54 protein-coding genes, 1 pseudogene and 1 riboswitch (1 of these 56 only partly in view) are annotated in these 54912 nt (G+C 72.0%); of the genes and pseudogenes, 32 read left to right on the top strand and 23 right to left on the bottom strand.

All coding sequences use genetic code 11. The annotated features are described in order from the left end of the window. Positions 1–50: 50 nt before the first annotated feature. Positions 51–1868, bottom strand: a complete 1818-nt coding sequence (locus ACFU95_RS08110) for a 3-hydroxyacyl-CoA dehydrogenase family protein (protein ID WP_383823437.1) — start codon at positions 1866–1868, stop codon at positions 51–53. Between the two features lie 385 nt (positions 1869–2253). Here ACFU95_RS08110 and ACFU95_RS08105 point away from each other — a divergent pair, with 385 nt between their 5' ends. Further along, positions 2254–2829, top strand: coding sequence for an adenylosuccinate lyase (locus ACFU95_RS08105; protein ID WP_383823434.1), 576 nt, complete (start codon positions 2254–2256; stop codon positions 2827–2829). A gap of 57 nt (positions 2830–2886) precedes the next feature. On the opposite strand, the gene ACFU95_RS08100 is transcribed toward ACFU95_RS08105, so the two are convergent. The 4 genes from ACFU95_RS08100 to ACFU95_RS08085 form a co-directional block, all read right to left on the bottom strand. Further along, positions 2887–3426, bottom strand: coding sequence for a GNAT family N-acetyltransferase (locus ACFU95_RS08100; protein WP_383823431.1), 540 nt, complete (start codon positions 3424–3426; stop codon positions 2887–2889). Positions 3427–3467: 41 nt separating this feature from the next. Then, entirely contained in the window at positions 3468–3866 is a 399-nt protein-coding gene (locus ACFU95_RS08095) for a RidA family protein (protein ID WP_383823429.1), read from the bottom strand. A 61-nt stretch (positions 3867–3927) separates the two neighbouring features. Continuing rightward, the gene (locus ACFU95_RS08090; RefSeq protein WP_383823426.1) at positions 3928–5508 is read right to left on the bottom strand and encodes an alpha/beta hydrolase; all 1581 of its coding nucleotides are present in this window, start codon (positions 5506–5508) and stop codon (positions 3928–3930) included. A 136-nt stretch (positions 5509–5644) separates the two neighbouring features. Beyond that, complete coding sequence (locus ACFU95_RS08085; RefSeq protein WP_383823423.1) at positions 5645–6694, bottom strand: Rv2578c family radical SAM protein; 1050 nt, start codon at positions 6692–6694, stop codon at positions 5645–5647. A 192-nt stretch (positions 6695–6886) separates the two neighbouring features. Here ACFU95_RS08085 and ACFU95_RS08080 point away from each other — a divergent pair, with 192 nt between their 5' ends. The 4 genes from ACFU95_RS08080 to ACFU95_RS08065 all read left to right on the top strand — a co-directional run bounded on the left by ACFU95_RS08080 (position 6887) and on the right by ACFU95_RS08065 (position 13423). After that, complete coding sequence (locus tag ACFU95_RS08080) at positions 6887–7330, top strand: SRPBCC family protein (RefSeq protein ID WP_383823421.1); 444 nt, start codon at positions 6887–6889, stop codon at positions 7328–7330. Positions 7331–7486: 156 nt separating this feature from the next. Continuing rightward, positions 7487–9877, top strand: coding sequence for an MFS transporter (locus tag ACFU95_RS08075; protein WP_383823418.1), 2391 nt, complete (start codon positions 7487–7489; stop codon positions 9875–9877). 186 nt (positions 9878–10063) lie between these two features. After that, complete coding sequence (locus tag ACFU95_RS08070) at positions 10064–12544, top strand: SpoIIE family protein phosphatase (RefSeq protein WP_383823416.1); 2481 nt, start codon at positions 10064–10066, stop codon at positions 12542–12544. A gap of 153 nt (positions 12545–12697) precedes the next feature. Beyond that, positions 12698–13423 carry a class I SAM-dependent methyltransferase gene (locus tag ACFU95_RS08065; RefSeq protein ID WP_383823413.1) on the top strand — a complete coding sequence of 242 codons (726 nt, stop codon included), beginning with the start codon at positions 12698–12700 and terminating at the stop codon, positions 13421–13423. Positions 13424–13492: 69 nt separating this feature from the next. Here ACFU95_RS08065 and ACFU95_RS08060 read toward each other — a convergent pair whose 3' ends face one another. The 4 genes from ACFU95_RS08060 to ACFU95_RS08045 all read right to left on the bottom strand — a co-directional run bounded on the left by ACFU95_RS08060 (position 13493) and on the right by ACFU95_RS08045 (position 18709). Next, positions 13493–16093: an immunoglobulin I-set domain protein gene (locus tag ACFU95_RS08060; protein WP_383823410.1), complete on the bottom strand. Its 2601-nt coding sequence runs from the start codon at positions 16091–16093 to the stop codon at positions 13493–13495. 93 nt (positions 16094–16186) lie between these two features. Continuing rightward, entirely contained in the window at positions 16187–16714 is a 528-nt protein-coding gene (locus tag ACFU95_RS08055) for a hypothetical protein (protein ID WP_383823407.1), read from the bottom strand. Between the two features lie 198 nt (positions 16715–16912). Further along, positions 16913–17893, bottom strand: coding sequence for a hypothetical protein (locus ACFU95_RS08050; RefSeq protein ID WP_383823404.1), 981 nt, complete (start codon positions 17891–17893; stop codon positions 16913–16915). A gap of 66 nt (positions 17894–17959) precedes the next feature. Continuing rightward, entirely contained in the window at positions 17960–18709 is a 750-nt protein-coding gene (locus tag ACFU95_RS08045; RefSeq protein WP_383823401.1) for a hypothetical protein, read from the bottom strand. Between the two features lie 142 nt (positions 18710–18851). On the opposite strand from ACFU95_RS08045, the gene ACFU95_RS08040 reads away from it, so the two are divergent. Further along, a complete protein-coding gene (locus ACFU95_RS08040) occupies positions 18852–19943 on the top strand; it encodes a hemin ABC transporter substrate-binding protein (RefSeq protein WP_383823398.1) in 1092 nt (363 codons plus the stop codon). A gap of 149 nt (positions 19944–20092) precedes the next feature. Next, positions 20093–21886, top strand: a complete 1794-nt coding sequence (locus tag ACFU95_RS08035) for an FAD-binding dehydrogenase (RefSeq protein WP_383823395.1) — start codon at positions 20093–20095, stop codon at positions 21884–21886. 31 nt (positions 21887–21917) lie between these two features. On the opposite strand, the gene ACFU95_RS08030 is transcribed toward ACFU95_RS08035, so the two are convergent. The 6 genes from ACFU95_RS08030 to ACFU95_RS08005 form a co-directional block, all read right to left on the bottom strand. Continuing rightward, on the bottom strand, positions 21918–22334 hold the full coding sequence (locus tag ACFU95_RS08030; RefSeq protein ID WP_383823392.1) for a universal stress protein: 417 nt from the start codon (positions 22332–22334) through the stop codon (positions 21918–21920). A 2-nt stretch (positions 22335–22336) separates the two neighbouring features. After that, positions 22337–23851, bottom strand: coding sequence for an APC family permease (locus ACFU95_RS08025; protein WP_383823389.1), 1515 nt, complete (start codon positions 23849–23851; stop codon positions 22337–22339). A gap of 110 nt (positions 23852–23961) precedes the next feature. Further along, positions 23962–24810 (bottom strand): ATP-binding cassette domain-containing protein, encoded by an 849-nt coding sequence (locus ACFU95_RS08020; protein WP_383823386.1) that lies wholly within the window; start codon positions 24808–24810, stop codon positions 23962–23964. Continuing rightward, positions 24807–25556: a cobalt ECF transporter T component CbiQ gene (cbiQ, locus tag ACFU95_RS08015; RefSeq protein WP_383823384.1), complete on the bottom strand. Its 750-nt coding sequence runs from the start codon at positions 25554–25556 to the stop codon at positions 24807–24809. The genes ACFU95_RS08020 and cbiQ overlap by 4 nt, the downstream gene beginning before the upstream one ends. Before the next feature lie 6 nt (positions 25557–25562). Further along, the gene (locus ACFU95_RS08010) at positions 25563–25937 is read right to left on the bottom strand and encodes an energy-coupling factor ABC transporter substrate-binding protein (RefSeq protein ID WP_383823380.1); all 375 of its coding nucleotides are present in this window, start codon (positions 25935–25937) and stop codon (positions 25563–25565) included. Next, complete coding sequence (locus ACFU95_RS08005; protein WP_383823377.1) at positions 25934–26647, bottom strand: energy-coupling factor ABC transporter permease; 714 nt, start codon at positions 26645–26647, stop codon at positions 25934–25936. Before ACFU95_RS08005 ends, ACFU95_RS08010 begins: the two co-directional genes overlap by 4 nt. A gap of 29 nt (positions 26648–26676) precedes the next feature. After that, a riboswitch (cobalamin riboswitch) is annotated at positions 26677–26865 on the bottom strand. A gap of 220 nt (positions 26866–27085) precedes the next feature. Here ACFU95_RS08005 and ACFU95_RS08000 point away from each other — a divergent pair. The 7 genes from ACFU95_RS08000 to ACFU95_RS07970 all read left to right on the top strand — a co-directional run bounded on the left by ACFU95_RS08000 (position 27086) and on the right by ACFU95_RS07970 (position 34975). Further along, positions 27086–27919, top strand: a complete 834-nt coding sequence (locus ACFU95_RS08000) for a M55 family metallopeptidase (protein ID WP_383823374.1) — start codon at positions 27086–27088, stop codon at positions 27917–27919. After that, positions 27912–29216, top strand: coding sequence for a M20/M25/M40 family metallo-hydrolase (locus tag ACFU95_RS07995; RefSeq protein WP_383823372.1), 1305 nt, complete (start codon positions 27912–27914; stop codon positions 29214–29216). Before ACFU95_RS08000 ends, ACFU95_RS07995 begins: the two co-directional genes overlap by 8 nt. 5 nt (positions 29217–29221) lie before the next feature. After that, positions 29222–31225: a prolyl oligopeptidase family serine peptidase gene (locus tag ACFU95_RS07990; protein WP_383823370.1), complete on the top strand. Its 2004-nt coding sequence runs from the start codon at positions 29222–29224 to the stop codon at positions 31223–31225. Next, the gene (locus ACFU95_RS07985; protein WP_383823367.1) at positions 31222–32157 is read left to right on the top strand and encodes an LD-carboxypeptidase; all 936 of its coding nucleotides are present in this window, start codon (positions 31222–31224) and stop codon (positions 32155–32157) included. Before ACFU95_RS07990 ends, ACFU95_RS07985 begins: the two co-directional genes overlap by 4 nt. Before the next feature lie 141 nt (positions 32158–32298). After that, positions 32299–34077 (top strand): CocE/NonD family hydrolase, encoded by a 1779-nt coding sequence (locus ACFU95_RS07980; RefSeq protein ID WP_383823364.1) that lies wholly within the window; start codon positions 32299–32301, stop codon positions 34075–34077. Positions 34078–34135: 58 nt separating this feature from the next. Then, positions 34136–34393 (top strand): DUF1049 domain-containing protein, encoded by a 258-nt coding sequence (locus ACFU95_RS07975; protein WP_383823361.1) that lies wholly within the window; start codon positions 34136–34138, stop codon positions 34391–34393. A 27-nt stretch (positions 34394–34420) separates the two neighbouring features. Further along, positions 34421–34975, top strand: a complete 555-nt coding sequence (locus tag ACFU95_RS07970; protein ID WP_383823359.1) for a GNAT family N-acetyltransferase — start codon at positions 34421–34423, stop codon at positions 34973–34975. Here the strand turns inward: ACFU95_RS07970 and ACFU95_RS07965 are convergent. Continuing rightward, positions 34947–35294: a DUF6204 family protein gene (locus ACFU95_RS07965; RefSeq protein ID WP_383823357.1), complete on the bottom strand. Its 348-nt coding sequence runs from the start codon at positions 35292–35294 to the stop codon at positions 34947–34949. The genes ACFU95_RS07970 and ACFU95_RS07965 overlap by 29 nt on opposite strands. A gap of 71 nt (positions 35295–35365) precedes the next feature. Between ACFU95_RS07965 and ACFU95_RS07960 the strand changes: the two are divergent. Continuing rightward, positions 35366–36324, top strand: a pseudogene (locus tag ACFU95_RS07960) (arginase family protein). On the opposite strand, the gene ACFU95_RS07955 reads toward ACFU95_RS07960, so the two are convergent. Further along, the gene (locus ACFU95_RS07955) at positions 36315–36662 is read right to left on the bottom strand and encodes a VOC family protein (RefSeq protein ID WP_383823354.1); all 348 of its coding nucleotides are present in this window, start codon (positions 36660–36662) and stop codon (positions 36315–36317) included. The pseudogene ACFU95_RS07960 and the gene ACFU95_RS07955 sit on opposite strands and share 10 nt — an antisense overlap. 141 nt (positions 36663–36803) lie before the next feature. On the opposite strand from ACFU95_RS07955, the gene ACFU95_RS07950 reads away from it, so the two are divergent. Continuing rightward, positions 36804–37322: a phage holin family protein gene (locus ACFU95_RS07950; protein WP_383823352.1), complete on the top strand. Its 519-nt coding sequence runs from the start codon at positions 36804–36806 to the stop codon at positions 37320–37322. Between the two features lie 80 nt (positions 37323–37402). Here ACFU95_RS07950 and ACFU95_RS07945 read toward each other — a convergent pair whose 3' ends face one another. Together ACFU95_RS07945 and ACFU95_RS07940 are read right to left on the bottom strand one after the other, a co-directional pair. Continuing rightward, positions 37403–38494 (bottom strand): enolase C-terminal domain-like protein, encoded by a 1092-nt coding sequence (locus ACFU95_RS07945; RefSeq protein ID WP_383823349.1) that lies wholly within the window; start codon positions 38492–38494, stop codon positions 37403–37405. A gap of 19 nt (positions 38495–38513) precedes the next feature. Further along, entirely contained in the window at positions 38514–39059 is a 546-nt protein-coding gene (locus ACFU95_RS07940) for an LLM class flavin-dependent oxidoreductase (RefSeq protein ID WP_383823348.1), read from the bottom strand. A gap of 209 nt (positions 39060–39268) precedes the next feature. Here ACFU95_RS07940 and ACFU95_RS07935 point away from each other — a divergent pair, with 209 nt between their 5' ends. From ACFU95_RS07935 to ACFU95_RS07875, 13 genes are read left to right on the top strand one after another with little or no spacing between them, the layout of a single operon-like run. Then, positions 39269–40879, top strand: coding sequence for an FAD-dependent oxidoreductase (locus ACFU95_RS07935; protein ID WP_383823345.1), 1611 nt, complete (start codon positions 39269–39271; stop codon positions 40877–40879). Then, positions 40866–42713: a transketolase gene (locus ACFU95_RS07930; RefSeq protein WP_383823342.1), complete on the top strand. Its 1848-nt coding sequence runs from the start codon at positions 40866–40868 to the stop codon at positions 42711–42713. The genes ACFU95_RS07935 and ACFU95_RS07930 overlap by 14 nt, the downstream gene beginning before the upstream one ends. Then, positions 42710–43642 (top strand): non-homologous end-joining DNA ligase, encoded by a 933-nt coding sequence (gene ligD / locus ACFU95_RS07925; protein ID WP_383823340.1) that lies wholly within the window; start codon positions 42710–42712, stop codon positions 43640–43642. The genes ACFU95_RS07930 and ligD overlap by 4 nt, the downstream gene beginning before the upstream one ends. A gap of 60 nt (positions 43643–43702) precedes the next feature. After that, positions 43703–44035 carry a gas vesicle protein gene (locus ACFU95_RS07920; protein WP_383823337.1) on the top strand — a complete coding sequence of 111 codons (333 nt, stop codon included), beginning with the start codon at positions 43703–43705 and terminating at the stop codon, positions 44033–44035. Positions 44036–44083: 48 nt separating this feature from the next. After that, a complete protein-coding gene (locus ACFU95_RS07915; RefSeq protein WP_383823335.1) occupies positions 44084–44509 on the top strand; it encodes a gas vesicle structural protein GvpA in 426 nt (141 codons plus the stop codon). Continuing rightward, complete coding sequence (locus tag ACFU95_RS07910; RefSeq protein WP_383823332.1) at positions 44506–45276, top strand: GvpL/GvpF family gas vesicle protein; 771 nt, start codon at positions 44506–44508, stop codon at positions 45274–45276. Before ACFU95_RS07915 ends, ACFU95_RS07910 begins: the two co-directional genes overlap by 4 nt. A 4-nt stretch (positions 45277–45280) precedes the next feature. Continuing rightward, entirely contained in the window at positions 45281–45526 is a 246-nt protein-coding gene (locus tag ACFU95_RS07905) for a gas vesicle protein GvpG (protein WP_383823330.1), read from the top strand. Positions 45527–45538: 12 nt separating this feature from the next. Beyond that, on the top strand, positions 45539–46162 hold the full coding sequence (locus tag ACFU95_RS07900) for a DNA primase (protein ID WP_383823327.1): 624 nt from the start codon (positions 45539–45541) through the stop codon (positions 46160–46162). Next, the gene (locus ACFU95_RS07895; RefSeq protein ID WP_383823324.1) at positions 46159–47310 is read left to right on the top strand and encodes an SRPBCC family protein; all 1152 of its coding nucleotides are present in this window, start codon (positions 46159–46161) and stop codon (positions 47308–47310) included. The genes ACFU95_RS07900 and ACFU95_RS07895 overlap by 4 nt, the downstream gene beginning before the upstream one ends. Continuing rightward, positions 47307–47633: a gas vesicle protein gene (locus tag ACFU95_RS07890; RefSeq protein WP_383823321.1), complete on the top strand. Its 327-nt coding sequence runs from the start codon at positions 47307–47309 to the stop codon at positions 47631–47633. The genes ACFU95_RS07895 and ACFU95_RS07890 overlap by 4 nt, the downstream gene beginning before the upstream one ends. Beyond that, positions 47630–48439, top strand: a complete 810-nt coding sequence (locus ACFU95_RS07885; RefSeq protein WP_383823319.1) for a GvpL/GvpF family gas vesicle protein — start codon at positions 47630–47632, stop codon at positions 48437–48439. The genes ACFU95_RS07890 and ACFU95_RS07885 overlap by 4 nt, the downstream gene beginning before the upstream one ends. Next, positions 48436–48624, top strand: coding sequence for a gas vesicle protein (locus ACFU95_RS07880; protein ID WP_383823316.1), 189 nt, complete (start codon positions 48436–48438; stop codon positions 48622–48624). Before ACFU95_RS07885 ends, ACFU95_RS07880 begins: the two co-directional genes overlap by 4 nt. After that, positions 48621–48905: a gas vesicle protein K gene (locus tag ACFU95_RS07875; RefSeq protein ID WP_383449305.1), complete on the top strand. Its 285-nt coding sequence runs from the start codon at positions 48621–48623 to the stop codon at positions 48903–48905. The genes ACFU95_RS07880 and ACFU95_RS07875 overlap by 4 nt, the downstream gene beginning before the upstream one ends. A 136-nt stretch (positions 48906–49041) precedes the next feature. Here the strand turns inward: ACFU95_RS07875 and ACFU95_RS07870 are convergent, their stop codons facing one another. From ACFU95_RS07870 to ACFU95_RS07860, 3 genes are all read right to left on the bottom strand, one after another. Further along, entirely contained in the window at positions 49042–49212 is a 171-nt protein-coding gene (locus ACFU95_RS07870; protein ID WP_383823314.1) for a hydrophobic protein, read from the bottom strand. Between the two features lie 44 nt (positions 49213–49256). After that, complete coding sequence (locus tag ACFU95_RS07865) at positions 49257–50078, bottom strand: methyltransferase domain-containing protein (RefSeq protein WP_383823311.1); 822 nt, start codon at positions 50076–50078, stop codon at positions 49257–49259. 137 nt (positions 50079–50215) lie between these two features. Continuing rightward, the gene (locus ACFU95_RS07860) at positions 50216–51709 is read right to left on the bottom strand and encodes a bifunctional phosphatase PAP2/diacylglycerol kinase family protein (RefSeq protein WP_383823308.1); all 1494 of its coding nucleotides are present in this window, start codon (positions 51707–51709) and stop codon (positions 50216–50218) included. A gap of 72 nt (positions 51710–51781) precedes the next feature. On the opposite strand from ACFU95_RS07860, the gene ACFU95_RS07855 reads away from it, so the two are divergent. From ACFU95_RS07855 to ACFU95_RS07845, 3 genes are all read left to right on the top strand, one after another. After that, positions 51782–52435: a histidine phosphatase family protein gene (locus ACFU95_RS07855; RefSeq protein ID WP_383823306.1), complete on the top strand. Its 654-nt coding sequence runs from the start codon at positions 51782–51784 to the stop codon at positions 52433–52435. An 88-nt stretch (positions 52436–52523) separates the two neighbouring features. Next, positions 52524–54143: an ABC-F family ATP-binding cassette domain-containing protein gene (locus tag ACFU95_RS07850; protein ID WP_383823303.1), complete on the top strand. Its 1620-nt coding sequence runs from the start codon at positions 52524–52526 to the stop codon at positions 54141–54143. Between the two features lie 259 nt (positions 54144–54402). Then, positions 54403–54630, top strand: a complete 228-nt coding sequence (locus ACFU95_RS07845; protein WP_383823301.1) for a DUF6158 family protein — start codon at positions 54403–54405, stop codon at positions 54628–54630. Positions 54631–54663: 33 nt separating this feature from the next. Here ACFU95_RS07845 and ACFU95_RS07840 read toward each other — a convergent pair whose 3' ends face one another. Next, positions 54664–54912: the end of a catalase-related domain-containing protein gene (locus ACFU95_RS07840; protein WP_383823299.1), read on the bottom strand. The gene runs 501 nt beyond the window's last position; the window shows 249 of its 750 coding nt (coding positions 502–750); the start codon falls outside the window, past its right edge; its stop codon occupies positions 54664–54666.

The following is a 54912-nucleotide window of genomic DNA, read 5'->3' as shown; positions in this document are numbered from 1 at the left end:
CCAGCAGCCCGCCCCACTCCTGACCTGCTCCGAACCAGTCCCCGGGCCGCTCAGCGCCGGGCATGTTCGCGGAAGCCACGGCCGGTCTTGCGGCCGAGGCAGCCCGCGGCCACCAGGTGCTCCAGGAGCGGCGCCGGAGCGAGACCCGGGTCGCGGAACTCGCGGTGCAGGACCTTCTCGATCGCCAGGGAGACGTCGAGTCCGACGACGTCCAGCAGCTCGAACGGGCCCATCGGGTAGCCGCCGCCCAGCTTCATCGCCGCGTCGATGTCGTCGAGCGTCGCGTAGTGCTCCTCCACCATCTTGATCGCGTTGTTCAGGTACGGGAACAGCAGCGCGTTCACGATGAAGCCGGCCCGGTCGCCGCAGTCCACGGCGTGCTTCCTGATCCGGCCGCAGACCTCGCGGATGGTGGAGTGGACGTCGTCGGCGGTGAGCACCGTGCGGACGACCTCGACCAGCTTCATCGCCGGTGCCGGGTTGAAGAAGTGCATGCCGATCACGTCCTGCGGACGCGAGGTGGCACGGGCGCAGGCGACGACGGGGAGCGACGAGGTCGTGGTGGCCAGCACCGCGCCCGGCTTGCAGACCTTGTCCAGCGTCGCGAACAACTGCTGCTTGATCTCCAGGTCCTCGGCGATGGCCTCCACGGCCAGATCGACGTCGGCGAACGCGTCGTACGAACCCGCCGCGGTGATCAGGTCCAGGGTCTGCGCGGCGGCCTCCGCGGTCATCCGACCCTTGTCGACAGAGCGCGAAAGCGACTTGCCGATACGGGCCTTCGCGGCCTGCGCCTTCTCCTCGCTGCGGGCGGCCAGCACGACCTCGTACCCGGCCTTGGCGAAGACCTCCGCGATCCCGGACGCCATGGTGCCGGAGCCCGCGACACCGACGGAGCGGACCGTCCGGCCGGGGGCCAGGGCGGCGCCGTCCAGCGGCGTCAGCGCGTCCCGCACGACGGTGGCGCTGCCCGGCGCCTCGTACGTGTAGAAGCCGCGGCCCGACTTACGGCCCGTCAGGCCCGCCTCGCCGAGCTGCTTGAGGATCGGCGCGGGGGCGTGCAGCCGGTCGCGGGACTCGGCGTACATGGCCTCCAGGACCCGGCGCGCGGTGTCGATGCCGATCAGGTCGAGCAGGGCCAGCGGCCCCATCGGCAGTCCGCAGCCCAGCCGCATCGCGGCGTCGATGTCCTCGCGGGAGGCGTACTTCGCCTCGTACATCGCGGCCGCCTGGTTGAGGTAGCCGAACAGCAGCCCGTCGGCGACGAACCCGGGCCGGTCACCGACCGCGACGGGCTCCTTGCCGAGGTCGAGGGCGAGGTTGGTGACCGCGGTGACGGCCGCCGGCGAGGTCAGCACGGAGGACACGACCTCGACCAGGCGCATCGCCGGCGCCGGGTTGAAGAAGTGCAGTCCGAGCACGCGCTCGGGGCGGGCCGAGTCGGCGGCCAGCCGCGTGACCGACAGGGCGTTGGTGCCGGTCGCCAGGATCGTCCCCGGGCGCACGATCCCGTCCAGCTCGCGGAAGATCTGCTGCTTGGTCTCGTACGACTCCGGCGCCACCTCGATGACCAGGTCCGCGTCGGCCGCGGCCCGCAGGTCGGTGAAGGTGCGGACGCGGGCGAGTGTCTCGGCGCGCTCCTCCTCGGTCAGCCGGCCGCGCTCCACGGCGCGGGCGGTCGAGGTCTCCAGCGCGGCGACGGCCTGGGCGGCCGCGGCCTCGCTGATGTCGATGCCGATGACCTCGCGACCGGCCTTGGCCAGGATCTCGGCGATGCCGGTGCCCATGGTGCCGAGGCCGACGACGGCAACGGTCCTGAGCGGGGACAGAGGGGTGTCGGACGAGGTGTCGGACAGGGGAGTGGCCATCGCGGGACTCCAGGAATGAGGGTGACGACTGGAAACGCGCCCGGGTGCGCCGAGGAGGCGCACCGGGTGCGGAAAGGAGTGAGTGCGGGTGTTGCCGGGCTACTGGCGCACACGCCCGGTGCCGTCGCCGAGCGCGTGCACACGCGCCGGGGAACGGCGGATTCGACCGGCCCTGTCCCGGAGCCGGGTCGTACTGAGGTACCTGAGGTACCTGAGGTACCGAACCGACCGGCACTCGCGGCGGCTGCGTCACCAGGCCGCCGCAAGTAGATCCGCGAGTGGGTGACTCGCTCGAATGAGCTTAACCGGTGGGTAACGAGCGCGCCAGACCTCGTCTTTGTGATGTAGGTCCCGTGGCGCGGGCCGCTTGCATACGCTCGCCTTCATGGACGAAGAGTTGCGATCACTCACGGAGCGCTTACGGCAGGAGTCCGGGGCGTCGGCCGCGTACGACCACCTCGTGGCGACCGGGGACCTCGACGGACTGGCCGACGTGCTCACCGCGCCCGGACAGCCGCTGTGGGCCAGGGAGCTGGCCGCGTTCCGGCTGGGCCTTGCCGGGGACCGGCGGGCCTTCGAGGCTCTCGTCCTGCTGCTCAACCACCGCGATCCGCAGCGCTGTGTCTCCGCCGCCCACGCCCTGGCCCGGCTCGGTGACCCGCGCACGGCCCGTGCGGCGGCCGCCCTCGCGACCAATGAACTCCGGGTCGCCTACGCCCTGCACCCGGTCCGGCTCCTGGTCGAGCTGCGCGCCCCCGAGGCCGTGCCCGCCCTGATCACCACCCTGGAGCGCCGTCTGCGCCCGCACGACCCGTACCGCCGCGTGGCCCTCGCCTGTGTGGAGGGCCTCGGCGACCTCGGGGACAAGCGGGCCAGACGTGTCCTGAACGAGGCACTGGCCCACCCGGCGCTGGCAGAGGCGGCGGTTCAGGCGCTGGCGCGGATCCCTCGGCAGCGGTGAGCGTTCCCACCGGCCGGCGGTGGCCGGTCGGGGCGAACCGCGCGGGGGAGGTCCCGGTCAGGCCGGTGCCTGCGCCCGCGCGTACCTCACCTCGGGCACCGCCACCCCGTCCACCTCGAAGGGCTCCTCGGCGCCGTCCGGGCGGAAGCCCGCCCGCTCGTAGAAGCGCCGGGCGCCGGCGTTGTCCTTGAGGACCCACAGGAGTACGCGGGTGTGTCCGGCGGCCGTGCAGCGGCGCAGCGACTCCTGGAGCAGGGCCTGCCCGATGCCGTCGCCGTAGCACCCGGAGTCCACGTAGATGGCGTACAACTCGGCGTCCTCGGTGCGTACATCACCGTCCCGGTACGGGCCGTGGCAGGCCCAGCCGACGACCTTGCCGTCCCGCTCCGCGACCAGGTTGAGCACGCTGCCGTCGGCCTGCGAGAGGTGGGCGCGGCGGCGCTCGGCGTCCCGCGCCACGTCCAGGGCGTCCAGATACGACTGCGGAACCAGGCCCTGGTAGGCGCTCTGCCAGCCGCCGACGCGGATCTCGGCGACGCGCTCGCAGTCGGACAGGGTCATGGGGCGGATCAGTGTCCGTATGCCGTCGTCGTTCATGACGGGCACCGTAGATGCCGCCCGTCGGCGTCCGCCCCCGATTAACCCGGCAGCACCGCGAACGCCTCGACCTCCATCAGGAACTCCGGGCGTACCAGCCCCGCGACCTGGACCGCCGACGCGGCCGGCAACCGCTCGTCGGGTATGTGCTCGGCGCGGGCCGCGCGCAGGGCGGGCATATGCGCCATGTCCGTGACGAAGTAGGTGAGCTTGATGACCTCGTCGAAGGTCGCTCCGGCCGCCGCGAGGCAGCGCCTCAGGTTCTCGAAGACCTGGCGGGCCTGGGCCGCCGGGTCGTCCTGGCCGACGAGCTCGCCCTCCTCGTCCAGGGCGAGCTGGCCGGAGACGGCGACGAAACGGCCGGTGCCGAGCACGACATGCGTGTACTGGGCGGCCGGGGCGACCCCGTCGGGGGCGGGAATCCTGGTCAGCTCACTCATGCGTCCATGGTGGACCATGGGTCTGACAACGCCCCCGACGGGCCGACGGGCCGTCAGGCGCTCAGTGGCGGAAGCCGATCAGCCTGTGCAGTTCGGCGCCGCGTGCCGCCGCCGACGTCGCCTTGGCGCTCAACGGCTTCGGGTCGGGCCGGGCCTCGCACACCGCGTCGACCGAGCCTTCGCCGCGCGGCACCGTGCCGTCGGTCAGATAGGCCGCGAGGTGCTTGTCCAGACAGGAGTTGCCGCCCAGCGTGATGCCGTGGTTGCCGCCGCCCCGCTCGACCACCAGGCTGGAGCGGGCCAGCTGACGGTGCACCGTGACGGCGCCCTGGTACGGGGTGGCCGCGTCGCCGGTCGACTGGAACAGCAGCACGGGCGCCACCTTGGCGTTGGTGACGCTCACGGAGGCGAGGGGCTTCTTCGGCCAGAACGCACACGGCGCGTTGTACCAGGCGTTGTTCCAGGTCATGAACGGCGCCTTCGCGTACACCTTCCAGTTGTCCGTCCGCCACCGCTGCCAGTCGCGTGACCAGGCGGCGTCGCGGCACTGGACGGAGGCGTAGATGCTGTAGCCGTTCTCGTCGGCCGCGTCCGCGGCGCCGACCTTCTCGTAGATCTCGGTCAACGGGTCGGCGTCCTTGTCGTTCACGTACGCCGCGAACGCCGCGGCGAGGTAGGGCCAGTAGCCGTTGAAGTAGCCGCCGGGGAGGAACGTGTCCTCCAGCTCGGAGGGGCCCACCTTCCCGCCGGCCGGCGCGTTGGCCAGGGCTGCCCGCATCGCGTACCACTTGGCCTCGACCTCCGAGGGATCGGTGCCCAGTCCGTACGTCCGGTTGTACTTGGCGACCCACGCCAGGAACGCGCGGTGGCGGTCGTTGAAGGCGATGTCCTGCGCGAGGTTGGCCTCGTACCAGACGCCGGTGGGGTCGACGACCGAGTCCAGGGCCGCGCGGCGTACCCGCTGCGGGAAGAGCTTGGCGTAGACCGCGCCGAGGTAGGTGCCGTACGAGTAGCCGAAGTAGCTGATCCAGCGGGCGCCGAGTGCGGCACGGATGCGGTCCATGTCGCGCACGGCGCTGATCGTGTTGAGGTGCGGCAGCACGTCCGCGTACTTCTTGCCGCAGGCCAGCGCGAAGGCCTTGGCGCGCCGGAGGTTGGCCTTCTCGATCCGTGGTGTGCGGGGCACGGAGTCCGGCCGCACCGCGGCGAAGTAGCCGGGCTTGCAGTTGACGGCCGGCTTGCTCGCGCCGACCCCGCGCGGGTCGAAGCCGATGACGTCGTACTGGGCCGCCACCGCCTTCGGCAGCGCGGAGGCGACGAATCCGGCGAGCGTGAGACCGCTGCCGCCGGGGCCGCCCGGGTTGACCAGCAGCGGGCCCTGGTACTTCTTCGCGGTGTGCGGGACGCGGGACAGCGCGAGGGTGATGTGCCGTCCGTGTGGATCGGCGTGGTCGAGCGGCACCTTCAGGGACGCGCACTGGAGCGTCGGGTACTTCGTGGTGCCGCACTTCTTCCAGGTGAGGGGTGCGGCCCGAGCGGTGTCCGCGGTGTGCGGGGCGCTCGCCCCGGCGGCGGGGACGGCCGTCACAGCCGTGGCCATGACGACGGCGGCACCGCACAGCACGGTTGCGCGTTTTCCCATGGGGTCCTCCCAGGACGGAGGGATGCGGACCGCGAGAGCCACGGTCCCGGCCGCATTCATCCCGGAACGGACGCCTGGAAGAACTGGTTGTGAGAAGACTTGACCCTATTGGGCCGAGAGATGCGCTCCAATGCCCTCAGAGCAGGGAGAGCTGGGTCGGTTCGGACCGCGTGTGTCCGGCGGGCTCCGGCGCCGGCTCGGGCTCGCGGATCCGCCGGGGCATGCCCGCGCGCGTGGGGCCGATGCCGTACTCCTGGGCCAGGTCGTGGACCTGACGGGTGATCCGGCGCTGGTACCACTTCGGCGCGTAGGCACCGTCCGCGTACAGCCGCTCGTAACGGCGCACCAGGTGCGGGTGCTCGCGGCCGAGCCAGGCCATGAACCACTCGCGCGCCCCGGGCCGCAGATGCAGCACCAGCGGCGTGACCGAGGTCGCCCCGGAGGCGGCGATGGCCCGCACGGTGGCCCGTAGCTGGGCCGGCTGGTCGCTCAGGAAGGGAATCACCGGCGCCATCAGCACCCCGCATCCGAGTCCGTGCTCGGTCAGGGTCCGTACGACGTCCAGGCGCCGCTCGGGGGCGGGCGTGCCCGGCTCCACGGTGCGCCACAGCTCGGGGTCGACGAAGCCGACCGAGACGCAGACGCCGACGTCGGTCACCTCGGCGGACTGCTTCAGCAGCTCCAGGTCGCGCAGGATCAGCGTGCCCTTCGTCAGGATCGAGTAGGGGTTGGCGTGGTCGCGCAGGGCGGCGAGGATGCCCGGCATCAGGCGGTAGCGGCCCTCCGCCCGCTGGTAGCAGTCGACGTTCGTGCCCATCGCTATGTGTTCGCCCTGCCAGCGACGTGCGGAGAGCTGGCGGCGCAGCAGCTCCGGCGCGTTCACCTTGACCACGATCTGGGAGTCGAAGCCGAGTCCCGTGTCCAGGTCCAGATAGCTGTGGGTCTTGCGGGCGAAGCAGTACACGCACGCGTGCGAGCAGCCACGGTAGGGGTTGACCGTCCACTCGAAGGGCATGCGCGAGGCGCCCGGCACCCGGTTGACGATCGAGCGGGCCCGGATCTCGTGGAAGGTGATCCCGGCGAACTCGGGAGTGTCGAAGGTACGGGTGACCACGGCGTCCGCGCCGAACAGCGCGGCGTCGGCCCGGCTGTGTCCGGACTCCAGGGTGAGGTTCTCCCAGCGCATGGTGCCTCCTCGGTAGCACTGCCCCCAGAATAGAACACATGTTCCCTTGATCGTGCGACCTGTCTCCCGGCTTCGTTTCCGATCACTGTGCGATCGCTTCGGTGGGCTGATCGGGACCCCGATTTGGGTGCTCCGGCGGCGGGGTGGTTGGCTTGCTCCAACCCCCGAGAAATCAGGTCCTGGAGGAAGTCAATGGCGCAGGTCGAGGCCACTACGGAGCGGGTCGTCGCGGCGGACGCGGAGAAGGTGTTCGACGCCCTCGCCGACTACAGCGGCACCCGGCAGAAGATCCTGCCCGAGCACTTCAGCGAGTACGAGGTGCGCGAGGGCGGCGACGGCGAGGGCACCCTCGTCCACTGGAAGCTCCAGGCCACCAGCAAGCGCGTCCGCGACTGCCTGCTGGAGGTCAGCGAGCCCACCGACGGCGAGCTCGTCGAGAAGGACCGCAACTCCTCCATGGTCACCACCTGGCGGGTCACCCCGGCCGGTGAGGGCAAGTCCCGGGTCGTCGTCACCACCACCTGGCAGGGCGCCGGCGGCATCGGCGGCTTCTTCGAGAAGACGTTCGCCCCCAAGGGTCTCGGCCGCATCTACGACGCGCTGCTCGCCCGGCTCGCCTCCGAGGTCGAGAAGTAAGTCCCCGGTGTCCGGGGGCCCTTGGTCTCCTCTGGCCTCCTCACCGGATCGAGTGGATCTCAGTCGTGTCCGGGACGGCGCCGTAACTCGCCGTGCTTGCTCGTAGTTGTCGCCTATTGCGGGAAATGTGAGCAGGTACGGCGAGGGGAGCGGTACGTGGGCGGCACGACTCTGGTGCAGGACGAAACCGTCACCGCACCTCCTGCACAGGCTCCGCCCCAGGAGGCCGAGCCCCGACTGAGCCCGCGCCGGGTGCGGTTGGTCTTCCTGGCGCTGATGCTCGCGCTGCTGCTGGCCGCGCTGGAGCAGATGATCGTCGCCACCGCGCTGCCGAAGATCGTCGGCGAGCTGCACGGCCTGGACAGGATGTCCTGGGCGATCACCGCCTACCTCCTCACCGCCACCGTCGGACTGCCGATCTACGGCAAGCTCGGCGATCTCCTCGGCCGCAAGGGCGTCTTCCAGTTCGCGATCGTCGTCTTCGTCGTCGGCTCCGCGCTCGCCGGGCGGGCCGAGACGATGGACCAGCTGATCGCCTACCGCGCGGTCCAGGGCGTCGGCGCGGGCGGGCTCATGATCGGCGTCCAGGCGATCATCGCGGACATCGTGCCGGCCCGGGAGCGCGGCCGCTTCATGGGCCTGATCGGCGCGGCTTTCGGGCTCGCCTCGGTCGCCGGGCCCCTGCTGGGCGGCTATTTCACGGACCACCTCTCCTGGCGGTGGTGCTTCTACATCAACGTCCCCTTCGGCCTCGTCACCCTGGCCGTCGTCGCCGTCGTACTGAAGCTGCCCAAGCCGAAGGCCAGGGCCCGGCTCGACGTCCTCGGCGCGCTGCTGCTCGCCGCCGCCTCCACCTGCCTGGTCCTGCTGACCAGTTGGGGCGGCACCGAGTACGCCTGGGACTCCCACGTCATCCTCGGCCTCGGCGCCGGTGCGGCCCTCGCCACCGTCCTCTTCCTCGTCGCCGAGCACTTCGCCGTCGAACCCCTCATCCCGCTGCGGCTGTTCAGGGACTCCGTCTTCAACATCACCGGACTCGTCGGCCTGGTGATCGGCGTCGCCCTGTTCGGCGCCGCCAGCTATCTGCCGACCTACCTCCAGATGGTCGACGGGGCCACGGCCACCGAGTCGGGCCTGCTGATGCTGCCGATGATGGGCGGCATCGTCGGCGCCTCCATCGTCTGCGGCCAACTCATCAGCCTCACCGGCCGCTACAAGATCTACACCGTGCTCGGCAGCGCTCTCTCGGCCCTCGGCATGTGGCTGCTGTCGCGGCTCGAAGCGGACACGTCCCGGCTGCACTACAGCCTCTGGATGGCGGTGCTCGGCGCGGGAATCGGCATGGTGATGCCGGTCCTGATCCTCGCCGTGCAGAACTCCGTGCGCCCCGCCGACCTCGGCACCGCCACCAGCGCCAACAACTACTTCCGGCAGATCGGCGGCAGCGTCGGCGCCGCCGTCTTCGGCACCCTCTTCGCCGGACGGCTCGCGGACGCCCTGGCCGAACGCCTCCCCACGCGCGCGGGCGGCGAGCTGCCCGACCCCGAGTCCATCACCCCGCAGCTCGTCCACACCCTGCCCCCGGCGCTGCGCGACAGCTACATCCAGGCCTACGCCGACGCCATGCCGAGGATCTTCCTCTACCTGGTGCCGGTGCTCGTCCTCGGTCTGCTCATCGCCTTCTTCCTCAAGGAGACCCCCCTGTCGACCGATGCCGCGTCCCACGACGCCCCGGAGGCGGAACGGGCGCCGGTGAACGCCCAGATCCCCGCGGCCCGTTCGCGGTACGCCCCCGAAGTCCCCGTGCGCGGCACGGTGCAGCATCCCGACGGCACGTTCGTACGGCGCGCGGCGCTCACGCTCATCGACATCGCCGGGCAGCAGGTCGGGCGGGGCGGCAGCGGCGACGACGGCCGGTACACGCTGGCGACGCCGGGCCCGGGGTCGTACGTCATGATCGCCGCGGCGGGCGGCCACCAGCCGCAGGCCGTCTCCGTGACCGTCGGCGAGCACCCCGTCGAACTGGACATCGTCCTCGGCGGCGCCGGACGCCTCGCCGGCCGGGTGCTCACCCCGGACGGCACCCCCGTGGACGCCACCGTCACGCTCACCAACGTGCACGGCGAGGTCGTCGCCACCACCCGCAGCGGATGCGAGGGCGGCTACGTCATCACCGAACTCGTCGCCGGCGAGTACACCCTCGCCGCGAGCGCGGCGGCGTTCCGCCCGGCCGCCGTTCCCGTCACCGTCAAGGCGGCCCGCGAGACCCGCCAGGACATCGAACTCGCCGGCGGCGCCCTGCTGCGCGGCACCGTGCGGGCGGGCGGCGGACGGCCCGTCGAGGACGCGCGCGTGACCCTCCTCGACGCGGCCGGCAACGTCATGGACTCGCTCACCACGGGACCGGACGGCACCTTCCGGTTCGTCGATCTGGCCACCGGCGAGTACACCGTCATCGCCACGGGTTACCCGCCGGTCGCCACCGTGCTCCAAGTCGCCGGAGGGGGCCGCACGGAACGCGATCTCCAGCTCGGGCACGAGGACTGAGCCGACCACCGGGACCCGGCCCTGTCCTGCGCGGACGCGCTGCGGACGGGCCCGTCGGCCGACGCGCGAGCCGACGTGAACCTGTCTCATCAATTGTCGTATTGCGGCACATCACCTCGGCCCGGAGCCGTACGGTGGTGGGGGCGCGCAGATCTTGCGGAGCCTTGGGGAGAGAGGGCCTGGGCCATGGACCGTGGCACCGAGAGGGACGGCGCGGTGGCGGAACAAGCCGCGTCCGGACGCATCCCGCTGGCCGTGGTCGTGGTGGACCGCGAGGGCCTCGTCTCGCACTGGAGCTCCGGCGCACGCCGTCTGTTCGGTGCCGTCAAGGAGGAGGCGATCGGACGCCCGGCCGTCGACCTCCTGCCCGTCTCCGGAGCGCTCCCCGAGGACGACGACGTCTCCCCGTACGGCGCCTACGCGGCGTACGACGGTCTCGGCCACGACCTCGAATCGTCCCTCGACGGCCGGTTGTACTACCCGGCGGCGGGCCGCGCCCGGCTCACCGTGCCCGAGCGAAGCGAGACGGGGGCCCCTCCGCCCGAGGGCTGGGGGAGCGACCGCGTCGACGTGCTGTGGTGGGCCTACCCCTTGGTGGGACCCGGCCCTGAGCGGCTGCTGGTGCTCGGCGCCGACGTGGGACGGCTCCAGCAGGACGACCAGGACCACGACGACCCCACCGGCTACGAGCGCGTCGCTCCCGGGTTCGCCCTGCACACCGACTTCCCCGGTGCCGAGGAACTCGCCCGCAGGCTCCCCGAGATCCTGCCCAGCATGAGCGTCGACGAGAGCGCCCGCATCGTGGGCCAGATCCTCGAACTGGGCTATCCGGTCCTGGAGTTCAGCCAGAACGACCGGGTCCCCGTCACCCCCGACTGGGGCGTGCCCCGGCGCGTCGAGCGCAGGGCCCGCCGGGAGCGGGCCGCCCGGGCAGCCGCTCAGGGCCTGCCGTTACCGCAGGAGGACCCCGACGACGTCGAGAACCTCGAATACGCGGCCGTACGCGAACGGCTGGAGTTCCTCAACGAGGTCAGCGGCCGCATCGGCACCTCCCTCGATCTGTCGCGGACCATCGTCGAGGTCAGCAAGGCCGTCGTGCCCCGCTTCACCGACGTCGCCGGCACCTATCTGCGCGAACAGGTCGTCGCGGGTGAGGGGTTCCCCGAAGGCGTGCCGGACACGACCACCATGTGGCACCGGGTCGCCATCGAGCACACCGACGAGCCCGGCCGCTGGGACGACGTCGTGCCGGTCGGAGAGGCCATGCCCTTCCCGGCCCACACGCCGTTCTTCCAGTGCATGACCACCGGCGATCCCGTGCTGGTGCCGCGCATCAGCGAGGAGATGGGCCATGCCATCGCCTCCCAGTTCGAGAAGCGCGACATCCGGCCGCTGATCACGGGCCGGTCCATGCTGGTCGTGCCGCTCAAGGCCCGTGACGTCGTGCTCGGCTTCATGATCCTGCTGCGCCACCCCGAGCGGCCCGTCTTCAACGACATGGACCGCGTCACCGGCGCCGAACTCGCCGCCCGCGCGGGCCTCGTGCTCGACAACGCGCGCATGTACACCTACCAGGAGAGCGTCGCCGAGACCCTCCAGGACAGCATGCTGCCGCACATCCCGCCGCGCATGGCGGGCTGCGACATCGCCACCCGCTATCTGCCCGGCACCCTCCTCGGACGGGTCGGCGGCGACTGGTTCGACTCCGTGAAACTGCCCGGAGCGCGCACCGCCCTCGTCGTCGGCGACGTGATGGGCCACGGCCTCAACTCGGCGGCCATGATGGGCCAGTTGCGGACCGCCGTGCAGACCATGGCCGCCCTGGACCTGCCGCCCGCCCGGCTGCTGCGCAACCTGGACGACCTCGCCCAGCGCCTCGGCGACACCTACCTCGCGACCTGCCTGTACGCCGTGTACGACCCCATCGCGAGCGAGCTCCACATCGCGAACGCCGGCCATATCCCGCCCGTTCTGGTCCATGCCGCCGACGGGCGCAGCGAGCTGCTCGACCTGCCGACGGGTGCGCCGATCGGCGTCGGAGGGGTGCCCTTCGAGGCGGTACGCGTGCGGGTGGAGCCCGGCGACCGGATCGTGATGTGCACCGACGGCCTCGTCGAGGTGCGCGGCGAGGACATCGGTGTCGGCCTGGCGACCCTCTGCGAGTCCGCAGCTCACCCCGCCGCCGCCATGGACGACGCCTGCGACACCATCATCCGCGCACTCAACCCCCGTGGCGGCCGCAAGGACGACGTGGCCCTGCTGATGGCCCGGCTGGCCGGCATCGAACCGCAGGACGTCGCCGAGTGGCGGCTGGCCCTCGATCCGGTGGAGGTCGGCCGGGCCCGCGCCGTCGTCCGGGAGCAACTGCACGACTGGGGCCTGGGCAGGCTCGCCGACAGCGCCGAGCTGATGGTCAGCGAGCTCGTCACCAACGCCGTACGGCACTCCCACCACCGCCCCGTCGAACTGCGCCTCGTGCGCGGCGACACGCTGCTGTGCGAGGTGGACGACGACGACCACGATCTGCCGACCCTGCTCAACGCCGGGCCCACCGACGAGTCCGGGCGCGGCCTGCGGGTGGTGAGCGTGCTCGCGCGGGAGTGGGGCACGAGCCGTACGAGCACCGGCAAGGCCGTCTGGTTCGAACTCACGGTCCCGCGACGCTGACACATCGTGGCCCGAAGGGCGCACGACGGCGTATCGGTCTCGAATGCGGAGTGAAGGTATGCGCCGCGTGCTTGTGGCCGAAACCGGGCCGCGATAGACCGTACTCGCCCGTCACTTCACGGCGGGTCGGCGTCGCAACCTGGGGAGTCGGTCATGAGCGTGACGAGTCGATACCGGGCGGCCTGGGAGGGCTTCTGGAGTGAGGCCCCCGAGGAGCAGGGGGCGGTGTTCTGGGACGCGGAGCCGGCCCTGACCGCCGGCCGCCATCTGGCCCTCTTCGAGGCACACCTGACCGATCCGGGCCTGGCCATGGTGGATCTGGGCTGCGGCAACGGCACCCAGACCCGGTTCCTCGCCGAGCGCTTCCCACGCGTCGTAGGCGCCGACCTGTCCGCCGCGGCCCTCGACCACGCACGCCGCGCCGACCCCGCGGGGCAGGCGACGTACCGGTTGTCCGACGCCGTGGAGAAGGCCGAGGCCGAGACGCTGCACGCCGAACTCGGCGACGCCAACATCTATATGCGGGGCGTCCTGCACCAGGCCGAGTCCGACGACCGGCAGTCGATGGTGAACGGGATCGCCACGCTGGTCGGCGAGCGCGGCCGGGCCTTCCTCGTCGAGCTCTCCGAGTCCGCCAAGCCCGTCCTGCTGGGCCTCGCCCAGAGCCCCTCGGGACCGCCGCCCAAGCTCGCGCCCGTCTTCCGGCACGGCATCGCCCCCGGCGAGGTGGCCGACGAGGCTGTGCCCGAGTACCTGCGTGCGGCCGGACTCACCGTCCTCGCGAGTGGCGAACTGCCGCTGATCACCACGGAGTACGGGCCCGACGGCACGCGCATCGAGCTGCCGTCGAAGTGGTGGGTGGCGGGCCGCACGGTGTGACGGGTCCCGACCGGAGTTGAGGGTGGTTCGCCCCGCGGCGCGGGCACCGGAGGGCGGACCACCCCAGGATCACTCGACCCCGCGGCCCCGGCGGTAGGCCACCCAGCCCGTGGCCACCAGGGCGGCCGCGAGTGCGGCGGCGGAGATCACGGAGACGCCGGTGGAGGCGAGGCCGCCGCCCGCGGTGGACGTGCCGGTGCCGCCGGTGGCCGACCCCGTGGTGCTGCCACCGGTCGTGTCCGTTCCGCCGCCCGTCGTGCCGCCCGAGGAGCCGGAGCCGCCCGTCCCGCCGGTGTCCCCGGGCTCCGGGTCCGTGTCCACCGGGTCCTGTCCGACGAAGCTGACCGGGACCTTCACGTCCTGGGAGCGGTCGCCCGAGAGGGTGTGGTCGGCGCGGGTGGCGAGGACGCACCTGGCCTTGAAGCAGTCGGTGAACTCGTCCTTGGCGTCCACCGACAGTTCGACCTCGAAGGAGCCGCCGTCGCCGTACGGGATCGCGAGGTCCTGGCCGTAGTCCGGCGGGTTGGAGGAGATCCACGCCGAGGAGTGGGACGCGCCGCTCATGTCGACGCCGCCGACGCACGGAGTCGGCAGTTCGCCGTCGCCGTTGTCGACACACAGGGCGACGTAGACGCCCTTGTCGACGTCGTAGCCGGAGCCGGTGACCTTCAGCGTCTGGTTCTCGGTGGCCAGGTGGTTGACCGGGGTGACGGTGAGCTTCTGGCCTTCGGTACCGGTCTCGGTCCTGCTGCCCGAGGGCTCGGAGTCCTCGCCGTCGCCGCCGCCGTCCCCGGTGGACTCGGTGACCGTCAGCGTGATGGGTGCGGTGCGCGTCGTGCCCACGGAGTTCGTGAACTCGGCGCGGTACCGGTAGCCGTCCTGCGCCGCCCTGGCGGTGAAGGAGTACGTGTTCCTCGTCGCGCCCTCGAGCGTCGACCAGGTCTGGCCGCCGTCCGGGCTGACCTGCCAGCGCACGGTCGGCTCCGGGGTGCCCTCGGCCGCCGCGACGAACGTGACCTCGTCGCCGGGGTCGACGGACTGGTCGGTGGGGGACTGGGTGACCTTGGGGGACATGCGCAGGTCGAGCTTGACGACCTTGCTCTCCGCCTGCTTGGTGACGTACACGGACGTCGCACCCTTGGCGACGGCGACACCCGCGTAGGCGCCCGCGAGGCTGCCCGGGAGGGAGACCGGGTCGGCCGTCTGCCGGAACGTCGCGCCGTCGAGGACCTGGAGCGAGCCGTTTTTGTCCGAGGTGCTCTCGGAGAGGTCCTCGCGCAGCACGAAGGCCCGCCCGGTGGTCTTGTCGAAGGCCGCCGCCGTGGGCCGGTCCGCGCCCGTCAGGGTGGTCAGCGGCTTGCCGTCCTTGTCGAAGACGAGCACCGAGGTCCCGCTGCCCACCCAGACGTTGCCGGTGGCCGGGTCCGGTTCGACGAAGAAGACGGAGTCGGCGGGGAGTTCGGCCGTGGCGGTGACCTCGAAGGTGGCGGTGTCCACGCGGCGCAGCACCGTCCTGCCCTCGGTGGTGCCCACGGACCAGGCGGCGCCGTGCGCGGCGTCCACGCCGAGCTGGTTGCCGCCCTCCAGCGTGACCGTGCCGCGCACGGCGCCGGTGGCGACCTCGACGCGGCGCAGCTCGGGGCCGGCCGCGACCAGGACGGTGGAGGTGTCCGCGTCCTGGCCGACGCCGGTGAACGTCGCTCCGTTGAACCAGACGCCCTGCGCGACGGTGTCCCCGTTCCTGGCGGTGCCCACGCCGCGCAGCGGGTAGTGGAAGACCACGCCGTCGCCCGGGAGCGGACCGGCGATCCGCCGGACCACACGGGCGGCCATCGCACCGTTCGCGCCGGGTGCCTGGGCGATGTGGCTGAGGACCCTGCCGTCCCCCGGGTCCAGGACGTACAGGCCCTGCTCGGCCACGTCGGAGGTGTCGGGGATGTTGTCCGAACCGACGTACAGCTTCCCTGAGTCGGGGTGCAGGAGGAGGTCCAGGGGGCGTCCGGCGGTGGTGAACTCGGCCGCTCTCACATAGCTGACGGTGCCCGGCGGGACGTCCACACCGTCGCCGCCGTCGTCGCCGTCACCGGGGTCCTGGCCCTCGAAGGTGATCGGGATGCGGACGTCCTGGGAGCGGTCGCCGGTGCCGTTGTGATCGACACGGGTGACGACCGAGCAGGCGACCTCCAGACAGTCGAGGCCGCTGTCCTTGGCCTTGACGCCCAGGTCGACGTCGAAGGTGCCGCCCTCGCCCCACCGTTCGGCGATCGTGCCCGCGCCCTCGTCCGAGGCGTCCCGCGGGATGATCCACGCCGAGGAACCGCTGCCGCCGCTCTGGTCGGCGCCGCCGAGGCAGGGGGTGGGGATGCGGTTGTCGCCGTTGTCCTTGCAGACGGCGACGTAGACACCCTTGGTGTCGTCGTAGCCCTCGCCGGTGACGCGCAGGGTCTCGCCGGCCGGGTCGATGTTCGCGGAGGCGGAGACCGAGAGTTTCTGGCCGTCCTTGCCCAGTGCCGTCTTCGGGGTGTCGGCGGCCTGGGCGGGTGAGCCGACGGTCACGGCCGTGGCTCCGGCGGCCACCAGGGCGACGGCGCCCAGAAGCGCCGCGGGGCGTCTGAGCCGGCGCACGGCCGGGGTGTCCGGCCGCCGCCGCTCGGTTGTGTCGTCTGTCATGGCGGGTTCCTACGGGAAGGTGAGGGGGATGCGGACGTGCCGGAACGGGCCGGCCGGGTGGCCGGCCCGGGTACCAGTCGGTGCTACGGGCGCCTACTGGAAGGTGATCGGGACGTGCACGTCGTAGTTGCGGTCGTTGGTGTCGAAGTGGTCGGCACGCGTGACGACGGCGCAGTCGACGTCCTGGCCGCAGACGGTGCCGTCCTCGAGGGTGGCCTTGACGAAGATGTCCACGTCGAAGGTGCCGCCGGAGCCGAACTTGGAGCTGTTGGCGAACATGCCGCCGAAGGTGTTGTTGACCCAGTGCGAGGCGCCGGTGGAGCCGCTCTCGTCCTGGCCGCCCAGACACGGGGTGGGCTTGTTCGCGCCCGGTGCGCCGTTGACCACGCACAGACCCACGTAGATGCCCTGCCCGGTGTTGAAGCCGGAGCCGGTGACGTTGATGACCTGTCCGGCGGCGGTCGCCGTGTTCGGAGCGGTCACCGAGAGGTTGTACGTCGTGCCGCCGTCGGTGATCGTGCGCGTCGAGGTGGCGGCGGACGCCGAGGTCGCCAGGCCCAGGGTGAGGGCGGTGGAGGCCACGAGGGCGAAGCCGGCGCGGGCGGAGTGAACGGGTCTCATGGTGAGGGGACACCTTTCCGGGTGTGCGACAACCCCGTGGGGGGTTAGGTAAGGCAAACCTAAGTACGACTTCCCGTCGCTTGTCAACGCATGGCAAAGAAATTCCAAATCCCGCTGCTGGAAAGGGAGTTGGGCATGCCGAGGAGCGGGCCGTGCGGCCCGCTCCTGGTCGCGGATTCGCTCCGTCTCGCACCCGGGTCAGCCCGAGGAGCGGACCTCGAACCGGGTGGCCGCCAGGCGTTCGCCGGTGACGGAGCGGAACTCGACGGTGTGCGGGCCCTCGGTGGCGGTCGCGTACACCGGGAAGGTCCGGGAGACGCGGCCCTCCTCGTCGGCCACCGCCTGGTACCGGGTGTCGGCGTCGATCGCGACGAGGACGACCTCGCCGGGCTCGAAGCCAGCGCCGCCCGCGGTCTGTTCGCCGCCCGCTGTCAGTTCCCCGGCCGACACGGTCGCCACGGGCGCGGAGGAGGGCGTGGCGCGGTCCGGCTGTTTCGGCCCGTTCGGTGCTGGGGTGTCCGGCGGCGGAGACGGTGTCCCGGCGGGCGGCGCGGAGTCGGCGGGCCCGGGGGAGGCGGCGCTCCCCGTGCCGACCGTCACATCGAGTCGGCCCAGACCGTCGCCCTGCGCGAACGGCTCCCCGCTCCACTGCGCCAGCAGCCGCGCGCCCTCCTTGGTGAGTGACGCCCGCAGCCCGGTCCACGTCATCCCGCCCGTCCGTACGGCAGGGGCGGCGCCGTCCGCCGTCACCTCCGCCAACGCCAGCTCGCGCGCGTGGCCGCCGGTGGTCGTACGGGCGTGGAGGGCGCCGCCGTCACCGCCGTCCAGCTCCAGTCGCAGGCCGCCCAGCGTCAACGGCGCCACCGAGTCGGAGGCCGGAACGATCCGGGCCGCGCCGCCCAACTCGACCGCCGCGGCGCCGGATTCGGGATCCGCGCCGCCGCCCGTCGCCGGGAACCAGACGCGGTCCGCGGATCCTCCCGCGGCGGGTTCGCTGACGTCGATCTCCATGCCGTGGTCGGTCGGCTCCGCGCCGGCCGTCGTCCAGCTCACGTACCCGCCGGACACCGGGCGCGGGAACGGATCCGCGTCCTGTGCGACCGCCGACCCCGCGCCCGGACACAGCAGCGCGAGCAGGGCGCCGCCGGTCACGGCGGCGCCGCCGGGTCTTTTCGCCATCTTCAGGTCTCCCTCTGGAGTGTGAGGTCGGGTGCGGGGCGGCATGCGAGGCCGGCCCGCGCGCGGTCAGCCCGCGCTCGCCGCGCGGCGTCGCCCGCGGGCCCAGAGCCAGGTCCCGGTGCCGGCCGCGACCAGGGCGACCGCCGCCCCGCCGGCCGTCAGGGCGATGGAACCGGTGCTCGCGAGGGGCCCGCCGGACGTCGTGTCGCCGCTGCCGGCCGAACTGTCCGTGGTGCCACCGCCGGTCGTGCCCGCACCGGCCGTCGCGGTCGGCGTCGCCGCGGCGCCGTCGCCGTTCGACGCGCTCCCGCCGCTGCCGCCGAACGTCACCGGGATCCGGACCGTCTGGCTCTGGTCGCCGCCCCGGGTGTGGTCGTTGCGGGTGATGACGGCGCATTTCACGCCGGATTCGGTGCAGTCGGTGTTCGCGTCCTTGGCGCGCACCTTCAGCCGCACGCTGAACGAGCCCTTGTGGCCGCTGCCTTCGTACGGTTTCGCCAGCCCCTCCCCGTACGAAGGCGGGTTGGAGGAGACCCAGGCGGACGCCCCGGACTCGCCGGACATGTCCACTCCGCCCACGCAGGGCGTGGGGGTCTTCCCCGCGCCGTTGTCCACGCAGAAGGCGACGTAGATGCCCTTCTCGGTGTTGTAGCCGGAACCCGTCACGGTCACCGTCTCGCCGTCCGGGTCGAGGCCGGAGGACTTGGAGACGGTGAGTCTCTGGCCCTCGGGGCCCGTCGACGAACCGCCCGCAGCGGCTGCCGGCGAGGCGGCCGGAAGCACCAGGAGGACGGAGGCGGCCGCGGCCGCCCTCACGGTCGTACGAGCAACTCGCCTGCCGCGCAGGCCACATGGCGATTTCACGTCGCACCCCCACCAGGAGTTAATAAGGTAAACCTAACCTAAGCTATTGATCAACTCGATGTGACACGAGAGTCCGGAGGGCCGAGCGATGCGAATGACCGGAAGACCCCACCCAGTGGCCGGAAGGCCCCATCCGGAGGAATGCGGGGCGCACCCGGGATCCCCGCGCCGCCGGGCCCTCGCGCCCCTCGCCCTGGCGCTCGCGTTGCTGACGGGTGCCTGCGGCGGCGGGGGCGGAGGAACCTCGGCCGCGGACCAGTCACCGGCTTCCGCGAGCGCACGTGCCGCCGCGGCCGAGAAGCAGCTCGCGAAGAACACCCTCGTCCCGCTCGAAGGCGAGCCGCCCGCCCCGAAGCTGCCGGTCACCGTCGACTCCTCCGACGGCCGGAAGGTGACGGTGAAGGACGCCTCGCGCATCCTGCCGCTCAACGGCGGTGTCGCGGAGATCGTGTTCACACTGGGCCTCGGCGACCGGGTCGTCGGCCGGGACATCACCGCCACCTTCGCGGAGGCGAAGAAGCTCCCGCAGGTCACCAAGGCGCACGACGTGAGCGCGGAGGGCGTGCTCTCGCTGCGGCCGACCGTCGTGCTGGCCGACACCGACACCGGACCTCGGGAGGCCATCGACCAGATCCGGGACGCCGGCGTCCCCGTCGTCGTCCTCGACCCCGCCACCGAACTCGCCGACGTCACCACCCGCACCACCCGCGTCGCCGAGGCGCTCGGCGTTCCCGCGGCCGGCAAGGCCCTGAACCGGCGCATGAGCGACGAACTCGCCGCCGCCCGCGCCTCCGTGCCCAAGGGCAGCAGGCCCAAGGTCGCCTTCCTGTACATGCGCGGCAGCGCGGCCGTCTATCTGATCGGCGGCAAGGGGTCGGGTGCCGACTCGCTCGTCGAGGCCGCGGGGGCCGTGGACGCGGGCGAGGAGGCCGGGCTGGACAAGCCGTTCACGCCGATCACCAGCGAGGCCCTGGCGCGGGCCCAGCCGGACGTGATCCTGATGATGACCAAGGGGCTGGAGTCGGTCGGCGGGGTGGACGGTCTGGTCGGCATTCCGGGGGTCGGCCAGACGCCGGCCGGGATGAACCGCCGGGTCGTCGACATGGAGGACGGGGTGCTGCTCGGCTACGGGCCGCGTACGCCGTTGGTGATCGACATCCTGGTGGACCGCATCCACCAAACATGAGAAAAGTTCACGGTTGCAGCATCTGGCGACCTCGACACCCCCTGGGCTACCGTCGGTAACACCCGCTTTCGCAGCGGCCTCTCGTGTGTCTCCCGCCCCGCGCAGCACCCCTGCGTCGTTCCCCTGCGTACCTCCCCGGAAGGCAGCCCATGGAGAACCCGTCAGCCCCTGTCGCGATCACCCGCCGTCGTGCCCTGACCGTCGCCGGCGGGGTGCTCGCCGGAGCCGCTCTCACTCAGGCGACGTTCCCGGCCTTCGCGGCCTCGGCCGGCTCCTCGGACGCGGACGCCATCGTCGTCGGCCACGGGCTCGCCGGGCTGGTCGCCACGGCCGAACTGGCGGCGGCGGGACGCAAGGTGCTGCTCCTGGACCAGGAGCCGGAGGCGAGTCTCGGCGGACAGGCGTTCTGGTCCTTCGGCGGGCTCTTCTTCGTCAACTCCGACGAGCAGCGGCTGATGGGCGTCAAGGACTCGCACGACCTGGCCTGGCAGGACTGGCTGGGCACGGCCGGCTTCGACCGCGGGATCACCGACCCCTCAGGGCAGGACCACTGGGCCTACAAGTGGGCCGAGGCGTACGTGGACTTCGCCTCCGAGGAGAAGCGGTCCTGGCTGGCCGGGCTCGGCATGCAGTGGTTCCCCATCGTCGGCTGGGCCGAGCGCGGCGGCGGGCTCGCGGACGGGCACGGCAACTCGGTGCCGCGCTTCCATGTCACGTGGGGCACCGGGCCGGCCGTGGTCGAGCCGTTCGAGAAGAAGGTCCGGGCGGCCGTGGCGGACAAACTGGTCACCTTCAAGTTCCGCCACCGGGTGGACGAGCTGATCGTCACGGACGGTGCCGTCACCGGCGTACGCGGCGCCGTCCTGGAGCCGAGCGACGCGGCACGGGGCAAGCCCAGTTCCCGCACCGTGGTCGGCGAGTTCGAGCTCAACGCCCCCGTGGTGGTCGTCACCTCCGGCGGCATCGGCGCCAACCACGACCTGGTGCGGCAGAACTGGCCCGCCCGGCTCGGCACCCCGCCCAAGTCCATGGTCACCGGTGTGCCCGCGCACGTGGACGGCCGCATGCTGGCGATCACCGAGAAGGCGGGCGGCCGGATCGTCAACCCCGACCGGATGTGGCACTACACCGAGGGCCTGAAGAACTACGACCCGATCTGGCCCGGCCACGGCATCCGCATCCTGCCCGGCCCGTCCTCCATGTGGTTCGACGCCACCGGCAAACGCTTCTCCAGCCCCGACATCCCGGGCTACGACACCCTGCACACCCTCAAGTCGATCACCGACTCGGGACACGAGTACTCCTGGTTCGTCACCACGCAGAAGATCATCGCGAAGGAGTTCGCGCTGTCCGGCTCCGAGCAGAACCCGGACCTCACCGAGAAGAACATCTGGATGCTGCTCTCCCGTATCTGGCAGACGCCGGAGCCGATCGAGCGGTTCAAGGAGAAGGGCGAGGACTTCGTCGTCGCCAAGACCCTGCCCGAACTCGTCGCGGGAATGAACAAGCTGACCGGCGACAACCTGATCGACCTCGCCGACCTCAAGCGGCAGATCGAGGCCCGCGACCGCGAGATGGACAACCCCTACACCAAGGACGCCCAGGTCATGGGCATCCGTAACGCGCTCGCCTATCCGGGTGACACGCTCAGCCGCACCGCGGCCGCCCACAAGATCCTGGACACGAGCGCCGGCCCCTTGATCGCGGTGCGTCTCAACATCCTCACCCGGAAGACGCTCGGCGGCCTCCAGACCGACCTCTCCGGCCGCGTCCTGGACGCCTCCGGGACCCCGATCTCCGGTCTGTACGCGGCCGGAGAGGTCGCCGGCTTCGGCGGCGGCGGCGTCCACGGCTACCGCTCCCTGGAGGGCACCTTCCTCGGCGGCTGCCTGTTCTCGGGCCGGATGGCGGGGCGGGCGGCGGCAGCGGCGACCGGGACCTGAACCGGTCGTCCCGGGCAGACGTCGGGACGGCTCAGGTCTCGGTCGGCACGCAGAGGACCGGGACGCGGGAGAGGTGCAGGAGCTTGTGGGGGGTCGAGCCCAGCAGCGCCCCGCGCACCGGGCTCTCGCCCCAGGTGCCCACCACGATGAGCCGCGCCGCATGGCGTGCCGCGGCATCCAGCAGCGCCGGTGCGGGCTTGTGGTCGATGAGCTCGACCGTGGCCCGCACGCCGGCCTCCTCCGCCACCCGGACCGCGTGATCGAGGGCGTGATGGCCGGCTTCGCGGACCGCCTCCCGATGGGCCGCGTACTCGTCGCCCATGGCACCCGGGGCCGCGGTGGCGTAGACCAGCACGAGGGGTTCGCCGAACGCCGCCGACATCTCGATCGCGACGGTCAGCGCACGCACGGCGCCGGGGGACTCGTCGAAGCCGAGGACCACTGACATCTTCAGGACTCCTTGCTCCCCGGCCCGTCACCGTCGACGAGGGCGGGGTCGACCACACCGGGGCGTTCCGACCAGAACACGGGAGCCAGCAGCCGCCATACGACCATGATGACCACGCCCGTGACGGAGATGCCGATGCCGATGACGAGCGGGGGGCCGAGCCCGAACCACGAGTCGCCGCTGTAGGAGTTGGCGGGGTCGGACATGTCGATGACCGATTCCACCAGCAGCCAGGACAGCAGCCCGGCACCGACGAGCGGGCCGAGGCCGATGAGGACGAAGTGGTGGACGCTTCTGGTCAGTTGGCGGCGGTAGTAGACGGCGCAGGCGACACCGGTGAGCGCGTAGTAGAACGCGATCAGCAGCGACAGCGCGGTGAGCGAGTCGAACAGCGCGTTGGAGCTGATCTCACTGACCACGAGGTACCAGGCGATGGCGATGCCGGCGACCCACCAGGTGCTCACGTCCGGGGTACGGAACCGCGGATGGATCCGGCCGAAGTGCGCGGGCAGCGCATGACGCCGCGCCATGGACAGCGCCGTGCGGGACGCCGGGATGATCGTCGTCTGCGTCGACGCCAGCGCGGACGTCGACACCGCGAGCAGGACGACCCAGTGCCAGCCGCCCATGGCCTCCTCGGCGAGCAGGGCGAAGATGAACTCCTCCTCCGCCGCGTTCTCGGCCAGATAGGCCGTTCCGGCGTAGGCGACCACCGCGAAACCGACCGCCACATAGGTCACCAGCAGAATGACCGTCGACCACACGGCGGCCTTGCCCGGAGCGGTGGCGGAGTCCTCGGTCTCCTCGGTGAGGTTGACCGCCGACTCCCAGCCCCAGTAGATGAACACGCCGAGCAGCAGGGCCCCGGTCAGCGATGCCCCTCCGGCTCCGAAGGGGTCCAGCCAGCTGATCGACGGTTCGATGGCGTCGAGCGTGCCGGTGTCGGCGTACACCCGGTACAGCGCCACCACGGCGAAGGCGAGCAGACAGACGACCTGCGCGAGGATCAGGATGTTCTGCACCCTGGCCGACACCTCGGTGCCGATGACGCAGATGGCCGTCATCACCAGGATGAGCAGCACCGTCAGCAGCCGGCGAAGGGCGTCGTTGTCCACCCAGCTGTCCAGGCCGAAGGCGAGCAGGGCGAAGGTCACGGCCACGTCCGCGAGCGATCCGACGACCAGCACCCCGGTCATCGCGATGGCCCAGCCGCCGAGCCACCCGGCCCACGGCCCCATGGCCCGGGTGACCCAGGAGAACGTGGTGCCGCAGTCCTGGTCGACCTTGTTGAGGTAGTAGAACGCCGAGGCGATCAGCAGCATCGGCACGAACGACGCCAGCATCACACCGGGGGCGTAGATCCCCACCAGTGCCACCACCGGGCCGATGACCGCCGCCACCGAGTACGCCGGGGAGGTGGCGTTGAGCCCGATGACCAGCGCGTCGAGGAACCCGATCGCATCGGGCTTCAAGCCGGCGGACTGCGGTGGGCCCGCGCCCGCGAGGTCCTTGGCCATGTTCCCTCACTCCCGTACTCCCGGTGTACGTCGATCCCATAGAACAGGGAGTGAGAGGACATTCAGGTCATTGATGACTTTTGGCGGTCATATGTCGCCCACGGGTCGGGTCAGCCCTCGGCGGGCGCCGAGATGAGGGCGGCCAGGTCCTCGGCGGTGCGCGGACCGTCCGCCGCCTCGGTCAACAGGCCGTGGGAAAGAAGGAGCCGGGCGGCCGCGACGCCCCAGGGCAGCCGTAGTCCGGCCTGCTGGAGGAGTTCCGTGCGGGCCAGCATCGCGGGCGCGGGACCGGTGCGTACGCCGGACGGGGTGAGCAGCGCCGCGTCGTCGGCCCAGCGCAGGGCCAGGTCGACGTCGTGGGTGGCCATGACGACCGTGGTGCCGCCCGCGCGCAACCCGTCGAGGGTGGCGAGCAGGCGCTCCTGGCCGTCCGGGTCGAGCCCGGCGGTCGGTTCGTCGAGGATCAGCACGCGGGGCCGCATCGCGACGGCGCCCGCGATCGCCGTGCGCTTGCGCTGCCCGTACGACAGCAGATGCGTGGGCCGGTCGGCCAGCGCGGTGATGTCCAGGGCGGTGAGCGCCTCGTCGACCCGCACCCGTACCTCGGCATCGGACAGGCCGAGGTTCAGCGGGCCGAAGGAGACGTCCTGGGCGACGGACGCGGCGAACAGCTGGTCGTCCGGGTCCTGCACCACCAGCTGGACGGTCGTCCGCAGCCGCGTCAGCCCCTTGCGGTCGTACGTGACCGGCGCGCCCGCCACGGTCAGCCGGCCGTCGTGCGGGCGCAGGCCGCCGCTGAGCAGCCGCATCAGCGTGGTCTTGCCACTGCCGTTGCGGCCGAGCAGCGCCAGCGCGCGCCCCTCGCACACGTCGAAGTCGAGGCCGCTGAGCACGACGGGGCCGTCCTCGTAGGCGTAGGACGCGCCCCGCAGGGCGACCAGGGCGGTGGGCTCGCTCATGGCAGGGCCCTTTCCAGTACGAGGGTGAGGGCGGCCAGCGTCGCGAGGAGTGCGCAACTCGCGGCCGTGAAGCGGACGGAGACCCGGGCCTCGGGCACCAGGACGCGCAGGGTGCCGTCGTAGCCGCGCCCGGCGAGCCCGGCCTGGAGCCGGGTGGCCCGGTCGAAGGCCCGCACGAAGGCGGTGGCACCGAGCCCGGCCAGCGACCGCCACTCCGCGGCCCGTCCGGTGTGCCCGAGCCGGGCGGCCTGGGCCTCCCGGATACGGCGCATGGAGTCCAGGAGCAGGAAGCTCATGCGGTACGTCACCAGGGCGACGTCGACGACGGGCGCGGGCACGCCGGCCTTCACCAGACGGGGCAGCAGATCCGACATAGGGGTGGTGAAGGCGAACAGCAGCACCCCGAGTGAGGCGGCCGAGGTGCGCAGCAGCAGCTCCCCGGCCCGCAGCGGGCCCTCGTCGGCGAGGGACACGAAGCCTTCCGGCCCGCCGACCTGGACCAGCAGGGTGAGCGCACCGGTCACACAGAAGCCGAGCGGCACGCGGTAGGCGCGCCACAGCCGCCGCGCGGGCACGCCCGCCGGACCCAGCAGTACGGCGAGGGCGGTGGCCAGGATCAGTGCGGCGCCCGGCCAGGGCGGCAGCGAGATCGCGAGCACGGTGAGGCCGAGCCCGAGCACGGCCTTGTCCACGGGGTGACGGCGGCGCCAGCGACTGCTGTGCGCCGCCGCGTCGATCGGCAGCACGAGGCGTCAGGCCCTTTCAGCCGTGGACTCCTCGGGGGTGGCACCGGCCGAGCCGCCGGTGTCACCCACCCGCTCCAGCGCCCGCTGCTCTCCCTGCCGCCGTCCCCGGTGCAGGCCGAAGTAGTAGGCGAGGACCCCGGCGCCGAGGGCCGCCTGGAGGGAGAACAGCGCCGACTCGATCTCGCCGGACGGCGGCTCGTACAGCGGCGAGAACCACGGCTCGTAATCCGGCTTGATCTCGGTGATCGCCGACTCCGCCTCACTGTCGGCGCCCGTGAACGGCTCCTCCTTGTGGTCACCGAGGCCGAGGGCCAGCGGCAGCACGGCGAGGGCGGCCACGACGAGCAGCAGCAGGACGTTGATCTTCGTGTTCCTGCTCATCGGGCCACCGCCTCGGTCTCGGTCTCGGCTTCGGTCCGGGACTGCCTCTTGGTCAGGAGTACGCCCAGCCGGGTCAGTTCGCCCTTGCTGGACTGCACCAGCAGCCGCATCACGAGCACCGTGAGCAGTCCCTCGCTGACCGCGAGGGGGATCTGGGTGACGGCGAAGATGGAGCCGAACTTGCCGAGCGCGCCCAGGAATCCGCTGCTCGGGTCGGGGAAGGCGAGCGCCAGCTGGACGCTGGTCACGCAGTAGGTGGACAGGTCGGCGACGAAGGCCCCGAAGAACACCGCGACCATCAGCGGCACGTCGTACCGCCGTAGGAGTCGGTAGATCGCGTATCCGGCCCAGGGCCCGACGATCGCCATCGAGAAGACGTTGGCGCCGAGCGTGGTCAGACCGCCGTGCGCGAGCAACAGCGCCTGGAAGAGCAGGGTGATGGTGCCCAGGACGGCCATGATCGGCGGCCGGAACAGGATGGCACCGAGGCCGGTGCCGGTGGGATGCGAGCAGCTGCCGGTCACCGAGGGCAGCTTCAGCGCGGACAGGACGAACGTGAAGGCTCCGGAAGCACCGAGGAGCAGTGTGCTCTCGGGGTGCTCCTTGACTTCACGGGTGAGTGAACGGACGCCGTGGACGACGAAGGGCGCGGACGCGACGCCCCAGGCGACCGCGTGCGCCGGAGGCAGGAAACCCTCGGCTATGTGCATGGCTCAGCAGACCCTCTCCAGCACCTCGTGGATGGTTGACGCGCCTTGGCCGGTCTCCTGGCTTACGGGTACCACCGCCCGTGCTCCGCCTTCCCGGGTCCCGAAGGACCCAGTGGCTGCCCGTTTGAGGGCCGGAGCCGGACTTCCCGATTCACAGTGGCGAGGGCCGCACCGGCATCACACCGGCTTTCCCGTTCACCAAGGCGTGGTGACAGTAGTGCCCGGACAGGGTGGCTGACAAGCGCGCCTCAGGGGCGCGAAAGGGTCGCTCGACCGCTCACGACGTGCCCGTGCGCAGGGCCGGATGCCGCACTCCCCGGCCTCCCCCGGCGCCCTGTCCTTACGTGGCGCGGGCGGATGCCGCGGTGGCGGGACTCGACCTCGATACGGCTCTCCGACTCGTAGGAAGTTCCCTCGCCGACGCGTAACGTGAATCACATGAAGATCCTCATCAGCGCCGACATGGAGGGCGCCACCGGCGTGACCTGGCCGGCCGACGTCCTGCCCGGGACGCCGCAGTGGGAGCGGTGCCGGGGGATGTTCACCTCGGACGTCAACGCCGCCGTGCTGGGCTTCTTCGACGGGGGCGCCGAGGAGGTCGTCGTCAACGAGGCCCACTGGACGATGCGCAATCTGCTGCTCGAACGGCTCGACGAGCGGGCGCAGATGCTCACCGGCCGGCACAAGGCGCTGTCCATGGTCGAGGGCGTGCAGCACGGCGACGTGGACGGCGTCGCCTTCGTCGGCTACCACGCGGGCGCCGGCATGGAGGGCGTCCTCGCCCACACCTATCTCGCCAACTCCGTCACCGGGGTGTGGCTGAACGACGTACGGGCGAGCGAGGGCCTGCTGAACGCGCGGGTCGTCGCCGAGTACGGCGTGCCCGTCGTGCTCGTCACCGGCGACGACGTGGCCTGCGAGGACGCCCTCGGGTACGCGCCCGAGGCGCTGAAGGTCGCCGTCAAGGACCACGTCTCGCGGTACGCAGCCGTGTGCCGGACGCCGGCCAGGACCGCCGCCGACATCCGCGCCGCCGCCAAGGAGGCGGCCGCGCTGGCGGTTCGTCAGGTGCCGGTGAGCGACGGACCGTTCACCGTGGCCCTCGAATTCGACGCCGAGCATCTCGCGATGGCCGCCACCGTCGTCCCGGGCGTCCAGCGGATCGGGGAGCGGAAGGTGGCGTACACGAGCGAGCGCATGTACGAGGGAATCCGTACCTTCAAGGCGGTCACCACGATCGTCTCGGCCGCGGTGGAGGAGCAGTATGGCTGACCAGCAGGCACTGGACGAGGTCGTGACGTTCACCTCCGACCTCATCCGGATCGACACGACCAACCGGGGCGGCGGCGACTGCCAGGAGCGCCCCGCCGCGGAGTACGCCGCCGAGCGGCTGGCCGAGGCGGGCCTGGAGCCCACGATGCTGGAGCGCACCAAGGGCCGTACGAACGTCGTCGCCCGCTTCGAGGGCACCGACCCCTCCGCGGACGCCCTGCTTCTCCACGGTCACCTGGACGTGGTGCCCGCGCAGGCCGCCGAGTGGAGCGTGCACCCCTTCTCCGGGGAGATCCGCGACGGCGTGGTCTGGGGCCGGGGCGCGGTCGACATGAAGAACATGGACGCGATGATCCTGGCCGTCGTCCGGGGCTGGGTCCGGGAAGGCGTACGGCCCCGGCGGGACGTCGTGATCGCCTTCACCGCCGACGAGGAGGCGAGCGCCGAGGACGGCGCCGGATTCCTCGCCGACCGGCACGCCGGGCTCTTCGAGGGCTGCACCGAGGGCTTCAGCGAGGCCGGCGCCTTCACCGTCCACGACGGCAGCGGGCGGCAGCTCTATCCGATCGCGGCCGGGGAGCGCGGCACCGGCTGGGTCAAGCTCACCGCACGCGGCAGGGCCGGGCACGGCTCCCGGCCCAACCGGGAGAACGCGGTGATCCGCCTCGCCGCCGCCGTGACCCGCATCGGCGCCCACGAGTGGCCGCTCCGGTTGACCCCGACGGTCCGCGCTTCCCTCACCGAACTCGCCGCGCTGTACGGCCTCCAGGCCGACCTGGACGACGTGGACGGACTGCTGGAGAAGCTGGGCCCGGTGGCCGAGCTCGTCGCGCCGACCGTCCGCAACAGCGCCAACCCCACGATGCTGGAAGCCGGTTACAAGGTCAACGTGATCCCGGGGGAGGCCGTGGCCTACGTCGACGGCCGGTATCTGCCCGGCCTGCGGGACGAGTTCAGCGCCACCCTCGACGAACTCACCGGGCCCGATGTGGACTGGGAGTTCCACCATGGCGAGGTGGCCCTCCAGTCACCGGTGGACTCGCCGACGTACGCCAGGATGCGCGCCGCGATCGAGGAGTTCGCGCCCGAAGGGCACGTCGTGCCGTACTGCATGTCCGGCGGCACGGACGCCAAGCAGTTCTCACGGCTCGGCATCACCGGCTACGGCTTCTCCCCGCTGAAGCTGCCGGAGGGCTACGACTACGGGGCGATGTTCCACGGCGTCGACGAGCGGGTGCCGGTCGAGGCGCTGCACTTCGGTGTCCGGGTCCTCGACCGCTTCCTGCGGACGGCCTAGGCGGGATGGGGGAGACAGTGCGGACGCTGGCGTACGGTTCCTGGCCCTCGCCGATCGACGCGGCCCTCGCCGCCACGCACGACGGGCACCCCGAGTACGTGGGCTTCGTCGGCGACGAGGCGTGGTGGACCGAGCCACGGCCCACGGAGGGCGGTCGGCGCACCCTGGTGCGGCGGCGTGCCGACGGCACGGAGGAGTCCGTGCTGCCCGCTCCGTGGAACGTGCGCAGCAGGGTCGTCGAGTACGGCGGGCAGCCCTGGACGGGCCTGCTGGTCGACGGGCGGCCGCTCGTCGTCTTCGTCGACTTCGCCGATCAGCGGCTCTACCGGTACGAGGCGGGCGGCGAGCCGTGTGCGCTCACTCCGGTGTCGGCCGTGGGCGGCGGACTGCGCTGGGTGGAGCCGCAGGTGCGTGTCGAACGCGGCGAGGTGTGGTGCGTTCTGGAGGAGTTCACGGGGGAGGGGCCCAGCGATGTGCGGCGTGTCCTGGCCGCCGTCCCCCTGGACGGCTCGGCGGCCGAGGACCGGGACGCCGTACGCGAACTCACCGACGACCGGCACCGGTTCGTCACCGGGCCGCGGGTCTCGCCCGACGGACGGCGGGCTGCCTGGCTCGCCTGGGACCATCCCCGCATGCCGTGGGACGGCACGGAACTGCTGGTCGCCGACGTCGGCGCCGACGGCACGCTCGGCGGCCCGCGGACCGTCGCCGGTGGGCCGCGGGAGTCGATCGCGCAGGTCGACTGGGCGCCCGACGGCCGGCTGCTGTACGTGAGCGACCGCAGCGGCTGGTGGAACCTCTACCGCGACGGCGCGGCCCTGTGCCCGCGCGAGGAGGAGTTCGGCGGGCCGCTGTGGAAGCCGGGCCTGCGCTGGTTCGCCCCGCTGTCGGACGGGCTGGTCGCCGTGGTGCACGGTCGCGGGTCGACCGCCCTCGGGGTGCTGGATCCGGAGAGCGGCGAGATCGTCGACGCGGCGGGCCCCTGGACGGAGTTCGAGCCCACGCTCGCGGCGTACGGCGAGCGGGTCGTCGGCGTCGGCGCCAGCCCGCGCAGCGCGCACGAGGTGGTCGAACTCGACACGTGTACGGGCCGTGCCCGGGTCATCGGCGCCGAGCACGACGACGCCGTCGACCCCGCCTACTACCCCGAGCCGCAGATCCGCACCTTCACCGGCCCCGCCGGGGACGAGATCCACGCGCACATCTACCCGCCGCACAACCCCGGGTGCGTGGCCCCCGCCGACACCCCGGCGCCGTTCGTCGTCTGGGCGCACGGCGGGCCCACCTCGCGGGCGCCCCTCGTGCTCGACCTGGCCATCGCCTACTTCACCTCGCGCGGCATCGGCGTCGCCGAGGTGAACTACGGCGGCTCCACCGGGTACGGCAGGCAGTACCGCGACCGGCTGCGCGAGCAGTGGGGCGTGGTGGACGTCGAGGACTGCGCGGCCGTCGCGCTCGCCCTCACCGACGAGGGCACCGCCGACCGTGCCCGGCTCGCCATCCGGGGCGGCAGCGCGGGCGGCTGGACCACGGCCGCGTCGCTCACCGCCACCGACGTCTACGCCTGCGGCACGATCCTCTACCCCATCCTCGACCTGGCCGGCTGGGGCACCGGAGAGACCCACGACTTCGAGTCGCGGTACCTGGAGACCCTGGTCGGACCTCCCCCACCCTCCGGGCGGGGGGACCCCCATCTCGCTTCGCTCGCCGAGGTGCCGGCACGGTACGCGCAACGGTCGCCCGCCGCGCACGCCGACCGTCTCACCGTGCCGTTCCTGCTGCTCCAGGGCCTGGACGACGTCATCTGCCCGCCCACCCAGTGCGAGCGGTTCCTCGCCCGCATGGCGGGACGCCGGGTACCGCACGCCTACATCGCCTTCGAGGGGGAGGGCCACGGTTTCCGGCGGGCGGAGACGATGATCCGCGTCCTGGAGTCCGAACTCTCCCTGTACGCCCAGGTCTTCGGGCTCAACCCGCCCGGAGTCCCGAAGCTGGAGCTCGCCAGGTGAACACGTCCGTACGGCCACTTCTGCGGCCGTCCCGCCTCGCCCCCGGCGCCCGTGTGGCCGTCGTCGCGCCCAGTGGACCGGTGTCCGAGGAGCGGCTGGAGGCCGGGCTCGACGTGCTGCGCGGCTGGGATCTCGACCCGGTGGTGGCGCCCCATGCGCTGGGCCGGCACGAGGAGTTCGACTACCTCGCCGGTGCGGACGCCGTCCGCGCCGCCGATCTCCAGGGCGCCTGGTGCGATCCTTCCGTGGACGCGGTGCTGTGCGCGCGGGGCGGCTACGGGGCCCAGCGCATGGTGGACCTCCTCGACTGGGAGGCGATGCGCGCGGCCGGGCCGAAGGTGTTCGTCGGGTTCAGCGACATCACGGTGCTGCACCAGGCCTTCGCCGCCCGGCTGGGCCTGGCCACGCTGCATGGGCCGGCGGCCGCCGGAGTCGACTTCGGCAAGAGCGTTCGGGCGCAGGAGCACCTGAAGGCCACGCTGTTCGCTCCGGAGACGGTCCGGGTGATTCCCTCCGGCGGAACGGCCATGGTTCCCGGACGGGCCCGTGGCGTCACCCTCGGCGGCTGCCTGAGCATGCTCACCTCCGACCTCGGCACCCCGCACGCCCCGCCCGGTGCGCGGGGCGGGCTGGTGCTGATCGAGGACGTGGGTGAGCAGCCGTACCGCATCGACCGGATGCTGACCCAACTCCTGCGCACCGGCTGGCTCGACGGGGTCGCCGGGATCGTGCTCGGGTCCTGGACGAGCTGCGGTCCGTACGACGCGGTGCGCGCGGTCCTCGTCGACCGGCTCGGCGGCCTCGGTGTGCCCGTCGCGGAGGAGTTCGGCTTCGGACACCGCGAAGGCGCGCTGACGATCCCCTTCGGGGTCCGCGCCGAACTCGACGCCGACGCGGGACGGTTGACCCTCGACGAGCCGGCCCTGCGCTGACCCCTCTTCGCTGAACCTCCGTCAAGAAACCCTCTTCCTGGTGATTGACCCCGTCTGACACGTGTCACACCATGACAACCGGCCAGTACTTACTGGTCGGTAAGCCGGGCTGTCTCAACGTGCCTCAGTGTGGAGGTCTCCGTGTCCCGACGTGTGCCCAGATTCCGAGCCCCGCTCGCTCTCCTCCTCGGCGCCACGCTCACCGCACCCCTCGCCCTCACCGTTCCGGCCGCCGCCGCGAGCGGCCGGTTCACCGTCACCGCCCTGGAGTTCACCGTCCAGGCGGGTGGCCGCACCTGCGCCGTCGACGCCGACCTGTACCGGCCCGCCGGCGTGGACCGTGCCCACCCCGCACCCGCCGTCCTCGCCACCAACGGCTTCGGCGGCAGCAAGTCCGACGGCTCGACCGACGCCATCGGCAGGGCCTTCGCCCAGCGCGGATACGTCTCCCTCGTCTACTCCGGGCTCGGCTTCGGCAAGTCGGGCTGCCTCATCTCGCTCGACGACCCCGCCATCGACGCGGTCGCCGCCTCCCGGCTGATCGACTTCCTGGGCGGCAGCCGCGCCGCCGGCGACGGAACGAAAGCCGACTTCGTCACCCTCGACGCCCCGGGCGACCCGCGCCTCGGCATGGTGGGCGGCTCCTACGGCGGGGCCATCCAACTGGCCACGGCGGCCGTCGACCGGCGCCTCGACGCGCTGGTGCCGATGATCACCTGGAACGACCTGGCGTACTCCCTCGACCCGAACAACGCGATAGCCGCCGGCAGCGTGCCGGGCGCCTTCAAATGGCAGTGGGCCAACGGCTTCTACCTCATCGGCGAGGGCCAGCCCCTGCTCCAGCCGAGCCTGGACCCCTCCCGCGTCAACTCCGTCCCCTGCCTGCACTTCGTCACCAGGGCCTGCGACACCGTCCGCACCCTCAACTCCGGCCGCTACCCGGCGCAGCAGACCGCCGAGCTCCTCGCCTACGCGCGCGGCGTCTCGCCGGTGACGTACCTCGACCGGGTCAGGACACCCACCCTCCTCGTCCAGGGCCAGGCCGACAGCCTCTTCAACCTCAACGAGGCGACGGCGACGTACAAGACGCTCAAGGCCCAGGGAACGCCGACGAAGATGATCTGGCAGTCCTGGGGCCACAGCGGCGGCATCTCCGACCCGGCCGCCGGTGAACTCACCCTCTCCCAGGGCAACTTGGAGACCAGCTACGTCGGCCGCCGCATCCTCGCCTGGTTCGACCGCTACCTGGGCAAGAGGAACGTCGAAACGGGACCCGCCTTCGCCTACTACCGCGACTGGATCACCGGCACCGACGGCACCTACGCCACCGCCGACCGCGTCCCCGCGCTCAACCGGACGCTGTACCTCTCCGGCGACGGCAAGCTCGTCGACAACCGCGCCAAGGTGGCCCGTGGCAGCCGGACCTACACCAACTGGCTCGTCCCCACCAGCCACTCCGAGAGCTCACTCGCCCAAGCCATCGGCCTCCCGGACCCGGCGCCCTACGACACCAGGGGCACCTACCTCGGCTGGACCAGCGAGCCGCTCACCCGCGCCACCGACGTCGTCGGCGCGCCCCGGGCCACCCTGAAAGTCGTCTCCCCCCAGGCCGAGCGGACCCAGCACTCCGGGGACGCCGCCGACAAGCTCGTCCTGTTCGCCAAGCTGTACGACGTCGCGCCCGACGGCACGAAGACGCTGGTGCGCCGGCTGGTCGCCCCCGTCCGCGTGCCCGACGTCACCAAGAGCTTCACCGTGACCCTGCCGGGGATCGTGCACCGGTTCGAGCGGGGGCACCGGCTGCGGTTCGTGATCGCGGCGAGTGATGACGCGTACTTCGGGAACCGGGGGATCAAGCCGGTCACCGTGGTCAGCGCGCCCGGGGACACGGGGGTGATCCAGCTGCCGGTGACCGGCTGAGCCACGCTGGGCCGCCGCTCACCGTGCGTGATCACGTCTCGCGGAGCATCCTGGTCGTATGACCGCGAAGACGACGTCGCAGAGCGGAAGGAAGGCGGGCGAGACGCGAAGCGGCTGGCGCGGGTCGCTGACCCCCAAGGGGATCGCCGTGCTGGTGCTGCTCGTCCTCGCCCTGATCTTCATCTTCGAGAACACCCGCGAGACCGAGATCAGGCTGCTGATCCCCCTGGTCACGATGCCGCTGTGGGCGGCGCTGCTGGCCATGGGGATCATCGGCGGGCTGGTCGGGGCGTACTTCATGGGGCGGCGCCGCTAGCCCCGCCGGGCGCCGTAGGCTGGCGCGATGCCGCACCCCGCGACCCGCTATCTCGCCGAGGGCCCCCGCGTGGGCATACGTCACTTCACCTACGAGGACGGCCCGGAGTTCACGGCGCGTGCCCGGGAGAGCAAGGAACTGCACCGTCCGTGGCTCTTCCCGCCGGACGGCGCCGCCGCGTACGCCGCCTACGCCGGGCGGCTGATCCAGGATCCGAGCAAGGCGGGATTCCTGGTCTGCGCGAAGGACGACGGCGGCGGTATAGCCGGGTTCGTGAACATCAACAACATCGTCGAGGGCGCCTTCCAGAGCGGGGCGCTCGGCTACGGTGCCTTCGCCCACGCGGCCGGGCGTGGCCTGATGCGCGAGGGCCTCGACCTGGTGGTGGGCCACGCCCTCGGGCCGATGCGACTGCACCGGCTCGAGATCAACGTCCAGCCGGGCAACGCCGCCTCCATCGCGCTCGCCCGCGCCTGCGGCTTCCGCCTGGAGGGCTTCTCGCCGGGCATGCTCTTCATCGACGGGGCCTGGCGGGATCATGAGCGGTGGGCGATCACCGCCGAGATGCGGGCTTGTAGTTGATCTTCATCGTGTCGAGGTCCGTGACCGTCGACTTCAGCTCGCGGAAGCCGTAGCCCAGCTCGCGCAGTGTGCTCTGCGCCCGGTCCTCGGCGATCGCGCCGGCCATCTCCTCGCCGTCCGCCGCGTCGGAGACCACCACGTAGCGCATCGAGAAGTGCTTGAGCGGCGACGGCTCGTAGGACAGCGACCCCTCCTCCGAGAACCGCATGCTGGTCAGGCCGTGCTCGCCCGCCTCGGAGAGCAGTCGTGCCCTGACCTCCTCGGTGAGCCCGTCCCAGGCGCCCCGGACGATCACCCGATAGGTGTGCTGCTCGCTCATGCCGCCGCTCCCACTCCCGCTCCCGCGAATTGGCGTTGAGGGCCGACTCTACGTCGGACAGGATGAACCGCATGCGGAATATCGTCGTGCTCGACGCCCCCTCCAACCTGGGCCTGCGCCCGCCCGCCCCCGGCACCGTGCCCGGCTGTCACAAGCTCGCCGGTGCGTTGCGCGAGCAGCGGATCGTGGTGGGGGTCCCCCCACGCCTTTAAGGCAGTGGGGGAGGCTGCGGGCGCTGGAGGGCGGGGTCGTGGTGCCGCCGAGATACGACCGGGGGGACTGGCAGGAGGGCGACGGCGTCTTCAACGCGGCCGCGCTCGCCACCTACACCCGAAAGCTGGCCGACCGCATCGAGCACCATGTGCGCGCCGGGGACTTCCCGCTCGTCCTGGGCGGCGACTGCTCGATCAACCTGGGCGCGGCCCTCGCGCTGCGCCGCATCGGCCGGCACGGGCCGGCCGTCCTGGACGCCTCGCCCGACTTCCGGCACACCGGTAACTCCGAGCGGGTCGGCGCGGCGGGCGGCGAGGAGGTCGCCCTGGCCACCGGGCGCGGGCAGGACGACCTGACGGACCTGGAGGGGCTGAAGCCCTATCTGCGGGACGAGGACGTGCGGTACTTCGGTATCCGTGACTGCTTCGAGGAGGACCGGGCCGAGCTCGCCGACCTGAGGATTCCCGTGGTGACCGTCGGGGAGGTGCGGGAGTGGGGTGCGCAGGCACTGGCGTCGGTCACCAGGCAGGCCTTCGAGATCCCGCAACTGGACGGCTTCTGGGTGCACCTGGACGCCGACGTCCTCGACCCGTCCGTGATGCCCGCCGTCGACAGCCCCGATCCGGACGGGCTCACACCCGACGAACTCGTCGCGCTGCTGCGGCCGTTGCTTGCCTCGGCGCACTGCGTCGGGCTCAACGTCACCATCTACGATCCCGATCTGGACCCGGAGGGCACGGCGGGGGCGCTGCTGACCGACATCATCGTGTCGGCCTTGGACCAGCCTGACGGATCGGCCCTGACGGATCAGTTCTGACGGTCCACGTACTCGTAGATCGCCCCGTCGGGATGCATCGCGATCAGGTTGCGGCCCCCCGGGGTCGCCACCGGGCCCGCGATGACGTGCGCACCCAGTTCGGTGAGCACCTGACGGGCCTCCTCGACGTCCTTCACGGCGATCGTCGCCGCGACCTTGCGCAGCACCTCCAGCTCGGCCTCCGGGCCGCTCATCAGCAGGAAGCAGCCGATCGCGGCCACCTGGACGCCGCCGCGTTCGAAGCGGAGGGCTTGGCCGCCCGCGAGCCGTTCGTAGAAGGGGACTGCCCTCTCCAGGTCGTCGACGCACACGCGCAGCGTGGTTCCCAGGATCTCCATACGGACGAGCCTAGTTGGGGGCAACCGGACGGCGAGATCGTTTCACGCGATCCCCCCACTCGTGGAGCGGTGGGCTCACGTGCCGGGACGGGACCGTGACGGAGCGCGTTATGCGTACGCCTGTACGGGTACTCGGCCGCCATGGACCGCTTGGATCATCTTGAGCACCTGGACAAGCAACTGGTCGACGAGCTGGCGCAGGTGGCGCGTGAGACCGTGCGCGACGAACTGCGCGAGCAGACGCGCAGGCAGCGTCGCCGGGCCATGCTCTACGCCGGCTCCGGCGCCGTCGCCCTGTACGCGGGCGCGGCCCTCGCGCTCGCCCTCGGGCTGGGCCTCGCCACCGGGCTGCCGGACTGGGCCGCGGCACTGATCACCGCGGCGATCCTCGGCGTGGTGGCGTATGTGCTGCGCGGCGCGGCACGCCCGTCGGCGTCCCGGTCGATGCCGGATCATGCGGCGGAGCCGACCGCCCCCGGACGCACCGTCGGCGGCAGCGCGCCGGTCGCCCCGCCGGGCGGCCTCGGCCTGCCCTATCCGCCGATGCCGGCCGGCCCGCCCGAGGCGGGAGTGCCCGGCGCGGGGACGTCGGACGCGCCCGGGGCGCGGCAGCCGCGCCCTGACGACATCGACCCCGAGCAGCCGCACCACCGGGCCTGAACCCGGTACGTGAGCCGCGGGAGGGGGCCCTGCCGCAGTGCGGCAGGGCCGTCGTCGTGACCGGGTCCGCGACTCCCGCGTCAGCCGACCCGGAATTCCTGCACCTCCTCCGCCCGCAGCGTCAGCCCGTGGCCGACCCCTTGGGCAGGGGTGACCGTGCCGCCCCTGGGGTCCAGGGCACCGTCGAAGAACATGTCCTCCACGCGGACGTGGTCGTGGAACCACTCGATGTGCCGCAGATTGGGGAGCGCGGCCGCCGCGGCGGCGTGGGCGTGCGGGGCGCAGTGGGCCGAGACCTCCAGGCCGTGGGCCTGGGCCAGGGCGGCGGCGCGCAGGAACTCCGTGAGGCCGCCGCACCGGGTCGCGTCGATCTGGAGGCAGTCGACCGCGCCCGCGGCGATCAGGCGGGCGAAGTACGGGAGGTCGTAGCCGTGTGCGCCGGCCGCGACATCGCACGGCAAGGCGTCGCGGATCAGCCGCAGGCCGGTCAGGTCGTCCGAGGACACCGGCTCCTCGAACCAGCCGACGCCGTGCTCGGCGAGGGCGTGACCGACGCGGATCGCCTGCTTGCGGGTGTAGGCGCCGCTCGCGTCCACGTACAACTCCGCCCCGGAGCCGATCACTTGGCGGGCCGACCGGACCCGGGCCACATCGCGCGGGGCCACGTGGCCGCGGTCCTCGCCGATCTTTATCTTCACGCGCGGGATGTGCTGGCCGTGCACCCAGCCGTTCAACTGCGCGGCCAGGTGTGTGTCGTGGTACGTGGTGAAGCCGCCGCTGCCGTAGACGGGGACGCGCTCGCGGCAGACGCCCAGCAGCCGGGCCAGGGGCAGTTCGAGGAGTCTTGCCTTGAGGTCCCACAGGGCGATGTCCAGCGCCGAGAGCGCGCAGGCGGCGATGCCCGGGCGGCCCGCGTCGCGGATCGCCCGCGACGTCGCGTCGTGCGCTGCGGGGATGTCCAGGGCGTCGCGTCCCTCGACGAGGGGCGCGAGGTGGTCGCGCAGGAAGTCGCCGACCGCCGCCGGGCCGTAGGTCCAGCCGGTGCCGGTCGCGTCGCCCGCCGACACCTCGGCGATCACCACGGTCGTGGAGTTCCAGGCGAGTGTGCCGTCCGCCTCGGGGGCGTCGGTGGGCACCGTGTAGACGGAGACGACAGGGAGACGGAGTTTCATCGCGTGGGCCCGCCCCTCGTCACGGCTGAAGCTGAGGCAGCACCTTGGTGCGGTAGAAGTCGAAGAAGCCGCGCTGGTCGGGGCCGATCTGGCTGACGTGGACCCGGTCGAAACCCGCCTCGGCGAAGGCGTTCAGCTCGGCCACGTGCTCGTCGACGTCGTCGCCGCACACGGTGCCCATGACGGGCTTGGCGTGCCCGCCGCCCTTGCAGAACTGGGTCACCAGCTCCACCCGGTAGTGGCTGCCGTAGTGGCTGATCTCCTCGCCGTTGAACGGCCGGCGCGTGATCAGGATCGCCTTCTCCAGCATTTCGAGGCGGACGCTCGCGGGCGGCCACACATGCCCCAGGATGTGCTCGTTGAGGGCCTCGCCCGAGCCGACGCCGAGCCGGAAGCGGCCGTTCGTCATGACGGCGCAGGTCTCGCCCTGCGCGTCGTTCCACGGGTGGTAGTGGTCCGAGATCCACAGTGACTGGAATCCGGCCTGTTCCGCCATCCTCGCCTGCTCGACGAGTTCGGCGGGACGGAACTCCTCGCACGCCAGGAAGCAGCCGTACTCGGGCATGTCGGGCACCTCCGGAACTGCCGCGTCGGGGCGGCGGCGGGGACGGGTCGCCGCCCGGGTACCCGGCGGCCCGGCGGGAAACCGGGCCTGTCCCGGCCTGTCCGGGGCGGTGCCACGAAGAGCGGTGCCGTCCGGGGGCGACGTTTGGGGGCCTTGACCAGGGGGACGCGGAAGGCTCCCGAGGTACGCGACAGCCCCGGAGGCCAACCGTGAGTCGACCCCGCATTGTGATCGTCGGCGCCGGATTCGCCGGGTACCGGGCGGCCCGCACCCTGTCCCGGCTCACCCGGGACAAGGCCGACATCACCCTGCTGAACCCGACCGACTACTTCCTGTATCTGCCCCTGCTTCCCCAGGTCGCCGCCGGCATCCTGGAACCACGCCGGGTGACCGTCTCGCTCTCCGGCACCCTGCCCCATGTCCGGCTCGTGCTGGGCGAGGCCGGCTCCATCGACCTCGACGGGCACACCGTCCACTACACCGGCCCCGAGGGCGACGGCGGGAGCCTGCCCTTCGACCGGCTGATCCTCGCCGCGGGCAGCGTGAACAAGCTGCTGCCCATCCCCGGCGTCGCCGAGCACGCGCACGGCTTCCGCGGCCTGCCCGAGGCGCTCTACCTACGCGACCACGTGACCCGGCAGGTGGAGCTGGCGGCCGCCGCCGACGATCCCGGGAACTGCGCCGCGCGGTGCACCTTCGTCGTGGTGGGTGCCGGATACACCGGTACGGAGGTCGCCGCGCAGGGCCAGCTGTTCACCGACGCACAAGTGCGCAAACACCCTCTGCGTGCGGGCATGCGGCCACGCTGGCTGCTGCTCGACATCGCCGACCGCGTCCTGCCCGAGCTGGACGAGAGGCTCTCCCGCACCGCCGACCGGGTGCTGCGGCAGCGGGGCGTGGACGTGCGGATGGGCACCTCCGTGAAGGAGGCCACGCACGGCGGGGTGCTGCTGACCGACGGCGAGTCCGTCGACACGCGCACCCTGGTGTGGTGCGTCGGCGTACGGCCCGACCCGCTCGCCGAGTCCCTGGGCCTGCCCCTGGAGCGGGGCCGCCTCCTCGTCGACCCCCACCTCCAGGTGCCGGGCCGCCCCGAACTGTTCGCCGCCGGGGACGGGGCCGCCGTGCCCGACCTGGAGAAGCCCGGCGAGTACACCCCGATGACCGCCCAGCACGCCTGGCGGCAGGGCAAGACCGTGGCCCACAACGTCGCCGCGTCCCTGGGGCTCGGCGAGCGGCGCGCCTACCGCCACCGCGACATGGGCTTCGTCGTGGACCTCGGCGGCGTCAAGGCGGCCGCCAACCCGCTCGGCGTCCATCTGTCCGGCGTGGCGGCGGGCGCCGTCACCCGCGGCTACCACCTCGCCGCGATGCCCGGCAACCGCGTCCGCGTCGCCGCCGACTGGCTCCTGGACGCCGTACTGCCGCGCCAGGCCGTGCAGTTGGGGCTGGTGCGCTCGTGGTCGGTACCGCTGGACACGGCGTCACCGGAGCTGGCACACACGCCGGGAGCGCCGGAGAAGGAGCCCCCGCAGGGGCGGCGGTCGAGCAGCGAGCCGGCGAAAAACCAACCGGCCGGTGCCGAGCCGCCCGACCCCGTCCGGGACCCCGACGCCGACAAGCACCCCGAACCGCCCGGCCCGGTGACGCGCCCCGATCTGCGGGCCGGCCGTGAGCCGACCCCCGGTTCCTCCGCGGCCGGTGAACCACCCCCCGGCTCGCCGGCCGTCCACAAGCCGCATCCGGACGCCCCCATAACCCCCGAACCCCGCTCCCGCCAGCCTTCAGAAGGAGACCAGGAGACCCATGAACACCGCTGAACTCGTCGAACTGGCCCAGCAGTTGCGCGTGGACAGTGTGCGTGCCTCCGATGCCGCGGGGTCGGGGCACCCGACGTCGTCGATGTCCGCCGCGGATCTGATGGCCGTCCTCCTCGCGGAACACCTCCGCTACGACCTCGACCGGCCCGCCCACCCCGGCAACGACCGCTTCGTCCTCTCCAAGGGACACGCCTCGCCCCTCCTCTACGCCGCGTACAAGGCCGCGGACGCCATCGAGGACGGCGAACTGGTCACCTTCCGCAAACTCGGCAGCCGGCTCGAAGGGCATCCGACGCCGCGGCGGCTGCCGTGGGTGGAGACCGCGACCGGTTCCCTCGGGCAGGGACTGCCGATCGGCGTCGGCATCGCACTGGCCGGGAAGCGGCTGGACCGGACCGGGTACCGGGTGTGGGTGCTGTGCGGGGACAGCGAACTCGCCGAGGGGTCCGTGTGGGAGGCCGCCGAGCACGCGGCGTACGAGCATCTGGACAACCTCACCGCGATTGTCGACGTGAACCGGCTCGGCCAGCGCGGCCCGACCCGGCACGGACACGACCTCGATGCCTACGCCCGCCGATTCCAGGCCTTCGGCTGGCACACCGTCGAGGTCGACGGACACGACGTGGACGCCATCGACCGCGCGTACGGGGAGGCCCGGTCCACCGTCGGGCAGCCCACCGTGATCCTCGCCCGCACCCTCAAGGGCAAGGGCGTCGCGGCCGTCGAGGACCGCGAGGGACTGCACGGCAAGCCGCTGCCGGACGCCGACGAGGCCATCGCCGAGCTGGGCGGACCGCGCGACCTGCGCGTCCGGGTCCACGAGCCGCCCGCGACCCGCATGCTGCACGCCGTACCCGCCGGGCACCTCGAACTGCCCCGCTGGGAGAAGGGGGAGGAACTCGCCACCCGCAACGCCTACGGCGAGGCGCTCGCCGCACTCGGCACCGGACGCGGCGACGTCGTCGCCCTCGACGGCGAGGTGAGCGACTCCACCCGCGCCGAGTTCTTCGCCAAGGCACACCCCGACCGGTTCTTCGAGTGCTACATCGCCGAACAGCAGCTGGTCGCCGCGGCGGTCGGGCTCGCGACCCGCGGCTGGGTGCCGTACGCCTCCACCTTCGCGGCCTTCCTCACCCGCGCCCACGACTTCGTGCGCATGGCGTCGGTCAGCGGCGTCGGCATCAACCTCGTCGGCTCGCACGCGGGCGTCGCCATCGGGGAGGACGGGCCGAGCCAGATGGGCCTGGAGGACCTGGCGATGATGCGGGCCGTGCACGGCTCGACCGTGCTGTACCCGTGCGACGCCAACCAGACCGCGCAGCTCGTCGCCGCCATGGCGGGCCTGGACGGCGTCCGCTATCTGCGCACCTCGCGCGGCGCCGCCCCGGTGATCTACGGCCCCGACGAGGAGTTCCCGGTCGGCGGCTGCAAGGTGCTGCGCTCCAGCGACCGCGACCGGCTGACAGTCGTCGCGGCCGGTGTCACCGTGCACGAGGCGCTCGCCGCCGCCGACGTCCTGGACCGCGACGGCATCCGGATCAGGGTCGTCGACCTCTACTCGGTCAAGCCCGTCGACCGGGCCACCCTGCGCCGGGCCGCCGAGGAGACCGGCTGTCTGCTCACGGTGGAGGACCACCACGAGGAGGGCGGCCTGGGCGACGCCGTTCTCGACGCCTTCCTCGACGGGCGCCCGGTGCCGCGCCTGGTACGCCTCGCCGTCCGCAGGATGCCGGGCTCGGCCTCGCCGGACGAGCAGCTGCACGCCGCGGGCATCGACGCCGCGTCCATCGCCGCCGCGGGGAAGCTGCTGGTGGAGGAGGCGGTCGTACGGTGACCGGCGGCGGTGACGATACGAAGCGGGTGCGGGCGGGCCGCCGTACCGTCGAGGTCAAACGTGTCGACAAGGTGCTCTTTCCCGGTGACGGGGAAGCGAAGGAGTACACCAAGGGGGACCTCGTCGACTACTACCGGTCCGTCGCCGAGTTCATGCTGCCGCATCTGCGCGGCCGTCCGCTGATGCTGGAGCGGCACCCCGACGGCGTCGACGGACCGCGGTTCATGCAGAAGAACACCCCGGACCACTACCCGGAGTGGATCACCCGGGTCGAGGTGGCCAAGGAGGACGGCACCGTCCGCCACACGGTCTGCGACGACGTCGCGACCCTCGTCCACCTCGCCGACCAGGCATGTATCACCCTGCACCGCTGGCTGTCGCGCACGGATCGCATCGACTTCCCCGACCGGATGGTCTTCGACCTCGATCCGGCCGACGACGACTTCGGGCAGGTGCGGGAGGCGGCCGGATGGGTCGGCGAGCTGCTGGACTCGCTGAAGCTGCCCTCGGCGCTGATGACGACCGGGTCGCGGGGCCTGCACGTCGTCGTACCGCTGAAGGGGGACCAGGACTTCGACCAGGTGCGCGCGTTCGCCCGGGACGTCGCCGACACCCTCGTCGAGGCCCACCCGGACCGGCTCACCACAGCCGCCCGCAAGAAGGACCGAGGTGACCGTCTCTACCTGGACGTACAGCGCAACGCCTACGCCCAGACGGCGGTCGCGCCCTTCACCGTGCGCCCCCGGCCCGGCGCCCCCGTGGCCACGCCCCTGACCTGGGCCGAGCTGGACGACCCGGACCTCGACGCCCGCCGCTGGACCATCGCCGATGCCGTGGACCAGGCCCGCACCAACCCGTGGGCGGGGGTGATGAGCCGCCCCCGCGCCCTGGGGCCCGCTCGGCGCAGGCTCGACGCACTTCGTGGCTGACACAAGCGAACTCATGGGTTTGGCCAAAGCCTTGAGGGCCACTCGCCGTGGGAGGCGCCCATGACTGATTCACAGAACTCACCCAAATCATCCAGACAACGACAGGGCGGGGCGGACGACATGCCGAGCCCGATGGAGGTCCTGCGCCAGGCGCGCGCCCAGCTCGCCGAGCTCACCGGCATGGCCGCGGAGACGGTGTCCTCGTTCGAACGGACCGAGGACGGCTGGGCGCTGGAGATCGAGGTCCTGGAGCTGGCCCGTGTCCCCGACACGATGAGCCTGATGGCGAGCTACCAGGTGGATCTCGACCAGCAGGGACAGCTCACCGGCTACCGGCGGGTCCGCCGCTACGAACGCGGACGGTCCGACGCACGAAGGCCCGGCGGCCGTTAGCCCACCCACGCCCGTCACATCATCCCCACACAAGGAGGAACGGCCGGCATGACCGTTGTCCCGGCACAGCAGACCGCAGGCGGAGGCGGCAGCAGCGGCCTCTACGACGTCCTGGAGCTCATCCTCGACAGGGGGCTCGTCATCGACGCGTTCGTACGGGTCTCCCTCGTCGGCATCGAGATCCTGAAGATCGACGTACGGGTCGTCGTCGCCAGCGTCGACACCTATCTCCGCTTCGCCGAAGCGTGCAACCGGCTCGACCTGGAGGCCGGTCCGCGCAAGAGCCCGGGTCTGCCCGACCTCGTCGGCGAGATCACCGAGTCCGGCGCGCGCGGCAAGTCCAAGGGGGCGCTGTCCGGCGCCGCCGAGACCATCTCCGACGCCTTCAAGCAGGCGCGGGACGAAGGCGAGGAGCAGCCGAGGCCGCGGGCCCGCAAGTCCACCGCGTCGCGCCGGAAGGAGGAGCAGGAGTGAGCACGTACGTGTACGGCATCACCGCCGGCTCGCACCCTTCGCTTCCGAGCGCCGTGGGCGGCGTCGGCGACCCGCCCCGCCCGATCCGGGTACTCAAGGAGGGGGGCCTGGCCGCCCTGGTCAGCGACGCCCCCGAAGGGCTGCGCCCCAAGCGCAAGGAACTGCTCGCCCACTCGAACGTGCTCGCCGAGGCGGGCGCGGCCGGGTGCGTGCTGCCCATGCGGTTCGGGAGCCTCGCCCCCGACGACGACACGGTCGCCGGAGTCCTCGCCGAACGCGCCGAGCACTACCAGGAACGCCTCACGGCCCTGGACGGCAAGGTCGAGTACAACATCAAGGCCAGCCACTCCGAAGAGGCGGTGCTGCACCGCGTGCTGTCCGAGAACCCGGAGATCCGGGCCATCACGGAGGCCAACCGGCGGGCCGACGGCGGCACTTACGAGGAGCGCCTCCGGCTCGGCGAGATGGTCGTCGCCGCGGTCAAGGTCCAGGAGGCCGAGGACGCGACCGACGTACAGCACACCCTGGAGCCGGCCGCGGACGCGGTCAGCGTGGGCCCCGACTCCGGCGGCTGGCTCGCCAACGTGTCGTTCCTGGTGGGCCGCGAGGGGGTCGAGACCTTCCTCACGGCGGTGGAACAGCTCCGCAAGGGCCACCCCCACCTCGACCTGCGCGTCAACGGCCCGCTGCCGCCGTACAGCTTCGTCGATCCCGGCCCGGCCGATCCCGCGGGGACCATGACCGGCGTTCAGAGCGCGGAGGAGTGAGGCCGTGGGACTGATCGGAGAGGTGGTGCTGCTGCCGTTCGCCCCGGTGCGCGGCAGCGGATGGGTCATCAGACAGGTCTTGGCGGAGGCGGAGCGCCTCTACTACGACCCGGCGACCCTGCGCGCGGAACTGGCCGCGCTCGAAGAGCAGTTGACCACGGGCGAGATCGACGAGGAGGAGTTCGACCGCCGGGAGGACGAGCTCCTCGACCGACTGGAGATCGCCCTCGCGCACGGCACGGGCAAGTGATGGGACGGCACGATGAACCGAGTGGGACTGGGCCTCGCCGTAGGGGCCGGATACGTCCTCGGACGTACGAAGAAGATGAAACTGGCGTTCGCCGTCGGCACGTTGGTGGCCGGCAAGCGGATGCAACTGAGCCCGCGGGCGCTCGCGGACCTGGTGTCCCAGCAGCTCCAGAACAACCCGCAGTTCAAGGAGATCGGGGACCAGCTGCGCGAGGACCTGCGAGGTGTGGGCAAGGCGGCGTCGGGCGCGATGGTCGAGCGGCAGCTCGACGCCTTCGCCGACCGGCTGCACGGGCGTACCGCACAGGTACGTGACCAGCTGGCCGGGGCGGTGCCCGGCACGGAGGGCCTCGGTCCGGACGACGAGGAGTACGAGGAGCCCGAGGAGGCGGCCGACGCCGAGGAGCCCGAGGCCGAGGAGGAGCCGCGTCGCAAGGCGGCGAAGAAGGCTCCGGCGAAGAAGACCGCCGCGAAGAAGGCGCCCGCCAAGAAGTCCGCGGCGAAGAAGGCTCCGGCCGAGAAGACGGCGGCGAAGAAGACGGCGGACCGGAAGCCCGCCGCCAAGAAGACGGCCGCGGCGGGCGGAGCCGCCCGGAGCGCGCGGTCCCGGCTGCCGAAGGGCGGTGACGAGCGATGACCGGGAAACTCGGATCCGCGAACTCGGCGACTTCCGCGGCCCGCGGGGCCACGGGGCCGCTCAGCGGGCTGGCCCAGAGCGAGGCCGCCGACCGGCTCAAGGCCGAACTGCGCGAGTACCTCGCCGCCCAGGCCACGCGGCTGCTGACCGGCGCCGGCCAGAAACTCGGTGAGACCACGGGCAAGCTGACCGACATCGCCGAGGGCCGCAGCCCCGGCTTCGCCCAGCTCGCCCTGGACGGCGGCCGCAAGCTCGCCGAGGGCAAGGGGCCGCTGCGCAGCGCGCTGGAGCTCGGCGCCTCACGTGCCAAGGACAACGTGACCGACGCGCTGAAGAACCTCGTCGGCGGCAAGGGCAAGGGCAAGGGCAAGGGCGGGGCGGGCAAGAAGCCCACCGTCATCATCGAGTACGTCGATGTCGGCGTCCCGCTGCGCACCGCGTACGACCAGTGGACCCAGTACCAGGACTTCAGCACCTTCGCGAAGGGCGTGAAGAGCGCGAACCGCGCCGACGACACGACCTCCGACTGGCAGCTCAAGGTCTTCTGGTCCAACCGCAGCTGGAAGGCGCACACCACCGAGCAGACCCCCGACGACCGCATCGCGTGGACGTCGGAGGGCGCCAAGGGCTCCACGAAGGGAGTCGTCTCCTTCCACCGGATCGCCGACAGCCTCACCCGTGTCCTGCTGGTCGTCGAGTACTACCCCAAGGGTCTGTTCGAGAAGACCGGCAACATCTGGCGCGCCCAGGGCCGCCGCGCCCGGCTCGACCTCAAGAACTACGTCCGCTACATCACCCTCAAGGGAGAGGCGGAGGACGGCTGGCGCGGGGAGATCCGCGACGGTGAGGTCGTCCGCAGCCACGAGGACGCGGTCGCGGAGGAGGACGAGGAGGCGTACGAAGGAGAGGAGCAGGAAGACGGGGAGGCCGCGTACGCCGAGGAGGAGCCCGAGGAGGACGAGGAGGACGAGGAGGACGGAGAGTACACGGACGAGGACGCGGGGGAACCGGAGGACGAGTACGAGCCCGAGGACGAGTACGAGGAGGAGCCCGAGGACGAGGAGGAACCGGAAGCCGAGGCCGCCGAGGACCCTGAGGAGGAGCCCGAGGACGAGGCCGAGTACGCCGGTGGCGGGAGCCGCCGATGACGACTCCCGGGCGGCTGCCCCAGCCCTACGGCCACGACAGCGGCGCCAACCTCGCCGACATCCTGGAAAGGGTGCTCGACAAGGGCGTGGTCATCGCGGGCGACATCCGGATCAACCTGCTCGACATCGAACTCCTCACCATCAAGCTGCGGCTCATCGTCGCCTCCGTCGACAAGGCGAAGGAGATGGGCATCGACTGGTGGGAGGACGACCCGGCGCTGTCGACGCGCGCCCGCCGGGACGAACTGGCCCGGGAGAACGCCGAGTTGCGTGAGCGGCTGGCCCAACTGGAGCCCGCCCGGCAACAGGAGGAGGCCCGATGACCGGACTGCGCTACGTCTATGCCGTCTGCCGCCCCTTTCGCTCCGCCCTCCAGTCCCAGCTGACCGGGGTCGCCGGGTCGCCGCCCAAGCAGCTGACGCACCACGGCCTGATCGCCGTCGTCAGTACGGTGCCCGAGGCGGACTTCGCCGAGGAGCCGCTGCGCGCCCATCTGGAGGACCTGGACTGGCTCACCGCCACGGCCCGCGCCCACCAGCAGGTCATCGACGCGCTCACCGTCGTCACCACCCCGCTGCCGCTGCGGCTCGCCACCGTCTTCCGGGACGACAGCGGGGTACGGACCATGATGGAGGCCCGCGAGGAGGACTTCCGGCGCGTCCTGGACCGGCTGGAGGGCCGGGTCGAGTGGGGCGTGAAGGTGTACGCCGAACCGGAGACCACGGAGATTACGGCCACGGAGACCACGGAGGCCGCGGAGCCCGGCCGGCCGGACGGGGCGGCCGGGTCGGGCCGCGACTATCTGCGGCGGCGCCGTATGCAGACGCGGGCCCGGGAGGACGTGTGGCAGAAGGCCGCCGCATTCGCCGGCCGACTCCACGAAACGCTTTCCGCCTTCGCTGAGGATTCCCGGCTGCATGCCCCGCAGAACGCCGCCCTGTCCGGCGCGCCCGGACAGAGCATGCTCAACGCCGCTTATCTGGTGCCGCGTGCGGATTCCGAGGAATTCGTGGAACTGGTGGACCGCGAGAAGGACGATGCCCCCGGAATCCGGGTCGAACTCACCGGGCCCTGGGCAGCCTATTCCTTCACCGACGAGTTCGCGGAGGAGCCGGAGGTGGAGCCGTGACCGCCGTCGAACGCCGCGAGGTCGCCCTCGTGGACCTGCTCGATCGGCTGCTCGCCGGGGGCGTCGTCGTCACGGGGGACGTCACTTTGCGGATCGCGGATGTCGATCTCGTCCGTATCGACCTGAACGCGCTGATCAGCTCGGTCAACGAGCAGGTCCCGTCGCCCTGGGGGGAGCCCGCGTGACGTCCCACCGCAACCGACTGGACCTCGACCCCGACACGGTGGAACGCGACCTCGTGAAACTCGTCCTCACGGTCGTGGAACTGCTGCGCCAGCTGATGGAGCGCCAGGCCCTGCGCCGCTTCGACACGGGGGATCTGAGCGAGGAGCAGGAGGAGCGCATCGGCCTCACGCTGATGCTGCTGGACGACCGGATGACCGAACTGCGGGAGCGCTACGGACTGCGGCCCGAGGACCTGAACCTGGACCTCGGCCCGCTGGGGCCACTGCTTCCCAGGGAGTGATCAGGAAGCGACCGGGGAGTGACCAGGGAGTGACCAGGGAATGACCAGGGAATGACAGAGAAATCGGCAGTGAAATCAATTCACTGCCGATTTCTCGTCGTTCTTTATTCTTTTTCGCTGTCAGTCGAACGCGGACCTACCACCGATACCAGCGACCCCTGCCTCCTGCCGCGGTGTTGCCGCGCATCACGAAACCCAGGAGCCACAGCACGAGAACCACGACCGCGATCCACCACAGCGCCTTCAGCGCGAATCCGGCACCGAACAGAACAAGGGCCAGCAGCAGCACGAGCAGAATAGGAACCATAGTTTTTTGACCTCCTGCTCACCGGGTTTCCAGAAAAACGCGATTCAGGCGTCTTTACGGCACAGAATCTCCCCGTGCAGAACACTGAACCAGCCTTCTTCCCGTCGGCCCCACTCCCGCCAGGCCTCCGATACGGCCCGCAGTCCCTCCGCGCTCGCGTGTCCGCCCTCCGTGGCCCGCTCGGCGTACGCCGAGGCCAGTGTGCGATCCGCCCACAGCCCGCTCCACCAGGCCCGCTCGTCCGGCGTCGAGAAGGTCCAGGTGCTCGACGTGGCCGCGATGTCCGTCAGCCCGGCCCGCAGCGCCCAGGACTTCAGCCGGCGTCCGGCGTCCGGCTCCCCGCCGTTGGCGCGGGCGACCCGGCGGTACAGCTCCAGCCAGGCGTCCATGCCCTGGGACGCCGGATGCCAGGTCATGGCCGCGTAGTCCGAGTCGCGGACCGCGATGAAGCCGCCCGGCCTGGTCACCCGGCGCATCTCGCGCAGCGCGCCCACCGGATCGCCGACGTGCTGGAGCACCTGGTGGGCGTGGACCACGCAGAACGTGTCGTCCGGGAAGTCCAGGGCGTGCACGTCCGCGACCGCGAAGTCGACGTTCGCCAGACCGCGTCCGGCCGCCGTGGTCCGGGCCTGCTCCAGGATCTCCGGCGCCCGGTCGACGCCGGTGACGTGCCCGTCGGGGACCAGGGCCGCCAGGTCGGCGGTGATCGTGCCCGGGCCGCAGCCGACGTCCAGGATCCTCATGTGCGGCTTCAGTGAGCCGAGCAGGTAGGCCGCCGAGTTGGCGGCCGTACGCCAGGTGTGCGAACGCAGCACGGACTCGTGGTGCCCGTGCGTGTAGACGGCGGTCTCCTGGGCCTTCGACATGCGTGTTCCCCTCGTCGCGTCATACCGGTCCACGGGGCGCGCGGCCCCGCCTGGCGGTACGCGACACGGTACGCCCGCATGTCGAATGGTGAGACCTGCGTATTGCCATCTGGACTGATGGCTCGTCAGACCAGTTGTCAGACGCCGGGCAGCGGACGGTAGACCGTCAGTGCCTCCGGCAGCTTCTCCAGGGTCACCTCGCCGCCCACCTCGGTGACTTCGCCGTCGTAGGCGAGGAGCGCGCCCGGTGTGACGCCGGACAGGTGCAGTCGGCCGACCTGGACCGCCGCGTGGGCCGGAGAACGCGTCAGCGGGCCCGCCACGGCGGCCGCGAGCAGGCGCAGTGCGGGTCGGCGGCCCCCGTGCACGACCCGTACGTCGAGCACGCCGTCCGCGAGATTCAGGCGCCGGGCAGGGGCGAGGCCCATCCGGTGGTAGGTGCCGTTCCCGGCGAACAGCATCCACAACGGGTGTGCGCGGCCCGCGACTTCGGTGTGCAGCGGGTGGCGGTCCCGGCGCAGGACGCGCAGGGCCGCGAGCACCCCGGCCGGCCAGGCGCCGATCCGGTGCGAGAAGCGGTCCCGCTCCAGCACCAGCTCCGGATACACACCGAGGCTGCACGTGTTGAGGAACACGCCCTGCTGTCCATCGCAGGTGAAGCGGCCCACGTCCACGCGCACCGCCTCGCCCCGCCGGACGGCCCGGCCCAGGTCGCGCTCGTCCTCCACACCCAGGTCGTAGGCGAAGTGGTTCAGCGTGCCCCCGGGCAGCACCGCGAGAGGCAGGCCGAACTCCAGCGCCACCTCGGCGGCCGCGTTCACCGTGCCGTCGCCGCCGCACACCCCGAGCACCCGGGCCCGGGTCGCCGCCTTGCGCAACTCGGCCCGGGTGTCGGCCGGTTCGCACTCGACGAGCTCGGCGCGCGGCAGAACGTCCAGCAGGGCGTGCACCCGGTCGGAACTGCCCGACGCCTTGTTGGCCACCACGACCAGGCCGTCCCCGTCCTCCAGCGCCGGAACGTCCGTCCGGGGCCGGGCCGGCGGGACCACCCGGTCACGCGTCGGCACCATGCCCCGTACGGCGAACGCGGCACCCGCGCCCAGGGCCGCGCCCGCCACCACATCGCTCGGGAAGTGGACGCCCGTATACACGCGTGACAACGCGACCGACCAGGCGACCGGCGCCACCGCCAGGCCCCAGGCGGGCGACTCCAGCGCGACTCCGGTCGCGAACGCGGCCGCCGACGCGGCGTGCCCGGACGGGAACGAGGTGGTGATCGGCTGGCGCTTCAGCTGCCGGCCGAGCGGTACGGGGTCCAGGACGGGACGGGGGCGGCGCACCGACCGCTTGCCGAGGGTGTTGATGGTCAGCGAGGCCAGGCTCAACGAGGCGAGACCCCGGGCGGCGGCCCGGCGGGCCCGAGGGGTACGGCTCGCGGCGATCGCGGCGGCCGCCGCGAACCACAGCACGCCGTGGTTCGCGCTCCGGCTCAGCCGCGGCAGGACCGGCTCGGCGTACGGCCAGTTCCGCTCGGCGGCGAACTCGAACAGCCGGGAGTCGAGGGCGAGGAGCCGGTTGCGCAGGGCGTTGCGGCCGGGCTTCGGGACGGTGAGGTCGACGTCTGGGCTCATACAGGGCTGGGTACCCTGAAGTGGCCGATTGCTGTCCGGCCGGCGGTGACCGACACACGGAGGAACCCGTACATGCGCCTGCTCCTCGTCCGCCACGGCCAGACCCCGTCCAACGTGGACTACCTGCTGGACACGGGTGTCCCGGGCGCCGGCCTGACCGCCCTCGGCGAACAGCAGGCCGCCGCGCTTCCCGCGGCCCTGGCCGGCGAGGACATCGAGGCCGTCTACGCGTCCACCCTGATCCGCACCCAGCTCACCGCCGCCCCGCTGGCCGCCGCGCGGGGCCTTGACGTGCTGGTGCGCGACGGGATCCGGGAGGTCTTCGCGGGGGACCTGGAGATGGTGCGCGGGGACACCGGGCAGGGCGGGCTCTACATGAGGACGGTGTTCGCCTGGGCGGCCGGGGAGACCGGGCTGCGGATGCCGGGCGGTGAGAGCGGCACGGAGGTGCTGGCGCGCTACGACTCCGTGGTCGCGGAGGCCGCTCGGAGCGGAGCCGGAACGGTGGCCATGGTCAGTCATGGCGCCGCGATCCGCATGTGGACGGCGGCCCGGGCCGTCAATGTGGATGTGCCCTTCGCCGCGGCGCGCCCGCTCGACAACACCGGGGTGGTGATCCTGGAGGGGACGCCGGCGGACGGCTGGAAGGCGTTGACCTGGGCGGGAGCCGTGGTGGCCCCGGCGGGGGAGGGCGGGCCGACAGGGCGGGCGGTGGACGCCGAGTAGGTTCCCGCCCTCGCTGCCCCTGTCCGGCCCGCACAGCGCCGGATAAGCGTTTGCCCACGGCCGCCGGCGGACCGCAGAATGCGGCCCTATGGGACATCTGGAAGCAGCGCATCTCGAGTACTACCTTCCCGACGGGAGGGCGTTGCTCGGCGACGTGTCGTTCCGGGTGGGGGAAGGCGCCGTGGTGGCACTCGTCGGGCCGAACGGGGCCGGGAAGACGACCCTGCTGCGGCTGATCTCCGGCGAGCTGAAACCGCACGGCGGGACCGTCACCGTGAGTGGCGGCCTCGGCGTGATGCGCCAGTTCGTGGGATCCGTACGGGACGAGACGACCGTACGCGACCTGCTCGTGTCGGTCGCGCCGCCCCGGATCCGCGAGGCGGCGCGGGCCGTCGACGCCGCCGAGCACGGGATCATGACCATCGACGACGAGGCGGCCCAGCTGAGGTACGCGCAGGCGCTCGCCGACTGGGCCGAGGTGCGCGGCTACGAGGCCGAGACGCTGTGGGACATGTGCACCACGGCCGCGCTCGGCGTGCCGTACGAGCGGGCGCAGTGGCGCCAGGTGCGGACCCTGTCGGGCGGTGAGCAGAAGCGGCTGGTGCTGGAGGCGCTGCTGCGCGGCACGGACGAGGTGCTCCTGCTCGACGAGCCCGACAACTATCTCGACGTGCCCGGCAAGCGGTGGCTGGAGGAGCGGCTGAAGGAGACCCGCAAGACCGTCCTCTTCGTCTCCCACGACCGCGAACTCCTCGCCCGCACCGCGCAGAAGATCGTCTCCGTCGAGCCCTCTCCGGCCGGCGCCGACGCCTGGGTGCACGGCGGCGGCTTCGCCACGTACCACGAGGCCCGGCGCCAGCGCTTCGCCCGCTTCGAGGAACTGCGCAAACGCTGGGACGAGAAGCACGCCCAGCTGAAGAAGCTGGTGCTGACACTCCGTCAGGCCGCCGAGAACAGCCCCGCGATGGCCTCCCGCTACCAGGCCGCCCAGACCAGGCTGCGCAAGTACGAGGAGATCGGCCCGCCGCCGGAGCCGCCGCGCGAGCAGGACATCAGGATGCGGCTGAAGGGCGGCCGTACCGGGGTGCGGGCCGTCATCTGCGACGGACTCGAACTCACGGGCCTGATGCAGCCGTTCTCCCTGGAGGTCTTCTACGGCGAACGGGTCGCCGTCCTCGGCTCCAACGGCTCCGGCAAGTCGCACTTCCTGCGCCTGCTGGCCGGCGACGACGTGGCGCACACGGGGGCGTGGAAGCTGGGTGCGCGCGTCGTGCCGGGGCACTTCGCGCAGACGCACGCGCACCCTGAGCTGGTCGGCCGCACGCTCCTCGACATCCTGTGGAAGGAGCACGCCCAGGACCGGGGTGCCGCGATGTCCCGGCTGCGCCGCTACGAGCTCACCCACCAGGCCGAGCAGGCCTTCGACCGGCTCTCCGGCGGGCAGCAGGCCCGCTTCCAGATCCTCCTGCTGGAGCTGGAGGGAGTCACCGCCCTTCTTCTCGACGAGCCGACCGACAACCTCGACCTGGAGTCCGCCGAGGCCCTTCAGGAGGGGCTGGAGGCCTTCGAGGGCACGGTGCTGGCTGTCACGCACGACCGCTGGTTCGCGCGCTCCTTCGACCGGTATCTGGTCTTCGGCAGCGACGGGCGGGTGCGGGAGACGGCGGAGCCGGTGTGGGACGAACGCAGGGTGGAGCGGGCGCGCTAGGTTCCTGGCCCCCGCCGCTGGACTCAGCCCCCTCCGGCGTGTGAGGAGCGGGGTCTGGGGGATCTCTCGGTCACGTCCGGCGGCGGCCCAGGAGCACCTCACCCGCTCGGGCGAAGATCGCGCGTCCATGAGGTTCGCGGGAGTGCCGCCGTTCCCGCGGCCGATCGTGCCGCGGGGCGCCGACGTGTACGCAGGCCCAGGGCCCGGGGTGTTCGTACAGTGGATTCAGGAATCTCTACACGACGAGCGGGGCACCACCATGACCGGAGTCGACCCCAGCCGGCTGGACGACCAGCAGCTCATGAAGGAGCTGGAGACCATCCACCGGACGCGTCACGACACGCTGCTGTACGGCTCGAACGCCGCGATGCGGGCCCACAACGAACGCATGGCGCAGCTGGAGGGCGAGTACCTGCGCCGCAACCCGCGCCGCACGGTGGCAGCGGGCCGCACCCGTGACGGCGCCCGCGAGCGCGGCGCGGGGTGAGAAGCAGCTGAGCGGGGCGGGCCCCCGCCGGCCTCAGTACCGCACCGGCGGACGCCCCCAATGGCGGTGCGCCGACAAGGCGGCCTCGAAGGCCGCCAGAAAGTCCTGGCTCGCCGGGCCCGGAGACGTGTCCGTCACCACGCCCAGGTCGGCCACCGTGTGGTGGAACTCGGCGGACAGCCGGACGCCATCCGGCTCCAGGGACGACAGGACGCCCACGCCGGAGCCGAGCGCGCCGACCGGCTTGCCGTGCCGGTAGGCGTCCCGCACGAAGCGCATCGC

It is taken from the genome of Streptomyces sp. NPDC057623 (assembly GCF_042800355.1).
In the GTDB taxonomy this organism is placed as follows: domain Bacteria; phylum Actinomycetota; class Actinomycetes; order Streptomycetales; family Streptomycetaceae; genus Streptomyces.
Note: the sequence above shows the minus strand (reverse complement) of the source record. Positions and strands in the feature narration are given on the sequence as shown.

Coding starts and splice junctions, on each gene's coding strand:
- ACFU95_RS07940 (WP_383823348.1), bottom strand. CDS start 39,059: ATGCCCGAGTACGGCTGCTTCCTGGCGTGCGAGGAGTTCCGTCCCGCC.
- ACFU95_RS07920 (WP_383823337.1), top strand. CDS start 43,703: ATGACTGATTCACAGAACTCACCCAAATCATCCAGACAACGACAGGGC.
- ACFU95_RS08055 (WP_383823407.1), bottom strand. CDS start 16,714: ATGAGACCCGTTCACTCCGCCCGCGCCGGCTTCGCCCTCGTGGCCTCC.
- ACFU95_RS08030 (WP_383823392.1), bottom strand. CDS start 22,334: ATGTCAGTGGTCCTCGGCTTCGACGAGTCCCCCGGCGCCGTGCGTGCG.
- ACFU95_RS07955 (WP_383823354.1), bottom strand. CDS start 36,662: ATGGAGATCCTGGGAACCACGCTGCGCGTGTGCGTCGACGACCTGGAG.
- ACFU95_RS07900 (WP_383823327.1), top strand. CDS start 45,539: ATGAACCGAGTGGGACTGGGCCTCGCCGTAGGGGCCGGATACGTCCTC.
- ACFU95_RS08040 (WP_383823398.1), top strand. CDS start 18,852: ATGACCGGAAGACCCCACCCAGTGGCCGGAAGGCCCCATCCGGAGGAA.
- ACFU95_RS08000 (WP_383823374.1), top strand. CDS start 27,086: ATGAAGATCCTCATCAGCGCCGACATGGAGGGCGCCACCGGCGTGACC.
- ACFU95_RS08110 (WP_383823437.1), bottom strand. CDS start 1,868: ATGGCCACTCCCCTGTCCGACACCTCGTCCGACACCCCTCTGTCCCCG.
- ACFU95_RS08060 (WP_383823410.1), bottom strand. CDS start 16,093: ATGACAGACGACACAACCGAGCGGCGGCGGCCGGACACCCCGGCCGTG.
- ACFU95_RS07950 (WP_383823352.1), top strand. CDS start 36,804: ATGGACCGCTTGGATCATCTTGAGCACCTGGACAAGCAACTGGTCGAC.
- ACFU95_RS07915 (WP_383823335.1), top strand. CDS start 44,084: ATGACCGTTGTCCCGGCACAGCAGACCGCAGGCGGAGGCGGCAGCAGC.
- ACFU95_RS08080 (WP_383823421.1), top strand. CDS start 6,887: ATGGCGCAGGTCGAGGCCACTACGGAGCGGGTCGTCGCGGCGGACGCG.
- ACFU95_RS07885 (WP_383823319.1), top strand. CDS start 47,630: ATGACCGGACTGCGCTACGTCTATGCCGTCTGCCGCCCCTTTCGCTCC.
- ACFU95_RS07965 (WP_383823357.1), bottom strand. CDS start 35,294: ATGAGCGAGCAGCACACCTATCGGGTGATCGTCCGGGGCGCCTGGGAC.
- ACFU95_RS07850 (WP_383823303.1), top strand. CDS start 52,524: ATGGGACATCTGGAAGCAGCGCATCTCGAGTACTACCTTCCCGACGGG.
- ACFU95_RS07895 (WP_383823324.1), top strand. CDS start 46,159: ATGACCGGGAAACTCGGATCCGCGAACTCGGCGACTTCCGCGGCCCGC.
- ACFU95_RS07995 (WP_383823372.1), top strand. CDS start 27,912: ATGGCTGACCAGCAGGCACTGGACGAGGTCGTGACGTTCACCTCCGAC.
- ACFU95_RS08100 (WP_383823431.1), bottom strand. CDS start 3,426: ATGAACGACGACGGCATACGGACACTGATCCGCCCCATGACCCTGTCC.
- ACFU95_RS08020 (WP_383823386.1), bottom strand. CDS start 24,810: ATGAGCGAGCCCACCGCCCTGGTCGCCCTGCGGGGCGCGTCCTACGCC.
- ACFU95_RS08005 (WP_383823377.1), bottom strand. CDS start 26,647: ATGCACATAGCCGAGGGTTTCCTGCCTCCGGCGCACGCGGTCGCCTGG.
- ACFU95_RS07855 (WP_383823306.1), top strand. CDS start 51,782: ATGCGCCTGCTCCTCGTCCGCCACGGCCAGACCCCGTCCAACGTGGAC.
- ACFU95_RS07845 (WP_383823301.1), top strand. CDS start 54,403: ATGACCGGAGTCGACCCCAGCCGGCTGGACGACCAGCAGCTCATGAAG.
- ACFU95_RS07945 (WP_383823349.1), bottom strand. CDS start 38,494: ATGAAACTCCGTCTCCCTGTCGTCTCCGTCTACACGGTGCCCACCGAC.
- ACFU95_RS07865 (WP_383823311.1), bottom strand. CDS start 50,078: ATGTCGAAGGCCCAGGAGACCGCCGTCTACACGCACGGGCACCACGAG.
- ACFU95_RS08090 (WP_383823426.1), bottom strand. CDS start 5,508: ATGGGAAAACGCGCAACCGTGCTGTGCGGTGCCGCCGTCGTCATGGCC.
- ACFU95_RS08070 (WP_383823416.1), top strand. CDS start 10,064: ATGGACCGTGGCACCGAGAGGGACGGCGCGGTGGCGGAACAAGCCGCG.
- ACFU95_RS08065 (WP_383823413.1), top strand. CDS start 12,698: ATGAGCGTGACGAGTCGATACCGGGCGGCCTGGGAGGGCTTCTGGAGT.
- ACFU95_RS07930 (WP_383823342.1), top strand. CDS start 40,866: ATGAACACCGCTGAACTCGTCGAACTGGCCCAGCAGTTGCGCGTGGAC.
- ACFU95_RS08105 (WP_383823434.1), top strand. CDS start 2,254: ATGGACGAAGAGTTGCGATCACTCACGGAGCGCTTACGGCAGGAGTCC.
- ACFU95_RS08050 (WP_383823404.1), bottom strand. CDS start 17,893: ATGGCGAAAAGACCCGGCGGCGCCGCCGTGACCGGCGGCGCCCTGCTC.
- ACFU95_RS07990 (WP_383823370.1), top strand. CDS start 29,222: ATGGGGGAGACAGTGCGGACGCTGGCGTACGGTTCCTGGCCCTCGCCG.
- ACFU95_RS07860 (WP_383823308.1), bottom strand. CDS start 51,709: ATGAGCCCAGACGTCGACCTCACCGTCCCGAAGCCCGGCCGCAACGCC.
- ACFU95_RS07870 (WP_383823314.1), bottom strand. CDS start 49,212: ATGGTTCCTATTCTGCTCGTGCTGCTGCTGGCCCTTGTTCTGTTCGGT.
- ACFU95_RS08025 (WP_383823389.1), bottom strand. CDS start 23,851: ATGGCCAAGGACCTCGCGGGCGCGGGCCCACCGCAGTCCGCCGGCTTG.
- ACFU95_RS08010 (WP_383823380.1), bottom strand. CDS start 25,937: ATGAGCAGGAACACGAAGATCAACGTCCTGCTGCTGCTCGTCGTGGCC.
- ACFU95_RS08035 (WP_383823395.1), top strand. CDS start 20,093: ATGGAGAACCCGTCAGCCCCTGTCGCGATCACCCGCCGTCGTGCCCTG.
- ACFU95_RS07890 (WP_383823321.1), top strand. CDS start 47,307: ATGACGACTCCCGGGCGGCTGCCCCAGCCCTACGGCCACGACAGCGGC.
- ACFU95_RS07970 (WP_383823359.1), top strand. CDS start 34,421: ATGCCGCACCCCGCGACCCGCTATCTCGCCGAGGGCCCCCGCGTGGGC.
- ACFU95_RS08095 (WP_383823429.1), bottom strand. CDS start 3,866: ATGAGTGAGCTGACCAGGATTCCCGCCCCCGACGGGGTCGCCCCGGCC.
- ACFU95_RS08085 (WP_383823423.1), bottom strand. CDS start 6,694: ATGCGCTGGGAGAACCTCACCCTGGAGTCCGGACACAGCCGGGCCGAC.
- ACFU95_RS07975 (WP_383823361.1), top strand. CDS start 34,136: ATGACCGCGAAGACGACGTCGCAGAGCGGAAGGAAGGCGGGCGAGACG.